At 45.3% G+C, this 57,030-nt stretch carries 57 protein-coding genes and 1 pseudogene (1 of these 58 only partly in view); 30 read left to right on the top strand and 28 right to left on the bottom strand.

The genetic code is table 11. From position 1 onward, the window contains the following. Window positions 1-215: the 5' portion of a PepSY domain-containing protein gene (locus tag A3IK_RS0116270; protein WP_020561033.1), read on the bottom strand. 130 nt of this gene lie to the left of the window's left edge; the window shows 215 of its 345 coding nt (coding positions 1-215); it begins with the start codon at window positions 213-215; its stop codon lies off the left edge, out of view. 234 nt (window positions 216-449) lie between these two features. Between A3IK_RS0116270 and A3IK_RS19825 the strand changes: the two genes are divergently transcribed. Beyond that, entirely contained in the window at window positions 450-1,250 is an 801-nt protein-coding gene (locus A3IK_RS19825; protein WP_020561032.1) for a COG4705 family protein, read from the top strand. Between the two features lie 36 nt (window positions 1,251-1,286). After that, the gene (locus tag A3IK_RS0116260) at window positions 1,287-3,293 is read left to right on the top strand and encodes a bifunctional DedA family/phosphatase PAP2 family protein (RefSeq protein ID WP_020561031.1); all 2,007 of its coding nucleotides are present in this window, start codon (window positions 1,287-1,289) and stop codon (window positions 3,291-3,293) included. 16 nt (window positions 3,294-3,309) lie between these two features. On the opposite strand, the gene A3IK_RS21420 is transcribed toward A3IK_RS0116260, so the two are convergent. Then, window positions 3,310-3,486: a hypothetical protein gene (locus A3IK_RS21420; protein WP_020561030.1), complete on the bottom strand. Its 177-nt coding sequence runs from the start codon at window positions 3,484-3,486 to the stop codon at window positions 3,310-3,312. A 204-nt stretch (window positions 3,487-3,690) separates the two neighbouring features. Between A3IK_RS21420 and A3IK_RS0116250 the strand changes: the two genes are divergently transcribed. After that, window positions 3,691-3,873, top strand: coding sequence for a hypothetical protein (locus A3IK_RS0116250; RefSeq protein ID WP_020561029.1), 183 nt, complete (start codon window positions 3,691-3,693; stop codon window positions 3,871-3,873). 43 nt (window positions 3,874-3,916) lie between these two features. On the opposite strand, the gene A3IK_RS0116245 is transcribed toward A3IK_RS0116250, so the two are convergent. Continuing rightward, window positions 3,917-4,579 carry a peptidase inhibitor family I36 protein gene (locus tag A3IK_RS0116245; RefSeq protein ID WP_020561028.1) on the bottom strand — a complete coding sequence of 221 codons (663 nt, stop codon included), beginning with the start codon at window positions 4,577-4,579 and terminating at the stop codon, window positions 3,917-3,919. A gap of 208 nt (window positions 4,580-4,787) precedes the next feature. Between A3IK_RS0116245 and A3IK_RS21610 the strand changes: the two genes are divergently transcribed. Together A3IK_RS21610 and A3IK_RS0116235 are read left to right on the top strand one after the other, a co-directional pair. After that, window positions 4,788-4,910: a hypothetical protein gene (locus A3IK_RS21610; RefSeq protein WP_020561027.1), complete on the top strand. Its 123-nt coding sequence runs from the start codon at window positions 4,788-4,790 to the stop codon at window positions 4,908-4,910. Further along, a complete protein-coding gene (locus tag A3IK_RS0116235; RefSeq protein ID WP_020561026.1) occupies window positions 4,910-5,332 on the top strand; it encodes a DUF2867 domain-containing protein in 423 nt (140 codons plus the stop codon). Before A3IK_RS21610 ends, A3IK_RS0116235 begins: the two co-directional genes overlap by 1 nt. 2 nt (window positions 5,333-5,334) lie before the next feature. Here A3IK_RS0116235 and A3IK_RS0116230 read toward each other — a convergent pair whose 3' ends face one another. Together A3IK_RS0116230 and A3IK_RS0116225 are read right to left on the bottom strand one after the other, a co-directional pair. After that, complete coding sequence (locus tag A3IK_RS0116230) at window positions 5,335-5,745, bottom strand: type II toxin-antitoxin system VapC family toxin (protein WP_020561025.1); 411 nt, start codon at window positions 5,743-5,745, stop codon at window positions 5,335-5,337. Window positions 5,746-5,748: 3 nt separating this feature from the next. Next, window positions 5,749-6,006: a type II toxin-antitoxin system Phd/YefM family antitoxin gene (locus tag A3IK_RS0116225; RefSeq protein WP_020561024.1), complete on the bottom strand. Its 258-nt coding sequence runs from the start codon at window positions 6,004-6,006 to the stop codon at window positions 5,749-5,751. Window positions 6,007-6,139: 133 nt separating this feature from the next. On the opposite strand from A3IK_RS0116225, the gene A3IK_RS0116220 reads away from it, so the two are divergent. Genes A3IK_RS0116220 through ruvA form a run of 3 tightly spaced genes read left to right on the top strand, consistent with a single transcriptional unit; the run spans window position 6,140 to window position 7,981 of the window. After that, the gene (locus tag A3IK_RS0116220) at window positions 6,140-6,892 is read left to right on the top strand and encodes a YebC/PmpR family DNA-binding transcriptional regulator (protein WP_020561023.1); all 753 of its coding nucleotides are present in this window, start codon (window positions 6,140-6,142) and stop codon (window positions 6,890-6,892) included. After that, window positions 6,882-7,388 (top strand): crossover junction endodeoxyribonuclease RuvC, encoded by a 507-nt coding sequence (gene ruvC / locus A3IK_RS0116215; protein WP_040849471.1) that lies wholly within the window; start codon window positions 6,882-6,884, stop codon window positions 7,386-7,388. Before A3IK_RS0116220 ends, ruvC begins: the two co-directional genes overlap by 11 nt. Further along, window positions 7,385-7,981, top strand: a complete 597-nt coding sequence (ruvA, locus tag A3IK_RS0116210; RefSeq protein WP_020561021.1) for a Holliday junction branch migration protein RuvA — start codon at window positions 7,385-7,387, stop codon at window positions 7,979-7,981. Before ruvC ends, ruvA begins: the two co-directional genes overlap by 4 nt. Window positions 7,982-8,825: 844 nt before the next feature. Here ruvA and mazG read toward each other — a convergent pair. After that, a complete protein-coding gene (gene mazG / locus A3IK_RS0116205) occupies window positions 8,826-9,623 on the bottom strand; it encodes a nucleoside triphosphate pyrophosphohydrolase (RefSeq protein WP_020561020.1) in 798 nt (265 codons plus the stop codon). A gap of 87 nt (window positions 9,624-9,710) precedes the next feature. Between mazG and A3IK_RS0116200 the strand changes: the two genes are divergently transcribed. The 4 genes from A3IK_RS0116200 to A3IK_RS0116185 all read left to right on the top strand — a co-directional run bounded on the left by A3IK_RS0116200 (window position 9,711) and on the right by A3IK_RS0116185 (window position 14,464). Next, window positions 9,711-11,915: a primosomal protein N' gene (locus A3IK_RS0116200; RefSeq protein ID WP_020561019.1), complete on the top strand. Its 2,205-nt coding sequence runs from the start codon at window positions 9,711-9,713 to the stop codon at window positions 11,913-11,915. Window positions 11,916-12,048: 133 nt separating this feature from the next. After that, complete coding sequence (locus A3IK_RS0116195; protein WP_162596681.1) at window positions 12,049-12,750, top strand: SPOR domain-containing protein; 702 nt, start codon at window positions 12,049-12,051, stop codon at window positions 12,748-12,750. Between the two features lie 86 nt (window positions 12,751-12,836). After that, the gene (locus tag A3IK_RS0116190) at window positions 12,837-13,547 is read left to right on the top strand and encodes a Bax inhibitor-1/YccA family protein (RefSeq protein WP_020561017.1); all 711 of its coding nucleotides are present in this window, start codon (window positions 12,837-12,839) and stop codon (window positions 13,545-13,547) included. A gap of 83 nt (window positions 13,548-13,630) precedes the next feature. After that, entirely contained in the window at window positions 13,631-14,464 is an 834-nt protein-coding gene (locus tag A3IK_RS0116185; RefSeq protein ID WP_020561016.1) for a symmetrical bis(5'-nucleosyl)-tetraphosphatase, read from the top strand. Here the strand turns inward: A3IK_RS0116185 and A3IK_RS0116180 are convergent. From A3IK_RS0116180 to A3IK_RS0116130, 11 genes are all read right to left on the bottom strand, one after another. After that, window positions 14,454-14,924, bottom strand: a complete 471-nt coding sequence (locus A3IK_RS0116180) for a chemotaxis protein CheW (RefSeq protein WP_020561015.1) — start codon at window positions 14,922-14,924, stop codon at window positions 14,454-14,456. The two genes, A3IK_RS0116185 and A3IK_RS0116180, sit on opposite strands and share 11 nt — an antisense overlap. Further along, window positions 14,921-18,355 (bottom strand): hybrid sensor histidine kinase/response regulator, encoded by a 3,435-nt coding sequence (locus tag A3IK_RS0116175; RefSeq protein ID WP_020561014.1) that lies wholly within the window; start codon window positions 18,353-18,355, stop codon window positions 14,921-14,923. The genes A3IK_RS0116180 and A3IK_RS0116175 overlap by 4 nt, the downstream gene beginning before the upstream one ends. A gap of 29 nt (window positions 18,356-18,384) precedes the next feature. Next, the gene (locus A3IK_RS0116170) at window positions 18,385-20,205 is read right to left on the bottom strand and encodes a FimL-related protein (protein WP_020561013.1); all 1,821 of its coding nucleotides are present in this window, start codon (window positions 20,203-20,205) and stop codon (window positions 18,385-18,387) included. Window positions 20,206-20,255: 50 nt separating this feature from the next. Beyond that, window positions 20,256-21,542, bottom strand: a complete 1,287-nt coding sequence (locus A3IK_RS0116165) for a methyl-accepting chemotaxis protein (RefSeq protein ID WP_020561012.1) — start codon at window positions 21,540-21,542, stop codon at window positions 20,256-20,258. A 16-nt stretch (window positions 21,543-21,558) separates the two neighbouring features. Continuing rightward, window positions 21,559-22,113: a chemotaxis protein CheW gene (locus A3IK_RS0116160; protein ID WP_020561011.1), complete on the bottom strand. Its 555-nt coding sequence runs from the start codon at window positions 22,111-22,113 to the stop codon at window positions 21,559-21,561. After that, window positions 22,113-22,484, bottom strand: coding sequence for a response regulator (locus A3IK_RS0116155; RefSeq protein WP_020561010.1), 372 nt, complete (start codon window positions 22,482-22,484; stop codon window positions 22,113-22,115). Before A3IK_RS0116155 ends, A3IK_RS0116160 begins: the two co-directional genes overlap by 1 nt. A 4-nt stretch (window positions 22,485-22,488) precedes the next feature. Further along, a complete protein-coding gene (locus A3IK_RS19820; RefSeq protein WP_020561009.1) occupies window positions 22,489-22,950 on the bottom strand; it encodes a response regulator in 462 nt (153 codons plus the stop codon). A gap of 211 nt (window positions 22,951-23,161) precedes the next feature. Next, the gene (locus A3IK_RS19815; RefSeq protein ID WP_020561008.1) at window positions 23,162-24,031 is read right to left on the bottom strand and encodes a metallophosphoesterase; all 870 of its coding nucleotides are present in this window, start codon (window positions 24,029-24,031) and stop codon (window positions 23,162-23,164) included. A gap of 23 nt (window positions 24,032-24,054) precedes the next feature. Then, the gene (locus A3IK_RS0116140) at window positions 24,055-24,669 is read right to left on the bottom strand and encodes an NADPH-dependent FMN reductase (protein ID WP_020561007.1); all 615 of its coding nucleotides are present in this window, start codon (window positions 24,667-24,669) and stop codon (window positions 24,055-24,057) included. A gap of 90 nt (window positions 24,670-24,759) precedes the next feature. Further along, window positions 24,760-25,224 carry a sulfur carrier protein DsrE2 gene (gene dsrE2, locus A3IK_RS0116135; protein WP_020561006.1) on the bottom strand — a complete coding sequence of 155 codons (465 nt, stop codon included), beginning with the start codon at window positions 25,222-25,224 and terminating at the stop codon, window positions 24,760-24,762. 25 nt (window positions 25,225-25,249) lie between these two features. Further along, entirely contained in the window at window positions 25,250-25,588 is a 339-nt protein-coding gene (locus A3IK_RS0116130; protein ID WP_020561005.1) for a rhodanese-like domain-containing protein, read from the bottom strand. Window positions 25,589-25,738: 150 nt separating this feature from the next. Here A3IK_RS0116130 and A3IK_RS20560 point away from each other — a divergent pair, with 150 nt between their 5' ends. Both A3IK_RS20560 and A3IK_RS20555 read left to right on the top strand, forming a co-directional pair. Then, complete coding sequence (locus A3IK_RS20560) at window positions 25,739-27,145, top strand: M48 family metallopeptidase (protein WP_020561004.1); 1,407 nt, start codon at window positions 25,739-25,741, stop codon at window positions 27,143-27,145. Window positions 27,146-27,285: 140 nt separating this feature from the next. Beyond that, on the top strand, window positions 27,286-28,779 hold the full coding sequence (locus A3IK_RS20555) for a class I SAM-dependent methyltransferase (RefSeq protein ID WP_020561003.1): 1,494 nt from the start codon (window positions 27,286-27,288) through the stop codon (window positions 28,777-28,779). Window positions 28,780-28,848: 69 nt separating this feature from the next. Here the strand turns inward: A3IK_RS20555 and A3IK_RS0116115 are convergent, their stop codons facing one another. The 3 genes from A3IK_RS0116115 to puuE form a co-directional block, all read right to left on the bottom strand. Further along, window positions 28,849-29,757, bottom strand: a complete 909-nt coding sequence (locus A3IK_RS0116115) for a DMT family transporter (RefSeq protein WP_020561002.1) — start codon at window positions 29,755-29,757, stop codon at window positions 28,849-28,851. Window positions 29,758-29,952: 195 nt separating this feature from the next. Further along, window positions 29,953-30,993, bottom strand: coding sequence for an allantoicase (alc, locus tag A3IK_RS0116110; protein WP_020561001.1), 1,041 nt, complete (start codon window positions 30,991-30,993; stop codon window positions 29,953-29,955). A 155-nt stretch (window positions 30,994-31,148) separates the two neighbouring features. Next, a complete protein-coding gene (puuE, locus tag A3IK_RS0116105; RefSeq protein ID WP_020561000.1) occupies window positions 31,149-32,081 on the bottom strand; it encodes an allantoinase PuuE in 933 nt (310 codons plus the stop codon). A 161-nt stretch (window positions 32,082-32,242) separates the two neighbouring features. Between puuE and A3IK_RS0116100 the strand changes: the two genes are divergently transcribed. Then, window positions 32,243-32,752 (top strand): ureidoglycolate lyase, encoded by a 510-nt coding sequence (locus A3IK_RS0116100; protein ID WP_020560999.1) that lies wholly within the window; start codon window positions 32,243-32,245, stop codon window positions 32,750-32,752. 24 nt (window positions 32,753-32,776) lie between these two features. On the opposite strand, the gene A3IK_RS0116095 is transcribed toward A3IK_RS0116100, so the two are convergent. Continuing rightward, window positions 32,777-34,114, bottom strand: a complete 1,338-nt coding sequence (locus A3IK_RS0116095; protein WP_020560998.1) for an NAD(P)/FAD-dependent oxidoreductase — start codon at window positions 34,112-34,114, stop codon at window positions 32,777-32,779. Between the two features lie 201 nt (window positions 34,115-34,315). After that, window positions 34,316-35,572 (bottom strand): ROK family transcriptional regulator, encoded by a 1,257-nt coding sequence (locus A3IK_RS0116090; protein ID WP_020560997.1) that lies wholly within the window; start codon window positions 35,570-35,572, stop codon window positions 34,316-34,318. A gap of 238 nt (window positions 35,573-35,810) precedes the next feature. Here A3IK_RS0116090 and A3IK_RS0116085 point away from each other — a divergent pair, with 238 nt between their 5' ends. The 13 genes from A3IK_RS0116085 to gcvA all read left to right on the top strand — a co-directional run bounded on the left by A3IK_RS0116085 (window position 35,811) and on the right by gcvA (window position 51,004). Further along, window positions 35,811-36,833: a sugar ABC transporter substrate-binding protein gene (locus tag A3IK_RS0116085; RefSeq protein WP_020560996.1), complete on the top strand. Its 1,023-nt coding sequence runs from the start codon at window positions 35,811-35,813 to the stop codon at window positions 36,831-36,833. Between the two features lie 97 nt (window positions 36,834-36,930). Then, entirely contained in the window at window positions 36,931-38,007 is a 1,077-nt protein-coding gene (locus A3IK_RS0116080) for an ABC transporter permease (protein WP_020560995.1), read from the top strand. Window positions 38,008-38,009: 2 nt separating this feature from the next. Next, entirely contained in the window at window positions 38,010-38,810 is an 801-nt protein-coding gene (locus A3IK_RS0116075; RefSeq protein WP_020560994.1) for an ATP-binding cassette domain-containing protein, read from the top strand. A gap of 283 nt (window positions 38,811-39,093) precedes the next feature. Beyond that, complete coding sequence (locus A3IK_RS0116070) at window positions 39,094-40,251, top strand: carbohydrate porin (RefSeq protein ID WP_083915761.1); 1,158 nt, start codon at window positions 39,094-39,096, stop codon at window positions 40,249-40,251. Window positions 40,252-40,309: 58 nt separating this feature from the next. Continuing rightward, window positions 40,310-41,245, top strand: a complete 936-nt coding sequence (locus A3IK_RS0116065; RefSeq protein ID WP_020560992.1) for a carbohydrate kinase family protein — start codon at window positions 40,310-40,312, stop codon at window positions 41,243-41,245. A 149-nt stretch (window positions 41,246-41,394) separates the two neighbouring features. Then, window positions 41,395-42,567 carry a carbohydrate porin gene (locus A3IK_RS0116060; RefSeq protein ID WP_020560991.1) on the top strand — a complete coding sequence of 391 codons (1,173 nt, stop codon included), beginning with the start codon at window positions 41,395-41,397 and terminating at the stop codon, window positions 42,565-42,567. Window positions 42,568-42,819: 252 nt separating this feature from the next. Then, on the top strand, window positions 42,820-44,286 hold the full coding sequence (zwf, locus tag A3IK_RS0116055; RefSeq protein WP_020560990.1) for a glucose-6-phosphate dehydrogenase: 1,467 nt from the start codon (window positions 42,820-42,822) through the stop codon (window positions 44,284-44,286). Next, window positions 44,283-44,951: a 6-phosphogluconolactonase gene (gene pgl, locus A3IK_RS0116050; protein WP_083915760.1), complete on the top strand. Its 669-nt coding sequence runs from the start codon at window positions 44,283-44,285 to the stop codon at window positions 44,949-44,951. Before zwf ends, pgl begins: the two co-directional genes overlap by 4 nt. A gap of 17 nt (window positions 44,952-44,968) precedes the next feature. Beyond that, the gene (edd, locus tag A3IK_RS0116045) at window positions 44,969-46,786 is read left to right on the top strand and encodes a phosphogluconate dehydratase (RefSeq protein ID WP_020560988.1); all 1,818 of its coding nucleotides are present in this window, start codon (window positions 44,969-44,971) and stop codon (window positions 46,784-46,786) included. Window positions 46,787-46,795: 9 nt separating this feature from the next. Next, window positions 46,796-48,454 (top strand): glucose-6-phosphate isomerase, encoded by a 1,659-nt coding sequence (gene pgi, locus A3IK_RS0116040; protein WP_020560987.1) that lies wholly within the window; start codon window positions 46,796-46,798, stop codon window positions 48,452-48,454. Beyond that, complete coding sequence (eda, locus tag A3IK_RS0116035) at window positions 48,454-49,077, top strand: bifunctional 4-hydroxy-2-oxoglutarate aldolase/2-dehydro-3-deoxy-phosphogluconate aldolase (protein ID WP_020560986.1); 624 nt, start codon at window positions 48,454-48,456, stop codon at window positions 49,075-49,077. Before pgi ends, eda begins: the two co-directional genes overlap by 1 nt. Before the next feature lie 12 nt (window positions 49,078-49,089). Then, on the top strand, window positions 49,090-50,046 hold the full coding sequence (gene glk / locus A3IK_RS0116030) for a glucokinase (RefSeq protein ID WP_020560985.1): 957 nt from the start codon (window positions 49,090-49,092) through the stop codon (window positions 50,044-50,046). Between the two features lie 19 nt (window positions 50,047-50,065). Next, the gene (gene gcvA / locus A3IK_RS0116025; RefSeq protein WP_020560984.1) at window positions 50,066-51,004 is read left to right on the top strand and encodes a transcriptional regulator GcvA; all 939 of its coding nucleotides are present in this window, start codon (window positions 50,066-50,068) and stop codon (window positions 51,002-51,004) included. 296 nt (window positions 51,005-51,300) lie between these two features. Here gcvA and A3IK_RS0116020 read toward each other — a convergent pair whose 3' ends face one another. The 5 genes from A3IK_RS0116020 to A3IK_RS0116000 all read right to left on the bottom strand — a co-directional run bounded on the left by A3IK_RS0116020 (window position 51,301) and on the right by A3IK_RS0116000 (window position 55,105). Continuing rightward, the gene (locus A3IK_RS0116020) at window positions 51,301-51,588 is read right to left on the bottom strand and encodes a DUF1127 domain-containing protein (RefSeq protein WP_162596679.1); all 288 of its coding nucleotides are present in this window, start codon (window positions 51,586-51,588) and stop codon (window positions 51,301-51,303) included. Window positions 51,589-51,870: 282 nt separating this feature from the next. Then, entirely contained in the window at window positions 51,871-52,794 is a 924-nt protein-coding gene (locus tag A3IK_RS20550; RefSeq protein WP_020560982.1) for a tetratricopeptide repeat protein, read from the bottom strand. A 141-nt stretch (window positions 52,795-52,935) separates the two neighbouring features. Further along, complete coding sequence (locus tag A3IK_RS20545) at window positions 52,936-53,532, bottom strand: DUF6624 domain-containing protein (protein WP_020560981.1); 597 nt, start codon at window positions 53,530-53,532, stop codon at window positions 52,936-52,938. Window positions 53,533-53,687: 155 nt separating this feature from the next. Then, a complete protein-coding gene (locus A3IK_RS0116005) occupies window positions 53,688-54,248 on the bottom strand; it encodes a riboflavin biosynthesis intermediates N-glycosidase (protein ID WP_020560980.1) in 561 nt (186 codons plus the stop codon). Continuing rightward, window positions 54,245-55,105 (bottom strand): TIGR02452 family protein, encoded by an 861-nt coding sequence (locus tag A3IK_RS0116000; RefSeq protein WP_020560979.1) that lies wholly within the window; start codon window positions 55,103-55,105, stop codon window positions 54,245-54,247. The genes A3IK_RS0116005 and A3IK_RS0116000 overlap by 4 nt, the downstream gene beginning before the upstream one ends. Before the next feature lie 303 nt (window positions 55,106-55,408). Between A3IK_RS0116000 and mutY the strand changes: the two genes are divergently transcribed. Both mutY and A3IK_RS0115990 read left to right on the top strand, forming a co-directional pair. Next, window positions 55,409-56,467, top strand: a complete 1,059-nt coding sequence (mutY, locus tag A3IK_RS0115995) for an A/G-specific adenine glycosylase (RefSeq protein ID WP_020560978.1) — start codon at window positions 55,409-55,411, stop codon at window positions 56,465-56,467. Further along, window positions 56,464-56,730: an oxidative damage protection protein gene (locus tag A3IK_RS0115990; protein ID WP_020560977.1), complete on the top strand. Its 267-nt coding sequence runs from the start codon at window positions 56,464-56,466 to the stop codon at window positions 56,728-56,730. The genes mutY and A3IK_RS0115990 overlap by 4 nt, the downstream gene beginning before the upstream one ends. 27 nt (window positions 56,731-56,757) lie before the next feature. Here the strand turns inward: A3IK_RS0115990 and A3IK_RS19790 are convergent. After that, window positions 56,758-57,030: pseudogene (locus tag A3IK_RS19790) on the bottom strand (hypothetical protein); the annotation flags it as partial.

The following is a 57,030-nucleotide window of genomic DNA, read 5'->3' as shown; positions in this document are numbered from 1 at the left end:
ATAATCTCTACCTCCCAAACGTTCTGGCCTTTTTCCGTAGAGAAATCAACCCCTACAGCGGTTCCGGGAGTCGCTTGTAATGCTTTCGCGACAGCATCATTTAGACTAATAGCAGCTGAGGCCGCCGCCGCACTATCATTATCAGCAAAGGCAGCGCCACTCATTAATGTAGAAGCAACAAAACCCGTAAGAATTAATTTGTTTACCCTTTTCATAATCAGATTCCTTTTTTTAAGCTATCAATAACAATACACGCTAATGGTGTAACTCAAAGCCTAGTGCCTAAAACTTAGTTAGAGATTAGTGCGCGAAAAAACATTATCTCGCTCTTAAATACTGCCCTGTCCTTATTTCTGCGCTAGCTCTAAGTCTCTTTTAAGTGTTGCCCTGCATCATGCTCCGATCTAAAAACAAGCGAGATTGCTAAATGCAACTAAGGGTTCTTATCAATGAGTAATACAAACTTGAGTAGCCAAGCGATTGATTTAACCGACACACTGATCAATCGTGTACCACACATTATCCTGCTGTATTGGGTCATTAAGATCGCCTCGACCACGCTAGGGGAAACAGGAGCGGACATGTTTTCCATGACCTATAACCTCGGTTATGGCACTACTATCCTGATTTTCATGGGTCTATTTCTGGTGCTGTTGGGTGCTAAGTTGGCTATCCGACGTTATGAGCCGATCACTTACTGGCTGACCTTTACAGCCTCCGCTATTGCTGGAACGGCTATATCGGACTTCATTGATCGCACCCTAGGGCTAGGTTATATGGCAGGTTCTGCCTTATTGGTGATTTTGCTATTAGTGGTCTTATTAGCATGGTATTGGCGTGAGAAGTCCATCAATGTGGAATATGTTAGCAATACGCCGGTAGAGGTTTTTTACTGGCTAGCCTTCCTCATTGCGAATACCCTAGGCACCGCAGCGGGTGATTTTGTGGCGGATGATTTAGGCTTGGGTTTTGCGGCGAGTGCTGCCCTGATTTCCGGTATACTGCTCCTTATTGCTCTACTACACTTATACACTAAAGTATCTGGCACCTTGCTGTTTTGGCTAGCCTTTGTGTTGACTCGCCCATTTGGTGCGACTTTTGGTGATTGGTTAACTAAATCGCACGACAAAGGCGGGCTAGATCTAGGTACTATTGGCTCCTCAGCATTCTTTGCTATTGTGTTGATAGTGGCTGTTTACCGCGAGACACAAATGGAAAAAACAGGTAAACCGATTGCCGAACTAGACTAATACTAATCCCTACATCTACACAGGACACCGTTCCCCATGCACGCCTATCTGCAAACTATCATGGACTACACCGCTCAACATCCCTGGTTAGCCATAGAGTTAGCTTTTCTCATCAGTGCTGGAGAGGCATTGTTAGTTGTGGGGCTATTTATACCTAGCACTATTGTACTGGTGGGGCTAGGTGGATTGGTGGGGTTGGGCAAACTCAGTTTCTGGCCTATTTTTCTGGCTACTGCCTTAGGTGCTATCGTAGGCGATGCGGTGTCTTATTGGATCGGACACCATTACCGTGAGCGCTTATATGGAGTCTGGCCGTTTTCGCGCTATCAGAGTTTGCTCCATAAGGGGCAGGATTATTTCACCCATCATGGCGGTAAGAGTGTGGTAATTGGGCGCTTCATTCCGGGGGTAAAAGCGGTCGTCCCCGGTATCGCGGGGATGATGGGCATGAATCCACTGCGCTTTAGTGTATTGAATGCGGTATCGGCGTTTGCTTGGGCTGCGACTCATTTGTTACCTAGTATGTCGGCGGGTTGGCTACTAGCATTGCTAGCCGGTGTTAGTCGACGTCTAGCCGTTACAGTCGGCCTATTATTACTACTAGGTATGCTTTTGATCTGGCTAGTGAATCGGGTGATTCGCTTGGGGATTTATTATTTACCCCGTTGGCAGCAAGCACTGGAGCATAAAATTCAACAGCACCCGACTTGGCGTAATGGTCTATTAGGGCGCTTGATTCTGGCGGAGTATGCTGGATTTCGACAAGAAGCGAGTATGTATCTGCTACTGGGGTTAGCGACTAGTGGGCTAATTTTTGTATTTGTCAGTGTAATAAGACAAAGCGGGCTAGATGGGTTGGATAGTGCTCTGAGTCAGGGCTTGCAGGGGTTACGCACTGATTGGTCAGATATACCCATGCTGGTAGCTACCCTATCCGGTGATGTGCTGGTCATTAGTGGGGTGGTCATCGTGGTGCTAGGTGTATTGCTCTGGCAACGCAGCTATCAATTGCTGGGTGGCATAGTGTTGGCTATGTTAGTAGACGCTATCTTTATCTTTGGCACTAAAAATCTATTACAGCGTCCGCGCCCCTTGGTGGATCTCTATGCAGGGGGTGATGTTTATTCCTTCCCTAGTGGGCATGCTGGATTCAGCGCTCTCTTGGCAGGTTTGCTGATCTGGTTTACTCTAAAAGGCTGGCAAGGCTATAAGCGCTATTTAACCGTACTAATACTCACCCTACTGGCAGGCTTAATTTCATTATCACGCATTTATCTGGGAGCACACTGGCCTTCGGATGTGTTGGGGAGCCTATTTTTTAGTACTTTGCTGGTATTGGTATTTGCTGAAGTATTTCGGCAAGAGAATGTGACTTCAGCACTCACTCAAAAAGTGATATTAGGAGCTGGCTTGAGCTATATCCTGCTCACAAGCTGGCATGTGTATAGTAGCTGGGATAATGCCGAGCAGAAATACCAACGCCAACCTCCTCTACCGATTACCCTGACTCAACCTTGGCTACAAGGGGGCTGGGCTAGTCTACCGGCTTACCGCCAAGATCTACATGGCGCACATGAGGAACCCTTTATACTGCAATGGAAAGGTAATTTGGTGCAGTTGCAAGCCATTTTGCCCGATTGGCAGATAGCCCCTCACCTCTCTCTTGCCAGTATGAATGAGGTAGTCATGGGGAATACACCTATAGAACAATTGCCCGTGCTCCCCAAACTACAGGCGGGGCGAGCGCAAAGATTTACGCTGCAAAAACCTGATGCTAATGGGCGCTTTGTGCTTCGGCTCTATCCACAACAGGTGATAGAACCTGATGGAAGCAAGCAGATCATCTGGCTAGGCAGTGTCACACATGAGCAACTATACCATCCACTAGGGCAGCTCAGTCTGGCTTGGAGTGATAATGATAAAAGCTGTACCGCGCCCATTCTACTGCAACTATCCCATGCCCAATTGAGTGGTAAGTTATTAGTGGGGAGTCCAGAGCATGCCGGATGTAGCGGTGAATTAGTACTGGGTTATGGTGAATAAGGCCTATATTAAGCCACTAATTAAATAGGCAACTGATGGCTGAAACCGCAACGCTTTTTAGGGTACTGCGATGAACCTCTACTACGGCGGCAATGGCCTTTTGGGTATAGCCTTGTTCGCGTATACGAAATGCTATCGCGCGTTTTTCGGTTTGGGCAGCGAGGTTTAACTGTCGGGTATCTCTACTTTTCATGGAGCTAGTTTAACAGTTTGTTTTTGCCTCCTATTTATTTAGGAGGTTAATAACAATTGTGTCCACCCGAAGGAACAAAAACCTCCGGACGGGTTAAAATACAACCAATATCTAGCCGCTTTGCGGGCTGGCCGGGCAATGGACGGGATGCGTACTATGGAATTTTGTCTGGAGAGAGTGGCATGACTGGCAAGGGGCTAGTCAATGACCGGATTGGTTTCTGGCCTGCTGACGGTGGTGGCCTGCCACCCCTGCGGTCTGCCCTGTCGGGGAATATGGCTGTGGATGTCTGCATCAGCTACCGGAGCACCTGAGGGAGCAAAGCCTGAAACTGTGGAGGCATTTGCCACTGATCTGGCACGGCTAGCAGAGCAGGCATCAGTCTGAGGGACTGACGCCTGCAGCCAATCAGCTCATGGTTGCAGTGGCATCAGTTGCAGCTACATTTGGCTGAGGAAGCCTGATCGTTCCAAAAATCGCCGACATAGGCGGTATTGCCCGGTGTAAAGGTTCGGTTGTCGCCCCCGTAGTTGCTGTGCTGATAGATCGTCAGCGTGCAGGATGAGGGGACTGCTACGGCAGAGACCTTGTCATTCCAGCTATTACCGACCCAGGGCATGTTGCCGCTCACGGGGAGTACGCCGCCGCCAAAGTTGGCATGTTCATACATCTGGCAGGCCGGGCGCGGTGGTTCCGAGCACTGGCATTGTAGGGCGGAAATCTGGTCATTCCAGATATTGCCGATAAAACTGCTATTGGCAGCGAAAACCCATCGGTCGCCTTTGTAGTCGATGTTCTGGTAGGCAATCAAACGGCAGCTGTTATTGACTTGGATCGAGGAAATCCTGTCGTTCCATGATGAACCGATGTTGGCAATATTCTGCCCTGATACCAGAGTGAGGGCTGCACCACCATAATTGATGTGTTCGTAGACCTTACAATCTGCCTGAACGGCAGACGCGCTGAACAGACTGAATCCGATGACCAGTATGGCTTTTGGCATATTCATGTTGATACCTCGAAGTGTGGTAGGGGGGAGGAGGGACCGGATATAACTGAATCCGATGACCAGTATGGCTTTCGGAATATTCATGTTGATACCTCGAAGTGTGGTAGGAGGGAGGAGGGATCGGATGCAATCGATGACGTCACTTGATTGAATCAGTATACGGCTTTGGCGGCGGATTGTATCCCTTTAATTAGGAGAGTCTGACATCATTCTTAATGGCCGGATCAGTTTCTGGTACGCCGATATTGGTGGTCTACCTTCCCGGTGGTCTGCCCTGCCGGGGGATATGGCTATGGATGTCTGCATTATCGAGGCTGGATTCACTGGCTTGTGGAGTGCCTATTACCTCAAGCGGCTGCAGCCAGACCTGCGCATTGCCATTCTGGAGCGTGAATTTGCCGAATTTAGGGCGTGATGGCTGCTCAGCCTAATCTGAGCGCACTGGAGCAACTTATACGGGCAATGCAGGCGACTCCCCAATGGGTGGAGACCTGCATGAAACTGCGTAATAGCGTCGCACAGTTGCTAGGCTTAAAGAACTCAGGTGGTTTGGGTAGTTTTGATCTGAATAAGGCTGAAGCAACTTACAAGGTAGGAGATCGTCTTGGCATCTTCACATTGCTTGAGATCACAGCAGATGAGGTACTAGTGGGCGATAATGACAAGCATTTGAATGTAGTAGTATCGATTAGCTGCGACAGAAAATCCGCTGAGCAGACTATTGTCACGGTAACAACCATCGTTCATGTCCACAATTGGCTAGGAAAGCTATACATGCTCCCCGTCGCACCGATGCACAAGCTGATTGCACCTGCGGTTACCAAGGCGATAGGATAAATTTAGCCTTTATATTCAAACGGATTCAGCAACTGAATATCGAAATTACTAAAATCTGCCACATTGCGAGTCACCACTATCAGCTTATGCACTTGGGCAATGGCGGCAATCATGGCATCTTCATACAAAGTATCAGACTTTTTATGCATCAGCCTTGCCCAAGCCCTAAAAGCTAGCCCATCCAAAGATAAAATATTATAAGTATCCGCTACCTGATCTAACCAAGCTTCTAATTCAATGGCTCGTTGTGGATCTTGATCACGGGTCAGCTCTATACCTGCCTGAATCTCAGCTAATGTCACCGATGAGAGATACAAATCCTTATCATCCACCGATTGCAACCAAGCTAGGACAGCTCCGTGCGGTTTAGCTCGCCTCAATTCAGAAACCACATTCGTATCTAATAAATACATGACTTATAGAATCTCTTGCACATTTCTTCTACGAGCTTGCCCACGCTTCGGCAGCACTAAATCACCCCGCCCGATATCAGACAACAATAAGTCTTTTAAGGACGGCTTTGCAGCCACCTGAAGCCTGCGCCAGACCTCTACAGGAACTAATACGGCCTCCTCAACTCCACGGCGTGTCACCACTTGCGGCCCTTGCTCAAGGCACGCATCCAAAAACTCACTAAAACGCGATTTAGCATCTTGAACAGCCCAGGCTTGCATAATCACACCTTTAAATAACTAGTCACATGACTAGCTTATTAGATTTTTTCACCAAAAACAAGGGCGCTTACAAACTCCGATTTTATGCTAAACTATCTGCCATTTTTGCAGAATTGACGACAGGTAAAATGTAATGGCAGGCCATAGTAAGTGGGCGAATATTAAACACAAAAAAGCGGCTGTAGATAAAAAGCGCGGTAAGATTTGGACCAAACTCATTCGAGAAGTCACCGTTGCTGCCCGTGAAGGTAAAACCTCTGATCCTAATGCGTCTCCACGTTTACGTTTAGCGGTAGATAAAGCCTATGCAGCAAATATGCCTAAAGACACCATTGAACGTGCTTGTAAGCGTGGCTCCGGTGAGTTAGGTGCTGAAAACTATAATGAAGTGCGCTATGAAGGCTATGGCCCTGGTGGGGTTGCTATTATCATTGACACTGCCACTGACAATGTAAACCGTACTGTTTCTGAAGTACGCCACGCCTTGAGTAAACATGGTGGCAATATGGGCACTAGTGGCTCCGTTAGCTATATGTTTAATAAGCTTGGTGTATTGAGCTATGCCCCCGGTGTAAATGAAGACAAACTCATGGATGCAGCCCTTGAAGCGGGTGCGGATGATGTGGTGATGGCAGATGATGGCTCTGCTGAAGTCCTAACTACACCGGACAACTATGCGGAATTAGTGGCTACTCTGACTAAAGCAGGCTTAGAGCCTGATGATGCTGAAGTGACCGAACGGGCGGATAATCTCACTGCCGTCGATCTTGAGAATGGTGAACGTTTATTAAAACTGATCGATATGCTTGAAGAGCTAGACGATGTTCAAGAAGTCTTCCATAACGGTGATATTCCTGTCGAACTCTTAGACGACGATGAAGAATAGACGCATTATGGGCATTGATCCCGGCTCACGCTTTACGGGGGTTGGGATTATTGATAGTGATGGGCAGCGCTTGCTACATGTACACAGTGATTGCATTAAATTAGGCGACCGCCCTATTCCTGAGCGCTTGGGCATGATTTTCAATGGTATCACCGACCTCATTAAACTCTATCAGCCGGATGAGTTAGCTATCGAAAGTATTTTCGTCGCCACCAATGCTGGGGGTGCTTTGAAATTAGGACAAGCACGTGGTGCCGCGATTTGTGCGGCGGTAGTTCAGCATTTGAGTGTGCATGAATATAGTCCACGCGAAGTCAAGCAAGCCACCGTAGGCAAAGGCTCTGCGGATAAAACTCAAGTGCAACATATGGTCAAATATTTGCTGAATCTGCACGGTAAATTACAAGCCGATAGTGCGGACGCTTTAGCCGTAGCGATTTGTCACAGTCATGCTAGCCATCTCAATAATCGTATCCAACAAGCAGGTCTGCAATGATTAGCTCTTTACGCGGGAAAGTACTTCTCAAGCAACCGCCCGAGCTTATGGTCGAGGTCAATCGTATAGGTTATGAACTCCAAGCCTCTATGAATGTATTCTATGCTCTACCGCTGGAATCAGACGCTGAAGTCCTTATCTATACTCATCTAGCTATACGTGAAGATGCCCATACCTTATATGGCTTTGTCTCACTCGATGAGCGTAGTACCTTTCGTCAATTACTCAAGGTCAATGGAGTAGGGCCAAAATTGGCACTCGCCATCGTATCGGGTATGACCACGACGGAGCTGTATCAAATTATTCATGCGGCAGATATTAATGCCCTGAGTCGTATTCCGGGAGTGGGAAAGAAAACGGCGGAGCGTTTGGTGGTCGAACTCAAGGATCGCTTGCCTAAACCCTCGGATACAGGATTATCCCATGCCCCTCTGCGTACAGCTAACATCGATCCTGCTGATGAAGCCCTCAATGCACTACTGGCACTCGGTTATAAAGCCCCCCAAGCCGAAAAAATGATTGCTGCTTATAAAGATCAAGGCTTGAGCGTGGAAGAAATGATTCGCCAAGCCCTACGTTCTAGTCTTAAGTGACAAAACTGACAATCCTGTTAGCTGTCACCCACTTGTCACTTCTTTTAGCCGATTTCGTCAATTGTGTCACTTCCTGACAGTGGCACAAGCTCTGTCAACGTCCTAGAAATTTTCAAGCACATTAATATAACACTTAAATATCAATAACTTATAAATATTTTCATAAGTTGGCACAGCCATTGCAATATAGAAATCAACAAGGACGGAATAAAACAAAAACAACAACAAAACAATAAGAAAGCGGCTAAGGGAATAATAACAATAACAAACTAGCAGTCCAAAGTAGGTAGCGAGTCTAAGTATCAAAATAATAAGAAACTTGCACCTGCTAAGGCAATAACGATCAACAGCAAGCCCTAAGAGGTGGAGAGTGGACCTAAACTCTAATAAAAATAAAATGTCCGCCACGCCTCGATTCCGATACCCCCTGCGTCAAAAACAGGGGGCATTTTAAGGACGAACTGATAACAAGAATTATAACGATCAACAGCAAGCCCTAAGAGGTGGAGAGTGGACCTAAACTCTAATAAAAATAAAATGTCCGCCACGCCTCGATTCCGATACCCCCTGCGTCAAAAACAGGGGGCATTTTATCCAAGGCTCTGGTTGGTGATTAAAATAAAAAATTAACAACAATAATAAGAACCCAAACCATAAGCCCCGATGAGATGTTACTAGCTAGAGTTTCATGATCGAGTGAAATCTTAACAGTACTTCTCAATTTATCACCCCCCATTCAGTTGGGGGGAGTTTTTAATAACAACAACAATAAAATGAATAACGAGTGTCTCTTGTTATTTAAAGCTTAGCTCCAATTCGTTGGAGCTTCTTTTTTTTGTGCTGTTTATGATTCAAATTGTTTAGCCTGCTCCCAAGCCTCATCCATTTGCTTTAAAGTCGCCTGCTCTAAACTAATACCCTGCTCTTGCAATAATACTTCTACTTTTAAAAAGCGCTGCTCAAACTTACGATTTGTTAAGCGCAAGGCATTATCCGCACTCACGCCTAATAGCCGCGCTAAATTCGTCGTACCAAAAATGACATCCCCCACCTCTTCCTCAATCCGGCTAAAAGGTTCTCCCTGCTCTATAGCCTCCACTACCTCATCCAATTCCTCTTGAATTTTAGGCAATACCTGTTGCCAATGTTCCCAATCAAAACCTACTCGTGCCGCGCGTTTTTGTAGTTTTTGACTACGCTGTAGCGTGGGCAAGGTAGTCGGTATATTGGCAAATAGGGAGGGTGCTGTAGGCTCTTTTGTCGCGCGTTCTTGTGCTTTAATAGCATCCCAAGCTTGTTTTTGTTCGGTTTCATTGGCAAAGGTGGTATCGCCAAAAATATGCGGATGGCGGCGTTGCATTTTCTGGGTAATCCCTTGGGCTATATCATTGAAATTAAATAAGCCCTGCTCTTCTGCGATTTGTGCCATGAATACAATCTGGAATAATAAATCCCCTAACTCGTCTTGAAGTGCCTTGGCATCATTACCATCGACCGCATCGGCAACCTCATAAACCTCTTCCAAGGTATAGGGCAATAGGGTTTGCCAAGTCTGGCGTTTATCCCACGGACAACCTGTTAAGGGATCGCGTAAACGTTGCATGAGTGCTAATAACTCATGGATAGCGCTGGCTTCGGACATGATTTTTACCTTATGAGCATCAAAGCGCTGAGTATATCGCTATATCCAGCTCATGATGTGGCGCTCTTTTTGCGGTAAACTGTGCGTATGAATACTTTGCCTCCTGTTGTCCATGTGGCGGTGCAACGCCCCTTTTATAGTACGCTTGATTACAGTTATGATCCTACCCAAGGCTCGATTCCTCTTGGCTCACGTTTAGAAATCAAACTAGCAGGGCGAACTACCGTAGGAGTGGTGATGGGCAGTAGCCCTACTCCGACCTTGGCTGATCCTAAAAAGCTAAAAGCCATCACCCGGCTAATGGACAATGAGCCGATCTTAGATGCTCATCTCGTGGAGCTATTAGACTGGGCGGCTAAGTATTACCATGAACCTATTGGTGAGGTCGTATTTACCGCCTTACCTAGCCTATTACGCCAGCAACGCCCCCTCAATCTACCTATTTGGTGGCAACTCACCGCCACCGAATCGCCTACCGAACTACAACGCGCCAAACGTCAATTAGCTCTCTATGAATGGCTGAAAGCTCAGGGCGGCTATGTGAGCGAAGACGCGGTGGCGGCTTGGGCAGGTAATGGTTGGCGAGTCACTATGCGCCATTTAGAGGCCAAAGGCTTAGTAGCTAGTACAACGTTACCCCCAGCTCCCTTAGAGCATATTGCCACTGCTCCTCATTTGACTTTAACCCCTCAGCAACTCGCCACTATTGAGGGTATTCAGCACGCCATTACTCAAGCCGAGTTAAAACCAACCCTATTACATGGCATCACAGGTAGTGGTAAGACCGAGGTCTATCTGCGTGTCATGGCACCAATTTTGGCGCAAGGTAAACAGGTGCTAGTACTCGTCCCTGAAATCAGTCTAACCCCACAACTATTAGGGCGCTTTCGTACTCACTATCCCCATGAGCGCATGGTCTGTTTACACTCAGGGCTAACCGATCAAGAGCGCTTGCAAGCATGGCTACAAGCACAACAGCAACAAGTACGGATTATCATTGGCACTCGCTCAGCGGTATTTACCCCCTGCCCTAATTTGGGCTTGATTATTATTGATGAGGAGCATGATTTATCGTTTAAACAGCAAGAGGGTTTTCGTTATCACGGACGCGACCTAGCCATTAAACGGGCGCACATGCTCAATATTCCGATTATATTAGGCTCAGCTACTCCCGCACTGGAAACCTTACACAATGCGGATAGTGGGCGCTTTCATTATTTTCATTTAGCCCAACGTCCGGGAACTGCCAAACCACCGAGTGTGCAATTACAAAATATTCGCGGGCAAACCTTACGCAGTGGCCTCTCTAGTACCACGCTCTCCATGATTAAGGACACCCTAGCGCGTCAAGAGCAAGTAATGCTCTTTATCAATCGGCGTGGTTTTGCCCCTTTACTGATGTGCTCATCGTGTGGCTGGTCGGGGCAGTGTGAACATTGCAGTGCCAATATGACCTACCATGCACGGCAAGGTAAATTAATTTGCCATCATTGCTCCGTAGAAAAACTAGTACCAGAGCACTGCCCTCAATGTGGTCATCACCATTTAGTCACCCAAGGGCAAGGTACGGAACGCCTAGAGCTGGTTCTCTCGCAAACCTTTCCTACTATCCCCATTATTCGCATTGACCGTGATAGTACCGCTCGAAAAGGGGCATTAGCCGAGCGTTTGCAACAAGTTCATGAGCACCCCACAGCCATTTTAGTAGGCACACAAATGCTAGCCAAGGGGCATGACTTTCCTAATCTAACCTTAGTGGTGGTTCTCGAAGCAGATGCTGCTTTATTAAGTTCGGAATATCATGCCCGTGAACGTTTCGGTCAGTTATTAGTACAAGTCGCGGGGCGGGCTGGACGCAGTGATAAAGCCGGGCAAGTGATTATTCAAACCAATCATCCCGAAAATCCGGCTTTAGTTACTTTATTAGCACAGGGCTATACACTATTCGCGCGGCAATTATTGGAAGAACGTAGGCGCTGGCATTATCCGCCTTTTGGTTATCAAGCATTACTACGGGCTAATGCTCCAGAATTAAATGATGCCTTGGACGTATTAGATAAAATGGCTGAGCATTTACAACTATTTGGCTTAGGAGGGGTCATTTTATTAGGCCCTACTACGGCAATGTTAGAAAAACGCGCGGGACGTTATCGCACTCAACTGCTATTACAATCCGCTAATCGTAAAGCATTACATACTTTACTCAATTATCTGACTCATACTATTAAGCAATTGAAATTTCCCGCTAATACACGTTGGTCTATTGATGTTGATCCTCTAGATTTAACCTAAACTTAGACTGCTAACTTGCGGTATACCTTTAAGTCACGCAACATTAGTGGATTAGGATATAGGGTTGGGATATCCCTTTCCACTTTGATAGACTTGACTAACAATAACCCTCGCCCTTTGGGGATTCATGGATATGACTAAAGATTTTAAAGAAGAGAGCACACGTACTGAAAACTCCCAGTATGGTATCAGTTGGATGTTGGGTGGTGTGGCGGTAGGCTTATTAGCTGGTATTGTCATGTTTAATATTATGGGCGGTAATATCACTACCAATGCAGCCCCTCCTACCGATAAGGCGGTTAACAATACTACAGCCGCGACTTCAGCTACCGCATCCACAAAACCTGCGAGTACGCCTTTAACCACGGCTCCTGCTCCAGCTACAACGCCAGCAGATAACCGCCTCGGATTTAGCTATCATGCTGTGTTACCGGTTATTAGTATGGATGAGTCTTTAGCCCCCATTATGTTAGCGGAGGAAAATCCTACTGCCACCCCTGCTGCCACAACAGCTGATAAAAAAGTGACATCCGACAAAACCACTAAAGCTAGCGCCGAAAAAGCTCCGGCTAAATCGGCTAATTCAACGGACGATGCAGCCGCTTCTGGTAATTTTATGTTTCAGTTAGGAGCCTATCGCTCCCAAGCACCTGCGCTAGATATGCAAGCTAAAGCCCGTAAATACGGCATGAATACCCGTATTGAACAGGCCAATGTCAATGGTCAGGTTTGGTATCGTATTCGTATTGGCCCTACTAAAGATCAAGGTGTCGCAAATCGTTGGCGGCAATCTATTTCAGCCATGGGTATTGACCCCATTATGATCCGTATGTAATAGGTAGTTTTTTCACAAAAAATTGACTTTACTCTATGATAAGGCTATTTAAGCCAAATAACGATGATGATCGAGGAGATTGATTGATGGCATATTTAGATATGGATAGTGGCACTATTGTTGCCAATGCGAGCGATACGGAACGCTCAACGTTTATTAAACGTACTTATCTACACTTAGGCTTAGCGATACTCGCTTTTGCTGGGATAGAAACCTTATTGATTAGTTCTGGTGTAGCTAAATCCTTTGTAGGCGTTTTAGCCGCTAATAAATGGATGTGGTTTGTTGTAATAGCGTTATTCATGGGTGTTTCTTATGTCGCTGATAATTGGGCACGTAGCCCTATGTCACGCGAGAAACAATATTTAGGTTTAGGTGTATTCATCGTTGCTGAAGCGATTGTATTCATGCCTTTGCTCTATATTGCCTATAACTATGCCCCTAATGTTATTCCTCAAGCAGGCTTAATGACTTTAGCCTTAGCAGGAGGGATTACCTTTACCGCCTTTACTACTAAGAAAAACTTTTCTTTCTTAGGCCCTATTCTAACTATTGGCGGCTTTGTCGCTTTAGGTGTGATTTTAGCTAGTATGTTATTTGGCTTTAATCTGGGCTGGGTATTTGCGGCTATCATGGTTGTATTTGCGTCAGCGGCTATTTTATATAGCACCTCACAAATTATTCATGAATACCATACTGATCAATATGTAGCGGCTTCCTTAGGTTTATTCTCTAGTGTAGCCTTACTCTTCTATTATTTAGTGCAACTATTAATGTCATTAGGTAGTAGTGACTAAGCTTAGTTAGAAATAAATATATTTTCTATCCGCAGCGCTCTTTTGAGCGCTGCTTTTTTTGATCTACCCCACTCATTTTTCTTATGGCAACGTATGCAATTGGCGATCTGCAAGGCTGTTACAGCGCATTATTAAGACTTCTCGATGCTATTCAATTTAACCCCAATCAAGATCAATTATGGTTTGCAGGCGACCTAGTCAGTCGTGGCACAGAATCACTAGAAACCCTCCGTTTTGTTAAACAGCTTTGCGAGCAAAAAACAGCGCTTACCGTATTAGGTAATCACGATATTAGTTTAATAGCGAGTTTTTATGGGGTGCGTACACCCCATAAAAGCCTGCAAGCACTGATTACTGCTCCCGATTATGCTGAATTAATACAATGGCTACGTCGTCAACCATTATTACATTACGAACCTAGTAAACAAGCCGCCTTAGTCCATGCAGGTATTGCCCCACAATGGGATTTGCTGATGGCGGCACGTTGTGCGGTTGAAGTGGAGCAGGAGCTGCAACAGCCAGATCCTAGTACTTGGCTTAGTCAGATGTATGGTGATATGCCTGATCAATGGAGTACTAGTTTTGGCAGTGATATAGAGCGACAGCGTTTTAGCATGAATGTCTTAACTCGCATGCGTTATTGCCATAGTGATGGTCGCCTTAATTTTTATGAAAAGGGTAATCCCGCACAGATAGTCGATAAGAGTTTAATACCTTGGTTTGAATACCCTAAACGTCAAGCGCTAGGTAGCAGAGTTATTTTTGGGCATTGGTCAACCTTAGGCTATTATGTAAGCCCTGAAGTAGTAGCCTTAGATACAGGCTGTGTTTGGAGTGGTCAACTCACCGCGTTTTGCCTTGAGACTGAGCAGCATACTAGTGTGAATTGTAATCAAGCGCTAAATACTAACTCTTAACCTGCAAAACATCGACTAGCATTTTCTCAATCGCGGGTAGATCGGGAATAAAACACAATAGCTTAGAAATACGCACTTGCCGTGCAAAATAAGGGCAGCGTTGTAGATTACCGCTATAATCATTGCGTAAATTGTCTTCTTTTAAATCGACAATTTGCATGCCACCCTGTACTCGGATGGCTATAAAAGGTAAACCCGCATCAGTCGAGACAGTATGTAAAATTAAATACTTACTGTCAGTACCACTAGAATCATAATGGGTTTTACAAAGTGACTCTAAAGCGATTACGGGTACACGTCGACTACGCCATACTAGCCAGCCTTCCAATTCCTGAACCGCCGCTTCTTCTAATTCGCCATTAGTTACTAACTCCGCTAATAAGCTAATGGGGAAAATTAAATTACCTTCGTATAAACGTAAGACGGCACATTTTAAACTGTCGACGGAGGGTAATTTCATGCTGTTAGCCCTTTAAGTAAAGTTCCGCCTTCTAATAACTCACGGATTTTATCGAGTAGTGCTTGGTTTTGATAAGGCTTACCTAAGAAGTCACTGGCTCCTAAAGCAGTGGCATGTTCACGATGTTTTTCAGCGGTACGCGAGCTAATCATAATAACCAATAAATGCTTCCACTCTGGTGTTTGGCGAATATGGCGTAATAACTCAAAACCATCCATACGCGGCATTTCAATATCGAGTAATAACAGGTCTGGATTAAAGTCACGTAATTTTTCTAATGCCTCCATACCATCTTTTGCCGTTTCCACCGCAAAACTTTCGGCGACTAAGAATTTTTCGGTCACTTTACGTACGGTAATAGAATCATCGACCACCATAATACGGGATTGATCATTTGCCCGTTTCATTACCGTGCCGGTAGTAGCCGTAGGATTAGTTTGGCTAACCGGTAAAGGTGCGCGCACTAGCTCATGTAAATCAGGCAATAACACCACTTGACCATCAGGCGTAATGGTAGCTGCTGAATATAAAGAGCAATTTTTAAATAAAACCCCTAAGGACTGCATCACCGCATCACGCCGCCCGACTATCACATCCACTACCCATGCTCTGGCTTGTCCATTGAGTAGGGTAAATAAAATCGGGAACATAGTGTCGGACTGAATATCGCGTAATCCCCGTAGCTTTAAGGCTTGTCCGAGATAACGCAAGGGGTACTTAATACCGTCAAAGACTAAATGCTCATGCGGTTGATTGAGTTTCTTCTTCACCTCTTCGCCACTCAGACGAATCAAACCTTGAATATTACCCATAGCAAGACCATAAGTTTGTCCTTGCACATTAATAAAGAGCACCGGATTCGAGGCCATGGTAAAGGGTACACGTAGCGAGAAGGTCGCCCCTAAACCCTGTACCGATTCAATCAGTAAACTGCCCCCTAATGATTTAATCTCAGAGAACACCACGTCCATACCGACCCCGCGCCCCGCAATTTGGCTAACGGTGGTCGCAGTGGTAAAGCCGGGTTGTAAAATCAGGCGGTCAAGCTTCTCATCACTAATTTCTTCATGGGGTTTAATAAAGCCTTTTTCAATCGCGCGTTGGCGTAAGGCCGCACGATTCAACCCTGCCCCGTCGTCAATGACACGAATCACTAGTTCAGCATCGGCCTGTACCACTTCTAGGGTAATTAAACCTTGAGGGTTTTTACCTTTAGCTTCACGCTCCTCCGGTGTTTCAATGCCATGAGCTAAGGCATTGCGTAATAAATGCTCTAAAGGAGCGGTCAAGCGTTGTAATAAATGCCGATCTAGTTCGCTCTCATCGCCATGAATCACTAAATCAACTTGTTTGCCTAATTCTTGTGCTGTTTGACGCACTACCCGCTTGAGACGGGGGACTAAAACATTGATAGCAATCAGGCGGGTCGAGAGCAGATCTTGATAGATTTTGCGTCCGCCTTGAATACTTTCCATTAAACCTTGCTCAGCTTTACGAAGCTGATTGGTCAGGTCGCCCTCAATATTAATTAAGTCATTCATACTCTCAGCGAGCGCTCTTGATAAGCGTTGTAGCTCGGAATATTGATCCATCTCTAAGGGGTCAAAGCCTGCGCGTTGGGTCTGTTGCACAATGCCTGCATGGACGCGTGCTTCGGTTTCTAGTTCTAAAGAGCGTAATAAATGCCGTAACCGCGCTACAGTACGCCCTAACTCACCGACATCTGCCCCTAAGGAGTGAACACGCTCATGGGTACGGCTTTGTTGAACATTCATCGTGCTGGAGTGTTCAATAACGCGATCTAAAAAGGCGGTCGGTAAGCGGACTTGATCTTGGATCGTAGCACTTTGGAGCGGGTCATCCTCTAGTGGTTTAGTCGTATTATCATTTAATGGTGCTAATGGCGCTTGGGTAATACTCAAACCTACTAATTGCTCAGCTTGCTCCGCTATTACCTGCTCTAAAATACTATCGTATACAACCGTTACTTTTTCTGGTGCCGGGATCGGTGCGACTACATGCGTATTAATAACAGGCGCTGGCTTTAATGGCTCTGGCTCCGCTCTGACTTCTGCTACTTCAGCAACTAAACCTAACTCATCATTATTAACTGCATGAACTACATCATGTTGAACCGGTACAGCCTCAATACTGACTGGCTCAGCCGATGGGTGAATAGCGGCGGGAGTCTCTACTCTAAATTCTTCATAGGACTCAAGGTTAGCAGGCTCCTGGGAAGTATCATCCGTAGCTGCTATTGTCTGCGCCTCATAGTGCTCTGCTAGGCTATTTAATTGATCAATCTGTGTTTGTAAGGTTTCTAAGACAGCCGGCGTTACCGTGTCTGTCGTTTCGGCTAAGCTACTTTCTGCTTGATGTGCGATATCACCGATGGCACTAAGCTGCGCCATTCGCGCACCACCTTTGATGGTATGCAATAGGCGCTCTAGCTTTAAACGCAGCTCTTTATTATTAGGATTAACCTGTAAAGCATTAAAATAGCGATCCAATTCCTGTAATTGATCAGGGACTTCCTCCCAAAACAATTTCAGAATAACTAGATTCTCACTGTCTACTACTAGCGGTGGTAAGTCTTTAGGGACAGCGGCAACCTTATGCTCTGGTATAACCGGTGCTTTTTGTTCCTGTATCTCTACAGGTGTGGCTTCTACTTCAGGCTCACTGACAATAGCTGTCTGCGCTAACGCAGGCGTATTACTGTCCTGCTCGGCTAGTATAGAGGTAAAGTCAATTAAGCCATCTTGCTCAAACTTAAGCCAATCGGGTTCTTCATTTTCAGGTTTAGGCGCAGGCTCTGGCAAGTTCGCAATTTTCTCCTGAGCCTCTGCAGCAAAGGCACGTACAAACTCCTGCGCTCCGAAGTCGAGTACGATTAAATTAGGCTCAGACGTAGAAGAGTTAGTCGTATCAGCACCCACCTCATCCTGCAGCGATACTTCAGGATGAGTAGCGGTAATAGCCTCCGTAGGCTCAGCCACTGTAGACATAGGGGGTAATGCCAACGGCTCCCCAGCCAAGAAACCTTCAACTCGTTTTACATCGGCTTTGACTATCTCATCCGCAATACAGGCTTCTAGAAAAAAAGCTTTTCTAGCGGCTAGTTGCTCAACCCCATAATTCAGTAGTGCAACTAAATCATCATTGGCCTCCACTACTCCCGATAAGACCTGATTGAGCATGGATTCATAAGCCCAAGCAAAATCACCGAGTGCCATAGCACTCACCATACGTCCGCTGCCTTTCAGTGTATGAAAGCCGCGACGAATCTCGGTTAGTAATTTAAAATCATGACGAGCTTGCTGCCAAGTCGGTACTGACGCCTGTAACGACTCAATGATTTCTCCAACCTCTTCTACAAAGATGTCGTAGATCTCAGCCCCAACCACCTCGACCACTGTAGTATCAGCCATAATTATATCCTGTTGTGCATCAGGAGGGTCTAAGCTCTTAGGCCAGACAAAGAAGTCGAGGTCCGCATCCTCTGATATAGGTTCGCAGGAATTGTGCGTCTTGCTTTTTTTTTATTTTCCCATTCGACTTCGGCTTCAGCTAAATGTGAGTAAGCGGCTAGATCCAAATCAGTGAACCTATCCAAGAGTTTTACTTTTTCATACCCTACTGGGACGAGAGGTAAATAATCCTCGTTTTGTCCAGAGGCTGACAAGATGGCTTCTAGCAAGGTAAGAATATCTGCCAAGGTCGCCATTTCCTCGGTACTCGGCATACGGCGCTTATCACGTAAGTCATTCTGTAGGTAATAAGCGACAGCATTAGACAGTGGCAATACTTCCTGTGCATCCATCATGGTCAAGGTGCCGGAAATATCACGTAAGTTTTTAATCACATCATGTAACCGGAAGAAAGCATCCTCTTCCTTACTAAACGCAATCAGCTCCGTATTCGCACGGCCTAACTCCGCTAAGGCAGCACGTAAGGCTCCTCGTGTGGTTTCAGGATCATAGGTAGCATCTTGGGCAAATACTTGCTCAGTAATATCATAGCCCGTTTCCGCATATTCTTTGAGAATACGCTCTAAACGCAAATAAAAAGCACTCATTTGCATTAAAGCATCGCGCTTGAGTACGACTTTATTTTTAGCTTTATTAGATAATGATTTAGCAAATAGCTCGGTATATTCCGCTGCACGCCCTAACCCTAACATACTAAAGGCTTGGGCAAGACTAGTACTACGGCTAATTAATTTCAGTACGGTTGGAGTCTGTTCAGTGTCTTCTTTTTCTAAACTCTCAATCAGTTTAATCGATTGTTTAATTTCTTCATTCATAGACCCCGCAACCGCTCGCCATAACTCACGACCTGGCATGGTATAGTAATGACGTAATTGCTCTAAACTCTCGCCGCGTGGTAAATACATATCTAATTGATAGGTATCTTTCACACGATCTAAAAGAGAAGCACCCGGCTCTGCTAAACCTACGTAATATAGTAAGTTTTTAATCAGTTCATCCGGTACGATTTGGTTATATAGCGCTTCTCCCGACTCTCCAAAGCGGCGAATCTCGCGTTCCATACGCCCTAGGAGCATTTTCACTGCGCCATTATGCTCTAATTTATTATTTTCTAGCGCTTGGGTTAAAGCCGAAGTCACCCACCATAAAGCTCTTAACCGCTCGGAGCGATTGAGGGTCAGCATTTTATTGGAGACTTTGCGAATCGTGGCTAGATTATCGGTAACCTCTTGTCCTCTGAACCAACTGAGCAATGCTTTTTGCATGTGAGCGCGTAACCGTTTACACGCATCTGATAAACGCTCACCAGTCAATTCGGTGTATTCACGCGTACCAATTTGCTCATTGGTAATCATGCCCTCTTCGGGTAGGAATACTAAATGCTCAGAGAGTAAATCGACTTCACGGGCAGCACGTAAATTATTGAGAGTCGGTAAAATAATAACCGGCAGATCAGCATAGCCTTCTTGTAAATGATGCAAATACTCGACTATTTGCACCATACCGTCTGCCGTGATTTGATAGGTCTCAGGCTTACGGGCAATTTTATTTTGTGCCAGTGCCGCTAATAATAGGGTGATTTCACGCGCTAACATAAACGCGCCTTCGGCCCCTAATACGTCTAGTACCCCTAAAATTTCTTCCCAATTGTGTAAGGTCTGCTCTAAAGCAGCCTCATCGTTTTCTTTGGTAAAGTGGCTGAAATCGACTTGGCTTTTATTAATTTTGGCCTCGAGTTCCCCCATGATCCAACCTAAACGACTTGCTAAACCCGACTTATTAGAAATCATAGTTATTATTCTCGCTGTTTCCGCTCATTATTATAATGATTATATCGTTACTATATCGAGCGATATCCATTTACTTTCTTTTTAGAAATATCATCATCCGATAACTTAAAATCAGCTATCGAGCGTCGCATTTCAGCCGCCGTATCATTTAAACTTGATACCAATTTATTCGTTTCTTGAGAAAACTGGGTCGTTTGCCGCGTTACTTCCTGAATAGCTGACATGGTATCAGCCACTTTCACCGACATATCCGCCTGTTTATGCGATGCATCAGAAATATTAGCAATTAAACGTGCCAAACTAATCGAAACCTGCTCTACCTCATCCAAAGCCGCCCCGGCTGATTCGGCATTACGTGAGCTGGCGACTACTTTAGCCGTCGTCTGCTCCATCGAGGAAATAACTTCTTGGGTATCGGCTTGGATGGCACGGACTAACACATCAATTTTACGTGTCGCTTCCGCTGCCCGTTGTGCCAATTGCTGCACATCATCCGCTACACGCTCAAACCCCTTGCCCGCATTATTATTACCAAAGGTCTGTATCGAGGCATTCAAAGCTAAGATATTGGTTTGCTCAGCAATATCATTCATCACCCGCACAATATCTCCCACCTCTTGCGAGCTTTCGCCGAGGCGCTTAATGCGTTTAGAGGTCGCCTGAATCTGCTCGCGTACTGTCACCATATCTTGAATGGTATTACGTACGGTATGAGCGCCCGCCTGCGAGATTTCCAACGACTTACCCGCGACCTTAGTCGATGCTGCCGCATTACGCGATACTTTCTGAATTGCTTGTGCCATGGTTGCAATGGCAGCCGTAGCGACACCAATTTCTTTCGCTTGCCCGGTACTGGCTTTGGAGAGTTTAGAAACCCGATTATCCGCTTCCTGAGCAAAATTATTCAACCGACTAGAGGTATCGTCAATCTTTATTACCAAAGCACGTAAGGCATCAACGGCAAAATTAACCGAATCGGCAATGGCTCCGGTCATATTCTCCGTGACGGTTGCCCGTATGGTTAAATCCCCTTCTGCCAAGGTACTCATCTCATCCAGTAAATGGAGAATGGCTTTTTGCTGTTCGGTTTCGCTACGAATTTGCGAGTTACGCTGGAAGGAAAAGCGGTAAAATAAAAAACTCAGCCAGGCAATCAGTGCCATAGAAACCAGCCCTAGGGCCCACGTTAGGGCATGTACCCGTGCCGCTTCTACTTGGCTTTTATCGATGAGTAAGAGTGTCATCAGTCCCACAAAACAGAGTACTAATAAAATAAGAGGCCCCCACACGGTGCCGCTATGAATAGGTTTAAGGAGCTGTTTATGAACTGACGACATAGTGCATTCTTCTTAATTATTTGGTTTGCCAATGCGTATTAATGGCTGATCCACCATCATTGAGGTGCATCGCTAATGTTTTAATATCCAGTACTTGCATAGGTTCATTATCGACTAGCAAGGATTGTTCTTCATAAATACCCAATACCGTTTTAAGAGCTGATTGAGGATCAATGCGTGCCGTATCGGGCCAGATATGGCGAATACCAATCAATTCATCTACCCTCAGCCCTAACCATTCTGACGTACCACGCACCACTAAAATACGCGCCCCAGGTGAATAGCCTGCATCGCCTAAGGAAAAAAAAACTTTTAAATCGATTAAATTCAACAATTGCCCGCGAAAATATCCCAAGCCTGCTACCCAAGGTGCGACTCCGCGCACTGGAGTGCTACTTTCCAGCGAAATAATCTCATCTACATCATTACGATGAATCAAACACACCAGTGTCCCAATACGCACCATCAAAGCCGACCAAGCCTCTAGAGTATGATTTTCTGCCTGATCTAACTTACGTTTGCGTTCACGTAATAAGGCTAGACCCACCAATAACTCATAAGGTGACGCCATTAACCCTGCTCCAGCACAAAACGTTTTACTAATGTCAAAAGCTCAGGAGCACGAATGGGCTTAATCAAATACCCGCGTGCTCCTTGACGTTTTGCCCAGAGAAAATCGGTATCAGAGTCTTTAGAACTACACACCACAATCGGAATATGCTGTGTTTCGGGCGCACGACTTAACTCACGGGTGGCCTGAAAACCATTAATTAATGGCATGACCACATCCATGAGAATTAAGTCGGGATTCTCTACCTTAGCGATTTCAATACCCTCATAACCATTGGTGGCATGACTCACGGTATGCCCGGCATGTTCTAACATGCCTTTCAGCATACGCGCCTCTACTTGCGAATCATCTATGATGAGTATATGGGCCATAACCTTAAGACTCCTGTATGGCGGGAGTTTGATCCTGCTTATGGCGGGCGCGCTCATCAATAACATACGTTTGAATAGATGATAACAGGTCTTGGCGGGTGAAAGGCTTGGTCAAATACTTATCTGAACCAGCCAAACGCCCGCGTGCTAGGTCGAAAATACTATCTTTACTCGATAACATAATGACCGGAATATGTTTATAAGCACGATTAGCCTTAATCAACGCACAGGTTTGATAGCCATCTAAACGCGGCATCATAATGTCGATAAAGATAACATCCGGTTTAAAGGCAGTAATTTTAGGCAATGCCTCAAAGCCATCGGGAGCGGTCGCTACCCAACAATCGTACTCAGAAAGCAGAGCCTCAGCCGTCCGTAGAATGGTCTTACTATCATCAACTACCAACACCTTGAGTCCGGCAAGCGCATCGGTATCTATTTTTATATGGTTATTCGAGTTACTCACACTTACAGCTCTTTATTTTATTGTGATTAATATCAGGCTTAAGCCTGGATGGGTGGCAATACTTTTATTATTAATATTTAGATTGCCATGACTGTAAATCGCCTTTTACTAGTGTAGCGACTCTCCCCTCCCAAAGGAAAATCTTCTGACCAACTGAAACTTATCTAAGTATATATTAACCTAACTTATACTACGATGAGTGCTCTACCCCTCAGGTCGATACGCGCATTTTATCGTTTAGTACAGGTATTTGCTCGCGAACTAAAGTCAAATGGGTAATTTCCGGCGCACAGTTACGCCGCAAGGGTATGCCTGTTGATCCAATCCCACGACTGGTATAAACCCACGACTCATTCACCCGATATAAACCCTGCACATATTTGCGTCCTAGATAAGGTGTAACAATAGGGCTTCCGGGCTTAACTTGCACTTGACCACCATGCGTATGTCCTGAAAGTTGTAAAGAAATACGTGTATCATGGGCATACCAATCCAACATATCCGGCTCATGGGCTAATAAAACCACCGGAGTACTATCGTGTTTTAAACCAGCTAAGGTGGTTTTAATATCAGGCTGTCCCAACCAACCATCATCAATCCCCGCAAGGTGCAATACTTGCCCCCCCTGCTCCAGATCTAGACCTTGATTACGTAACACGGGAATCCCGTGACGCTCAAAGGTCTGCACAATGAGTCCCGCATCGGTTTTAATATCATGATTGCCAAGGACGGCAAAGACACCATACTTAGCATTCAACCGTGCTAGGGCAGGCACGAGATCCAAAATATCATGTTCATCGTGCCAGACATAATCCCCAGTCAAGACGACTAGGTCGGGCTGTAAAGCATTAGTGCGTTGTACAGCCCGTTCAATATGTTCTAATTGCGTGAAAGGACGCAGATGGGTATCGGTTAATTGTATGATGGTAAAACCATCAAAAGCAGCCGGTAAATGAGGAATCGGGATTTCTGTGTATTCCTCAACTAACCAACGAATTTCATTACGACGCTCGGCATACAGCTCATCATGGAAATAACTTAATGCACCTAACCGATTTAACCAGCGTTGTTGAGCTTTCACGCGACCTTTATTCCTAAATTAAATTACATACCGAAGGGGTAGTCCTTAGGGTTAATCTCAGCGCTAGCTCGCACTTGACTGAGACCCTTTGCATAAGCCTGTAATAATGATAAATCCCACACTAGACGCTTATGGAAATAATCCTGAGCGGAGGCATCATTATCTGCAGGGTTAGCATTAAATACCGTATTGACCTTACGTATGATTAAATGTTCTGGTAAATAACAAATTCGATTATTTTTATAACTATTCATCCGCAACTCAGCGACTGGGTAGGCTCCGCCGTCAGATCCTGACACACTAATAATTAATGCAGGCTTATGCCCTACCTCCTGAACCCCTAACAATAGCATTAAGTTCTTCAAACCAGAGGGAACTTGCCCATGCCACTCAGGAGTTATCACAATGATGGCATCACTATTACGCAAGACCGTTTGAATGGGTAATAAGACTTGCTGCCAACGCTCTTCATTGGCCCACACGCCCTCATCCCATAAGGGAATAGGATTACCCGCAAGGCTAATGATCTCAGCACTGCTGGCTACTCCTGAGCTTAAAGCCACCTCTTTAACATAGTTGGCTACTTTCTCACTTTGAGAATTTAAACGATGACTACCACTAATAATGGCTAACTTCATAAGCTACTCCTAAATAAACATCCTATAAATACGGGTGCTCATCATGCAGCATCTAGCACTATATTGCGATATTCATCATAAACTCTGCTCTTAAATATACAGGCAAATATCAGACTCACCCGCAAATTCAAAAAAGGTAGCCGCGCCGGCATACTCTATGCCCTCAATGAATTCACTAGGCTCTATTTCAAAGAGATCCACCGTCATTTGGCAAGCAATCAATTTCACATCAGCCTCTTGGCACAGCTCACGTAACTCCTCCACACTGGCTATACCCTTACTCTTCATTTTCTTTTTCATCATAGTGGTCATCATGGTTTGCATTCCCGGCAAAGCCTGAAGTAATACTGGCATAGGGATGGGCATAGGCATACCCGGATTACCAAGGGAGGTTACTTGCAGATTCATTTTCTTTTTCAGCAATTGCAACCCATAAAAGGTAAAGAAGATTTGCACGTCATATCCTAATGCGGCGGCGGTAGATGCTAAAATAAAAGGGGGGTAAGCCCAATCTAATGTACCCTTAGTAGCGATAATCGCTAATTTCTTTGCCATGTCCTATACCTTTAAATAATGCCTACTATGCTGCTTTGTTGGGGTGTGCAATCGGATTACCGGCTTGATACCACGCAATAATCCCCCCGTATAAATTCAATGCCTCTACACCTGTATTTTGCTTTAGAAACAAACAGGCTTGAGCAGAGCGCTGACCACTCCGACAATAAAACACAATCGGATCAGCACTCGCCTTTAGCTCATCTAGCTTTAAAGGCACGGTATGCAAAGGCATAAACTCACCACCGGGAATGATGCCCTGAGCAAACTCAGCCTCAGAACGCACATCGATTAAACGTAATTTTTCACCTTGTGCTAGTCGTTGCTGCAAAGTAGCGGCATCAATCTCTTGAACACCAAACATAGTACTACATCTCTAGTAAATATTAATAAGTTCTAATATTCTAAAAAACCTAACTCACTGTCAAGCAATCCCACATAAAGCGGGGCAGTTACAGCATTGAATTGCCTCTTTATCCTACACTTATATCCAAATAACCACGGATTAAGCACTATGAAAGGCGTTTTCATTACACTAATCAGCGTATTATGGGGTATGAGTTCAGCCCTTGCAGATACCCCTCTTACTCTACCTAATATCGAAAAACTACCCGAATTAGGTAGCCCTGCCAATACTGCTTTAAACCCTAAACAAGAAATTAACTTCGGGCGTCAATTATTCCGAGAACTACGCCAAAGTCAGCGCTTTATTGAAGATCCAGAGATAGTCGAGTGGATTAATCAATTAGGGCAACGCCTAGTGCAACATGCCAGCGGACGCTTTAGCCCTTTTTATTTTGGGGTAGCACAAGACAATAGTGTCAATGCTTATGCACTGCCCGGTGGGGTAGTAGTTATTAATTCAGGTCTTATTACTCGTGTGCGCTCTGAAAGTGAATTAGCGGCGGTCATGGCTCACGAAGTTGCCCATATCACCCAACGCCATACTGCACGCCAATTACAAGCCTCTAAAGCCACTCCTTGGATCACAGGTTTAGGTTTATTAGCAGGCGCTGCCGCCTCTAAAAGTAACTCTGACGCTGCTGAAGCTCTCATTGTGGGGACACTTGCCACCAATATGCACCAACAGCTCAGCTATAGCCGTGCCCATGAAACCGAAGCAGATCGCATAGGCTTACGTATTTTGGCAGGAGCAGGTTTTGACCCTAATACTCTAGCCGATTTTTTAGAGCAATTAGAGCGGGGACAATCCAGTATTTATGGCGATATTACTAAATACCTCAGCACCCATCCTTTAGGTATTGAGCGTTTAAGTGATGTGCGTAGCAGTATTAATCAATTCGGACGCCGCACTACCGCAGATAGTATGGGCTTTAAACTCATGCAAACTAAAATCCGCTTTCTAGCGCGTCAAGATAATAATGGCATTGATCCGTTGCTACAAAACTATAACCGTACCCTCACCACTTTGCGCTATAACCAAGCCGCACAAGCATTAGCTGCGAGCCAGAAACTACCCACCAATCCAACAACAGCCGTGGTACAAGCCCAAGCTTTAAATGCTAATCAACGTTACAGCGATACCCTAAAACGTTTTCTAAGCTCCGTCAGACTAGGCACTACCTCTGCCCTACTCATACCTGTTGCAGAAGCATTAGTTGCTCAGGGGCAAGCAAGCAAAGCCTGGCAATTTGTGAATAGTGCTAAGCTCACGGAAACCACCAGCCTAGAGTTTTTAGAGTATAAACAACAGCTAGCGCAGAAATTAGGCTATTCAGCCGATGCTATGATTGCCGTTGCGGAACGCTCTTTACGCTTAGGTGCCTATAAACAAGCTAAACTCACACTCGAACAAGCCCAAAAAACCCGCCCCACTCCCGCCAATCGTCAAGTGATTACCCAACGCTTAGCCGAAATAAAACAGGCTGAAGCTATTAAAAAGGAGTTAGAGAAGTTTTAGTATTGCTTGTTATCTAAGCAGCGATAAATTACACTTTATCGGATAAAGTAGATTTTTTATAAAATGCAGTGCCTACCCATTACTAATAACAACGGCACCAGGCACTGTTCTAAGCCAAGCTGATTTAAGGGGTAACAGCAATGCAAACGTGGATGGAAGGCTACGAATCCGATATTGAATACACTGCGGGTTATTACCGTGAGCAAGAGCCTAATTTTTTAAGCCTTTGTGCTGTTACTCATGGTATTCAAACAATCAATCTAGAAAAACCCTTTACTTATCTAGAACTTGGCTGTGGTTATGGTATGACTAGCCTCATTATGGCAGCTAACTATCCACACGCTCAGTTTATTGCGGTTGATTTTAATCCTACGCATATTGCACAGGCACAAAATCTTGCTACTGAGGCCGGCCTAACCAATATTACCTTTTTAGAAAGAAGCTTTGCTCAATTAAATGCTGAGCCACTGTTTCTCCCAGAATGTGATTTCATTGCTCTGCACGGTATATTTACATGGGTATCCGATGAGAATCGTCAGCATATTGTGGATATTTGTGAACATCATCTTAAAGCAGGTGGGATTGTTTATAATAGCTATAATGCCAAACCCGGCTGGTCCATGGCAGAGCCGATTCAAAAACTACTCTATGCCACCAGTAAGCAATTCAGTGGCTCTAGCCTTGAACGCTTTGATAAGGCGGTAAAATTAATTCAACAGCTCCAAGCGGCAAAACCACGCTTCTTTGCCACTAATGAAAACGTTATTCAAAAGCGCTTAGATGGGTTAATTGCTAAAGATCGCCATTATTTAGTACATGAATATTTACATGAAGGCTGGCGTGCTTTTTACTTTACTGAAATTGCCCAATGGCTCAGACAAGCTAAATTAGAATTTATCGGTGGTGCAGCCGCTACGGATGCCTTAGCCCGTACCCAACTCGCCCCGACGACGAATCAATTACTGGCACATATTCAAGATAATGATACCCGCGAACTCTATTTAGATATTATGCAAAATACTATTTTTAGGCGTGATATTTTTACTCGTGGAGCGGTCGGACATTTAGATAATAGCGCTAGATTACGCTGGTTTAATGATAGCCAATGGATGTTAGCTAAACCTGCTCGCTTTGATGATGCTGCCTTTAATTTTAAACCCGCACTTCCTAAAGATTTATATCGTAGTCTGGTTGATCATTTATCAGCTGGCGTTTGTACCTTTAGTACTTTAACTAATGGTAATAATCGCCGCGATACTATGAATGCTTTATTACAGCTTTATCAAGCGAATATGGTTACCCCCTATTATGCTAATGTTAATAAGGTTGCCGCTCGATTTAATCAAACATTGATTAAGCATAATCAATCTCTGATAGCCCTGCCTCATGCGCGTTCTAGCTTACGTCTCAAACCATTTGAAGCTCAGTTCTATGCCATGGCCTTGCAGCTCAAGACTCAAGAAGCTAGTCGCCTCGCTCAAGCAGTCTTCCAAGATCTCGAAAGTAAACAAATGACTATCAATCATAAAGGTGAGACCTTAAAAGGTACACCAATGAAAAATCATTTAATCAATCTTGCTAATAAATGGCATAGTGAGATCTTACCCCTGCTCAAACAAGGTGGGGCTATTTAATTTAATTACCATTCTATTGTTAAAGTTGAGTATTGATAAAAATATTCAACTTTAGCTGATGCCATCTAATTATGCTGCCTTACTTTTCCAATTAGATAAAACCAACCCTAGCGCAACTAACGCCCCACCTAGCCAGTGAAAGCTATACAAGCGCTCGCCTAATAGCAGCGTAGCAATGGTTAAACCAAATACTGGGATTAAATGAGTAAACTGTCCGGTACGACCAGCACCTAGTTTAGCAGTGGCATAATTCCAAAACCAATAGGCTAGTAAAGAAGGAAATATTGCCACATAAGCAATGCTACCCATGCTCACCCACGTAATTGGCATAGGATGATTTAAAGCATAGGTCTCATATAAATATAAGGGTAAAATCATCATGCTGCCTAGTACTATAGTATAACCCAATATAGGCAACCCTTTTAGTGCGGCAGGTAGCTTTCTTAATAAAACGGTATAGAGCGCCCAGCTTAGTACGGCTACTAATAAAATTAAATCGCCATAGGTAAAAGATAAAGTCTTTAATACTTGAATATCACCACGTACTAAAATAATCACTACACCTAGTAATGAAGTAATAATTCCCAACCATTGTAAACCTGTAGCTCGCTCTCCCAGTAAAAACGTGGCTAAAATAATAATAAAAATAGGACAAACCGATTGCATTAAAACGCCATTAATAGCTGTCGTGGTTTGCAGACCTAGGTAGACCAAGCTATTAAAACCCGTCACACCTAATAAAGCTAAAGCGCTTACTAATAGCCAATTTTTCTTAAATATGTTCCAAGTCGCTATTAAATGCTTCCAGACAAAAGGTAATAATAATAAAGCTGCAATAGTCCAACGCCAATACGATAAGCTCATTGGGGGTACTTGAGTGCTCACAGCACGTGCTAGATTAAAATTACCAGCCCAAAATAAGGTGGTGAGAATCAGTAATAGATAGGGTGAGACTCGATCAAGGACACTGTGAGTCATATTGCTTTCTGCGCTCGCCTAAAAATTCACATCGTCTAGCAAAATCTTAAGCGGTGCAAGTACAGAATAAAAAACGCCCACCGAAGTGGGCGCGAGTGTTGAGAGAGTCATAAATAGGCAAAGATTAAGACGTCACTAGGGCAAGAAAGTTTCATAGCAACTAGCACAATTATTATACCTTCCATCGGAATGACCTCAGGCCACCACCCTCCCCCATAGTCTGAGGCGAGAAACACCCCCATCGGGAATAATATTCAACCGAATATGAGTGATTGCACCGATATTCAACACTTGCTCTTTAAAGCGATGAATCGTATCCATACTCAACTTCTGTTCTGGAATGAGGTAATCCCAGAACATACTTTGGGTAATCACCGACTGATCTGTCCCACCTTCCATACGTGCAGCTTGAATCGAAAACCGGTCGGGGAAATTACCTTTGAAATGTGCTGTATCGATCTCAATCGACTCGACGATACCCGCAGCACCTAATTGTAAAATGCACCAATCATTACCCGGCTCACGACGGCGGCGTGTTTCCCAACCATCCCCCATATTAATTCCGCGTCCGGGCATAATGAGATTGGTGGGTTCGCCATAATGGGCATCATTCCACGCCACCGCTCGCCCACCATTTTCTAGGGCAATCAGGTCATAAATGGTATTAGGTTGTGAGTAATCAAATACTCCCATCGGGCGACCATAGACTCGTAGGCGAGCAATACCGCCATCGGGATACATATTAATACGCAATACGCGCCATGTTTGGGTATTAGCAATCTTCACCAGATTATGGCTATTGCCTTTTAACGAAGTCGAGGGTAATAAGGTTGTCCACTCGGCTTGCTTTAATACTTCCGGGTCATCACTGTCACAAGCCGTACCTTCAATCGATACTGCAGGGGCATAGTTACCCGTGAAGTGACTGGTATCAATATCAAAGCCTTCAATGACTCCGGCTCGTGCTAACTTAATGAGTGACCAATCATAGCCGGTAGTACGTTTACGGCGTGTCTCCCAGCCGTCCATATATTTCCCATGATCATCATAGAGTCCGGGGGTAAATACAGCAGGTTCAGGGTTTAACATCCGCTCCAAAGGAGCAAAAAACTCATCGGTGGCAAATAATGCTTTAGCTCCAATGGCCGCATTCGCAAGGTTTGTTGAGCGTTTCGCCCAATCGGGTAAATCTGCCGCAGAAGCCATAATCGGTGCGCCGAGTCCGGGTAAAGCCATAATGATCCTCCAAACAAAGACAAATACTTAAGGAACTAACGATTACATACGTATCAAGGTCATAGCCTCTTTTCTTGTAATCGTTGTGAGTCATTTCAAGGCAACATTCATACCACCTAGCTATTTCTCACATAGATAATTACTGAGCTAGCTGCTTACGCCCTCGCAGTAAAAGGATGTTGCTTATGCCAATGGTTAGCAATATCAATACGTTTACACACCCAGACACGATCATATTGCTCGATATAATCTAAAAAGCGCTGTAAGGCGCGGATGCGTCCGGGACGCCCTAACAAACGGCAGTGCATACCAATCGACAGCATTTTCGGACTATCTTCCCCCTCGGCATACAACACATCAAAGGAGTCTTTTAAATACTGATAAAACTGCTCACTAGTATTAAAACCTTGCGGGGTAGCAAAGCGCATATCATTAGTATCTAAGGTGTAGGGTACAATCAACTGAGGAACGACTTCACCATTGGTTTTAGTCACCTGTGTCCAAAAGGGTAAATCATCACCATAATAATCCGAGCTATACGCAAAGCCACCATAATCCGCCACTAAGCGCAACGTATTAGGTGAATCGCGTCCGGTATACCAACCTAAAGCACGCCGCCCTGTCATACGCTCGATGATTTCCATTCCCTTACGCATATGTTCACGCTCAGTCGCTTCATCCATGGTTTGATAATGAATCCAACGCCAGCCATGACAGGCAATTTCATGTCCCAACTCGACAAACGCCTGAGTCACTTCGGGGGAGCGTTCTAACGCCATCGAAACACCAAAAATGGTCAGGGGTAACTGGCGTTTTTCAAATTCTTTTAACAGACGCCATACTCCGACCCGTGAACCGTATTCATAGATCGATTCCATACTTAAATGGCGATCAGGGAAAGCGGCTGCCCCTATAATTTCTGATAAAAATTGTTCTGATCCAGCATCGCCGTGTAAGACACAGTTTTCGGCACCCTCTTCGTAGTTCAGGACAAACTGTACGGCAATTTTAGCTTGATTAGGCCATTGTGCGTGTGGTGGCTGAGCACCATAGCCTTTTAGGTCACGAGGATAGACAGCAGACTGCATAAAAAGAAAAGCTCCCAATTTTTTGCTCAGTGTAGTCATCTCGCTCTAAGACTACTAGCACGATTAGCAAAACAGGTTTGCGGGTTTAAAAATAAAAGTTGACGGGATTTTAGTTAGCGGCACATCATTATTTTTTAGCTATCCTATGGTGTAGATTTACTATGCGCATACTACGTCCTGAACCTCTTACTGCTGAAAATTTTGCTGCTTTTGGGCAGGTGATTGAACTCGAAAAAGCTCATCACTACCCGATTAATGAAGGGCTAACCATGCGCTATCATGATTTAGTTCAGGCCGATACTAGTGATCAAAATGGGCGTACCATAGTCAATGTATTTCGCTCTAATCCCATCCCCTTACCACATAAAATTATTAAGATGGAGCGCCACCCCTTAGGTAGCCAAGCTTTTTTACCGCTGAACTCACGCCCCTTTTTGGTACTGGTAGCCCCAATCTCAGATCAGGTGCAGGTGGACGATTTACAACTCTTTATTACCAATGGGCAGCAAGGAATTAATTTAGCTAAAAATACCTGGCATCACTTTCAATTAGTATTAGGTACTCAAAGTGACTTTATTGTGATTGATCGCGGGGGAGCGGGGAATAATTTGCAGGAAGTGAATGTCATCGGTGAAGCGATTATTCCTATAGAAGTAGGGGCAAATAACTAGGCCTGCCCCTATATCGGTAGCTTATTAATGCAGCTTAATCGTAGGACGCGAGGTGCGGCGAATAAAATTACTCACCGTATCCAAAGCTACCTTTAGGAAACCATGTAGCGCTAGCTGATGCTTTTTATATAATGAGTTATACATTAAACGTGCAACATAACCATCAATAAAGAAAGTCCCTTGCGATATATTGCCCATTAAGCCACCCGACGCCCAATGCTCCCCGACTGAAACCAAAGAGCCAAAATCTTTATATTTCCACGGCTCTAAGGCTTGACCATTTAAGCGGCGACGGATTTGTTTGGATAAATGGGTTGCTTGTTGATTGGCGGCTTGAGCACGCGGTGGAATCCACGCATTAGGTCCTTGCTCAGGCCAAGGACAGGCCGCACAATCACCCATGGCAAAAATATTTTCATCTTGTGTCGTTTGTAAGGTTTGTTTAACCACAAGCTGATTAATCTTATTAACCTCTAAGCCTAAACGTTGCAAAAAGACTGGCGCACGTACACCCGCTGCCCACACAATTAATTCAGCCGGAATAAAAGCGCCATCCGCCAGCTTCACTCCATCCGGTGCGACTTCAATAACTTTGGCGGAGGTGCGTAGTTTAATATCTAGCTTATTTAAAATATCGGTCACCGATTTTGCCAAACGCTCAGGCAATGCAGGCAGAATACGTTCACCCGCTTCAATAATGGTCAGCACCACATCTTTGTCCGGATTCACATTATCCAAACCATAGGCAATAATGCCGCGCATGGTATGGCGCAGCTCTGCTGCTAGCTCTACTCCGGTGGCTCCGGCACCGATAATAGCAATTTGTAATTGACCAGGTTTAAGCGGGGCGTTTTGAGCATGGGCGCGAATACAGGCATTCACTAAGCTACGATGGAAGCGCTCCGCTTGCTCAGGAGAATCAAGGCGAATAGCGTTTTCTGTCACACCCGGAATCCCAAAATCATTGGTACGGCTTCCCACGGCAATCACTAAAGTGTCATAGCCAAAGCTACGTTCAGCCGTGACTTGTTTACCTTCTTCATCCACATAAGGGGCTAAATGGACTAAGCGATTTTCCCGATCTAAGCCGGTCATTTCACCAATCCGAAATTGAAAATGATGCCAATGGGCTTGGGCTAAATAATCCAATTGGTGCAGATTAATATCCATACTACCGGCTGCAATCTCATGCAGCTTAGGCTTCCAGATATGGGTACGGCTTTTATCAATTAAGGTGATAGCGGCTTTGCGTTGACGGCCTAAGGTATCGCCTAATAAGGTTGCTAATTCTAAGCCGCCTGCGCCTCCACCTACAATTACAATACGATGCAGATTAGGATCAGGTTTGGTGGTGTTTTGCATAATGCCTCCTAGGGTGAAAATAATACGTCATATCCACATAAGTACTTGAGTCAAAGTAATCGAGTCTTTCTTCGGCAGCCGCTGTGAATACATCCGTGTACGCTACAAGGCGGCATCCCTGCCGCCAAGACTGCTCCAGAAATACCCGATTACTTTGGTATACCTACTTACTAGCTGGATAGTTATGTTGTTTTTTTAAGTTTAAGCGAGTGAAATGGTTTCACGTTCGGTGCGTAACAGCACTTCTCGATCGGGGGCAAAATTGACATAAAAAGGTACTAATGCCCCGCCTAATGCTCGCGCCTCGGCACCGATAACACCCGCAATAATATGGGGTTGTGCAAGCCCTTCACTATCGATTTGTTTAAGCGCCTGTTCCACTTTAGTCTTTACCTGCTCAATCAATGGGGCAGGTAATAAACCATCGATTACCACACCCTCAAAATCTATGACACTCACCGCTGAGGCGATGGTATACGCCAAGCACATAGCCGCTTGATCTAACCATTGTTGAAAGATGTGATAGAGTTCAGGGGGTATTTTTGCTGCGGGTAATTCCGCTAATTGCTGAAATACATTCTCAGGGTTTTGCCCCTGCGCTTGCAAGGCCTCATCTAATAAATACAGTGAGGCACAGTTAATCAATTGCGCAGGCGCAGTGGATGGGGTTTTGAATAGTCCTGTCGGTAGGGGCATGGAACCAATAGCCCCTGAATTATTATGGGAACCTAAAAATAAAGAGCGATTCAGTACCACCCCACCGCCCACGAAAGTACCTAAGAAAATATATAAATAATTATTAAAGGGCGCACCTCCTCGACACTCTAAGGAAGTAATACAAGCGGCAGTCGCATCATTAACAGACCATACTGGCAAGGTTTGTTTAGTCTGAATACGTTCTTTAATATCGATGTCATGCCATTGCTGAGTGATCTCAGGCGGAATATGTGCCTCACTTTGCCAACCGCCTAAATTATAGGGGGCTGCAACCCCAATACCAAGCAAGCGAGTACGTTGTTCAGGCTTTAGAAAACGCATGAGAGCCTGAATATCTTGATTAATTTGTGGAAAAATTACACTAGGATCGGGATAGAGATAAGGGAGAGATAAACGTTTTAGAATCGCCCCCGTGAAATCAATCAGGATGGTATCAAGACTGCGTCGCCCGATTTTAATCCCAATAGAATACGCCCCCTCTGGGTTGAGAGTAATAGGAATCACGGGTTGACCGAGTTTACCTTTTTCACGCTGACGCTCTTGCTCGCTGAGTAATCCCTCATTCATTAGACGGCGAATAATGACGCTCACGGTTTGAGCACTTAAAGCGGTACGGCGGGCGATTTCTGCTTTAGGCAAGCTACCCGTGCGGCGGATGAGTTGTAAGACTAAGCGTTCATTGTATTGCCCTACTCCAATTAAATTGCAGCCTTGATCGCGGTTTTTAATTTGTTTGCTCATAGTCCTCCTAACACCCTAAGCACTGCTCACACTTTGTACTGCACCTTAGAGCTTTAATCCCATCCAAATAGGGTTCCAGCATAGGCTTACCATTTAACTAAATCAAATTGATTTAGTTATTGACAAGCTTGTATCGGCTGATTAACCTTGTTTACTATACAGTTGGGCTAATTCCTTGAACTAGCTCCTGTGCTTACCGCTACAACTTGACTCAAAACATCTCTGGAGGAGATTTAAGATGTTTAAGAAAACTACGCTGGCTTTAGCCTTGGCTACTTGTTTTATGCTACCCCTCGCCTCTCAAGCAGCAGACCCTGTTATTGTCGGTCTAATCACTAAAACCAATACCAACCCCTTCTTCGTTAAAATGAAAGAAGGTGCTGAAGCCAAAGCGAAAGAACTCGGTATGGAGTTACGCAGCTTCGCAGGTAAAAAAGACGGTGATAATGACACTCAAGTACAAGCTGTTGAAAACCTCATTTCTGCAGGCGCTAAGGGTATTCTGATTACACCGAGCGACTCTAAAGCTATTGTGCCTGCCATTGAAAAAGCACGTGAAGCTGGTTTGCTAATCATTGCCCTAGATACCGAATTAGAACCTGCTGATGCGGCTGATATTACTTTTGCCACCGATAACTTTAAAGCAGGTGAACTCATTGGTCAGTGGGCGGCTAAAACCTTAGGCGATAAGGCTGCTGATGCCAAAATTGCCCTACTCGACTTAAGCACCAGCCAAATCAGTGTCGATGTGGCACGGAATCAAGGCTTTTTAAAAGGCTTTGGGATTGATCTCAAAGATCCTAAGCGCATGGGCGATGAGGACGATAAGCGCATTGTAGGTAGTGATGTCACCGATGGCTCTGAAGAAGGTGGACGGCGTGCGATTGAAAACTTGCTGCAAAAAGATCCGAGTATCAATGTGGTTTACACCATTAATGAACCCGCCGCAGCGGGTGCTTATGAAGGCTTAAAAGCTCTCGGCAAAGAAAAAGATGTACTCATCGTCTCTATTGATGGTGGTTGTCCGGGTGTGGCTAATGTTAAAGCGGGCGTGATTGGGGCTACCTCAATGCAATTTCCGCTCTTAATGGCATCAAAAGGGGTTGAAGCCATAGCGGCCTTTGCGAAAGATGGCACTAAACCAACCACTACAGAGGGCTTAAGTTTCTTTGATACGGGTGTGGAGTTAATTACGGATAAGCCTGTGGATGGCCTGAACTCTATCAATGCTGAAGAAGGCGCTAAAAAGTGCTGGGGCTGATTCACTAAATCATTAACCAAGATACAAGGCTAGCTCTCAGCCTTGTATCGAGTGACTCTTCTCATTCTAATTAGCTCCCGCATTAAGGAGGAAAGCCATGTCCACCTCTCAGTCTAGTGGATCCCCTACTGCTGAATTTGAAAAAGTCGCTGCCGCTGCTAGTGGCACGGTGGCTTCATTTGAACCTGAACGTTTGACGTTTTTAGAACGTGCCCAACGTTTTATGCATAACTACCCGACGGCGGCACCGGCTGCTGTTTTACTGCTAGCCATTACGATTTTCTATTTAATAGTAGGCAGTCGCTTTTTATCAGCCTTTAACCTCTCCCTGATTCTGCAACAAGTTGTTATTGTGGGCATGTTAGGTGCCGCCCAAACCCTAGTCATTCTAACTGCTGGGATTGATCTCTCGGTGGGGGCGATTATGGTGTTGTCCTCGGTCGTGATGGGGCGCTTTGCTATTGAATATGGGGTTCCCTCCATCTTTGCCTTAATGATTGGCCTGATTACGGGGGCAATTTGTGGGGGTATTAATGGCTTATTGATTACTCGTTTTCGCCTCCCGCCATTTATTGTCACCTTAGGTACGTGGAGCATTTTCTTTGCCCTGACCTTATGGTACTCCGAAAGTGAAACCATTCGCTCCCAAGATATCAGCGCTAATGCCTCCCTCTTACAATGGACAGGGGTAACGTTTGATCTATGGGGTGCGCGAATTACAGTCGGCTCGATTATGCTGATTTTGCTCTTTACTGGTTTATGGTATGCCCTCAATCAAACCGCTTGGGGAAAACATGTCTATGCCACAGGTGATGATCCACAAGCCGCGCAATTAGCCGGTATTCAAACTAAACATGTCTTGCTCTCCGTATATATTGTGGCGGGTATTATCGCGGCATTAGCGGCGTGGGCTTTAATCGGTCGTATTGGCTCGGTGAGTCCACAGGCGGGAGTGAATGCTAATCTTGATAGCATTACAGCAGTGGTGATTGGTGGCACTAGTCTATTTGGTGGGCGCGGTGCTATTTTTGGTACGCTCATTGGCGCACTGGTGGTAGGCGTATTTCGTAATGGTCTCGCACTCGCGGGTGTAGATGTACTCTGGCAAGAGTTTTCTATTGGGGTGCTGATTATTGTGGCCGTGGCATTAGATCAATGGATTCGGAAGGTGTAGTCATGACTGAAGCAACTCGTACCCCGATTTTAAAAGCCTCTGGTTTGGTCAAACGCTATGGTCGTGTCACCGCACTGGATCACTCCGACTTTGACTTATACCCTGCTGAGGTACTCGCTGTCATTGGTGATAATGGTGCTGGGAAATCATCCTTGATCAAAGCGCTTTCAGGTGCTATTACACCCGATGCGGGTGAGATTTATCTAGATGGTAAACCACAAAAGTTTACTAATCCGATGGAGGCTCGACTCGCAGGAATTGAGACGGTGTATCAAAATCTCGCGGTGTCTCCTTCCCTAGATATTGTCGATAATATGTTTTTAGGGCGTGAACGGCTGAAACCGGGTTTTCTAGGTAAGTACTTGCGTATGTTAGATCGTAAGTCGATGCAAGAAGACGCACGTGCCAAATTATCCGAACTCGGACTGTTGACGATTCAAACCTTGAATCAACCCGTCGAAACCCTATCCGGCGGGCAACGTCAGGGGGTAGCTGTGGCACGCGCTGCCGCCTTTGGTAGTCGGGTGATTATTATGGATGAGCCGACCGCTGCTTTAGGGGTAAAAGAATCCCGGCGGGTTTTAGAATTGATTAAGGATGTGCGCTCTAGAGGGATGCCTATTGTGCTCATTAGCCACAATATGCCGCATGTATGGGAAGTGGCAGATAGGATACATGTGCATCGTTTAGGCAAACGTATTGCCATTATTAGCCCTAAAACCCACACGATGGCCGAGGGTGTAGCGATCATGACCGGAGCACTAGATCCTAATGATCACCCCGCTGGAGCCTATGTGGCATAGGTTTAGTTAGTTTTGTCATGTGTCCAAAAAGAGACATTTAGTCGGAATTTTATCATAAGTAGTGCTTTTGTTGCTTAAATGCAATAGACTGTTGCTAATGTGCTATAAAGTGGTATAAATACGTTTAGGAAGCCATTTTGGGTAGTAGTTTAAAAAATAGACTACTCCCTATGAAGTCGCAAGGTGTCCGTGACTTTTCTGCTACCCCTTGTGAACTCTCATTTCCATTTATTCGTGTGCTTCGACGGAATAGGCACACTTATGTTAGTAGTAAAAGGTACATATGATGAAAACTAGTTTAAGAATGAGCGTTGTTGCTGGTTTAACTGCATTTTTAGTAAGTTTCGGTGCAACGGCTGCCGACGCCGACCCACTTCCATTTGTTATTGGTGGGTCTGCTCAGTACGATATTAATTCTGGTAAAGCCACCTTCAAAGATGGTGATACTGGTGCTGGTGATACTTCTGTGAAAAATACTGCTGAGGGCGGTTATATTCAATTAAAAGCTAAATACCATATTGACAATGCTAATGGTTCTTTCGTTGAGGCTGTTGCAGCTCCGCGCTTTAGATTTAACACCGGCACTCAAACTGGCCAAAACCAAGGCGACCAATACATCAAGTTTGGTAAAAAAGCTTGGGATATTCAATTAGGCCGCTTTAGAGGTATTGATCTATTCCCCACTGGTTCACAAATGGGTCGCGATACCTTCGATGACGCACCTACCCGTGCTAGCAACATTACCAGTCCAGCCTCAGCCACCTACCGTGCTGGTGGTTTAGGCTATATGGCTGACTTTGCTCGTGGTCGTGATGGCAATACAGGTGGTGCCAGAACAGATGGTACGCCAGTACAAGGTGCTGCACATTTCAATATTGGTAAAACCAAAGTCGAACTAATGGGTGGGTATGGCGAAAGCAGCTATACTGATAACGTAGGTACTGTCAATAAAACCACCCTATTACGTCCTGTCGTAAAATTTGATACCGGTCGTTTCCGTATTGCTGCTGGTTACGATCTATTACAAAAAGACTATACCGTAGCAAGTGCTACTGCCGGAACTACTAAAACAAAAACACAAGGCTTTGGTATTACAGCAGGAACCACTGTTGGTACAGTTAAGGCCAATTTTAATATTGCTCAAGGTAAAGTAAAAACTACTAGTGTAACAGCATTAGGTGCCTCTAGTACTGATAGTGGCAACAAAATGACTTCTTATGGCCTGAATGGTTCAAGAGGTCGTTTTGGTGCAGGTTATATGCATGACAAAACCAACAATATTGGTAAACAAGATACCTTCTATGCTGCTTACACTGTACCTTTAATGGGTACTAAAGATGCATCTGTAACGTTTTCTGCAGATACATCTAAAGCTAAATACGATAGTGGCGACCAAATTAAAGCCAATTTGTTAAAAGCTCGTTTTGACTATGACTTCTAATTTTCATTAGAATCATTAGTTCAATACAAACCACAGCTAGTTAAGAGGTAGATTTAAGATGATCGTTATTTGCGGTGAAGCTTTATTTGATGTTTTTAAGGAGCATCACTCAGAAACGCTCACTACTTTTCCTCTCTTAGCTGTGGCTGGCGGATCGCCCTTTAATGTGGCGATTGGCCTTGCCCGTCTAAAAACCTCAGTTGCCTTACTCACTGGTTTATCGAATGATTTCTTGGGTCAACGCCTGCAAACGGTATTAGAACAAGAAAAAGTCGATACTCGACACCTTATCCATAAATCTGCTCCTACTACGCTTGGCTTTATTGAGCATGGTGCTGATGGCGTGCCACAGTATGCCTTTTATGGTAATGGTGCTGCTGATCGGATACTGACGCCACACGATACTGAAATTGATCTTGCCCCTGTCGAGGCGCTGCATTTTGGCTCTTATACTACTGTGACCACCCCTACTGCTGATGCTTATTTAGCACTAGCACAACGGGCTAAAGGGCAGTGTTTTATTAGCTATGACCCTAATATTCGCCCGACGGTAGAACCCGATATGTCAGTTTGGCGGAGCCGTTTTGCGCAGTTTGCAGCTTGTGCTAACCTCATCAAAATCAGTGATGAGGACTTCGATTTATTATATCCCCATGCTGATCCACAACAAAAAGCGCAAGAATGGTTAGCACAGGGAACCTCTTTAGTCATTATTACTCGTGGCTCTAAAGGTGTTTGGGCATTTAATCACTCTGCTACAGTTGAGGTTACAGCCCCAAAAATCACCGTCGTCGATACCGTAGGAGCCGGCGATACGCTTCAAGCTGCCACTTTATATGGCCTGAAGCAAAAACAAGCGTTTGCTATTCAACGCTTAGCAACACTAACTGAACAAGATTTAATTGAAATCTGTCAGTTTGCGGTTAAAGCAGCTGCCATTACCTGCTCCAGACGGGGTGCTAATTTACCCTTTTTAGAGGAAGTTACGGCATAGCAGAAAAGAATAATGGTTGATTAATGTTTTACTGCTGAACCAAAGCGCTTTTATTTGTTAGCCATTTCTGATAACTTTTAAACTTAACTATTTGTTTTTGGTTATCATTTATCCATTATATCGCTTTATTAAACACGAGGGTTTAACCCATGAAAACGAACTGGAAAGTGAGCTTAGTCGCTGTTATCGCAACCATTATGAGCATGGGCGCAGTGGCTGCTGAAAAAACTTTTAACATTGATGGTGATGCTGAATATGATATCACTCACCAAAAAACTACCGCAAAAGGTGCTTCTAGCTCAACTAAGTCTTTTACTGAAGGCGGACGCATTAAATTAAATGCTAAAGCTCGTATCAATCAGGATAATGGCTCCTTCGTTGAAGCAGTAGTCCAGCCATTATTTGGCTTTTCTAATGGTAGAAACAATGCCACAGATGATACCTATATTAAATTTGGTAAAAAAGCGTGGGATATTCAATTAGGCCGTTTTGAAGGTATTGACCTATTCCCACTAGGTAGAGACACCGTTGCTAATAAAGCAGATGGTAAATTCGGCTACAGTGCTAATATTATGCGTGGTCGTGATACAGGTGTTGATACCACATATACAAAGACTGATGGCTCTAAGACTGTTGTCCCTGTTGTCTATGCTGATGGCCATCCAGTACAAGGTGCCGCACACTTTAATATTGGCAAAACCCAAGTTGAACTGGGTGGTTCTTATGGTGAAAAGAACGGTGTAAAGGCTACTGGTATTCGTCCTGTAGTGAAGTTTGACGCCGGTCGCTTCCGTGTCGCGGCAGGTTATGACTATGGTAAATGTAAGCAAGACAGTAATGCTAGCGGCACTTGTGCTGCTACTGGCGAGCAATTGCTCGAAACTAAGGGTTTTGGTATTACTGCTGGTACAACAATGTTCAAAGATACACCTCGTAGTTTTGATGCTAACTTTAACATTGCCCAAGGCAGACACTCTGGTACTACTGCAGCAGGTGTTGCCTACGAAGATGAAAAAAGAACTTCTTATGGTGTCAATATGACTCGCGGTCGTTTTGGTGCAGGTTATGTACATGACAAGCAAAACCGTGATGGTGGTAATGACAATAGTGCTGATAGAAGATCTATAGCTGGTGGTGGTAGTGAGGTTGGTGGTAATTTTGGTGGTAAAGAAGATATGCTCTATGCCGCTTATAAAGTACCTTTAATGGGCACTAAAAATGCACACGTTACTTTTGCAGCGAGTACCGCTAAAGCAAAATACAATGATGGCACAACAGCAAAAGATACCTCTGCTCGTGTTCGCTTTAACTACGATTTCTAATCAAACAACGTTCATTCATCACAACTAGTTTTTCGTGATGAGGCGGGGTGGCTTTGTTCTGCCCCGTCCCTTTTCGCTCTTTCAATTCAAACCTAAGACTATCAGAATAAGATTTCTGCCTTATTAATGATCTTTGCGTATCTGCTTTATTTTTGACACTATCAGCTTGCTACCCCCTTAAATTCTATTTCTAAATCTTTCTGTTAAAGTCTATTATGCGCTTACCACCACTAAATAGGACAATAACCCTCCATGACTAGTAAAGTTATACCCGTTCTCCCGTTTGATATGGTGATCTTCGGATCAACTGGTGATTTATCTCAACGTAAACTGCTCCCCGCGCTGTTTCGTCGTGATGCCAGCGGACAAATGCCAGAACAAGCTCGCATTATTGGCTTATCACGTCTGGACTATAATCAAGAACAATTTCGTGAATTCGCCCTCAATGCGCTTAATAAATTCATCCCTGCTGCGGAACTGAAACCTGAAATTGTTGAGCGCTTTCTCAACCGCCTCCACCACCTACACAATGATGTGACTAAACCCGATGGTTGGGATGGATTACGTGATTTGCTCAATGAATACCCAGATCGCATTCGGATGTATTACCTATCAGTAGGCCCATCTCTATTTGGTACTATAGCTCAAGGGCTGGCGCATGTTGGCTTAAATGGCCCTAATGATCGTCTGGTTGTTGAAAAACCATTAGGTCATGACTTAGCAAGTGCTCAAAAACTTAATCACGAAATTACAACCGCCTTTAACGAACAACGCATTTACCGTATCGACCACTATCTCGGCAAAGAAACCGTACAAAACCTCATGGCTTTACGCTTTGCTAATGCCCTGTTTGAGCCACTGTGGAATGCTAGTGCAGTAGATCATGTGCAAATTACTGCCGCTGAAACCATTGGCGTAGGTACTCGCGGTGGCTATTACGATACCTCTGGCGCTATGCGCGATATGGTACAAAATCACCTCATCCAATTATTATGCTTAATGGCGATGGAAGCACCCTATGCCTTTAATGCGGATGCAGTACGGGATGAGAAGCTGAAAGTATTGCGCTCTTTACGCCCCATAAAAGGCCAAGAAGTGCAACGTAATACTGTGCGTGCTCAATATCTAGCACGTGGCGAAGATCCTAGCTATGTCGAAGAGGCTGGCAATCCTGATAGCCATACTGAAACTTATGTAGCGATTAAAGCAGAGATTGATAACTGGCGTTGGGCGGGTGTACCTTTTTACTTACGCACCGGCAAACGTTTACGCAGCCGTTTAACAGAAATCGTCGTTACCTTTAAAGAGCCAGCCCATAGCGTCTTCCCTAATACCCCCTTGCAATGCAATAAGCTCATTATTCGTCTGCAACCGGATGAAGGTCTACAATTAAATATTATGACCAAAGACCCAGGGCCTGGTGGTTTCCGTTTACGCACCACAACATTAGACATGACTTATGCAGAAGGGTTAGGCCCTGACTGGCGGATGCCCGATGCTTATGAGCGTCTCTTAATGGATGTAGTGCGCGGTGATCAGACACTATTTATGCGCGGCGATGAAGTGGAAGCTGCATGGCGTTGGATCGATCCAATTTTAAATGCTTGGGAAGATTCCAATATAGCACCGAGCACTTACGAATCTGGTAGTGAAGGCCCGATTGCAGCTCTAGAACTAATGGCACGTGACGGACGGCGCTGGCGCGAGATGGTGGTATGATGAATTTTATCGAATACTCAGACCGCCCTACGCTGTTTCGCTCTCTAGCACAAACCATTGCTCAAGAGCTAACTACGAGTCTTAGCGCCTCAGGCTATGCCAATTTAGCTGTACCTGGTGGCACGACACCTGCGCCTTTCTTTGAGCAACTTAACTCGGTTCCTTTGGCTTGGAATAATATTCATGTTACCTTAACAGACGAGCGTTTAGTGGATGAAAATCACGAGCGCTCTAATGCTCGACTGCTTAAAAATAGCTTATTACAGAATCGGGCAAGTGCTGCTACCTTTATTCCGCTTTATACCGATGGTCATTTGGTGAGTGACGCAGTACTGGCTGCGATCAAACCCCTGACCGTGGTGGTGTTAGGTATGGGAACCGATGGGCATACAGCCTCATTATTTCCGCATGCAGATGAGTTAATAGCTGCACTAGACCCCGATAACTCTGCCTTAAGTAGTATTATCCATGCCCCTAATGTGCCGGAACCGCGCATTAGCTTGACGTGGAGTCTATTAAGCTCGGCACAACACTTGCATATTCTGATCACGGGCGCTGAAAAAAAGGTAGTACTACAACAAGCCTTAGCGGATCTCTCTGAGATAACCGCAATGCCAGTGCGTGTAGTATTACAACAGGCCGTGACGGTGCATTATGCACCCTAAAGCTAGCAGGAGGTCTTATGACTCAACTACATTCTACGTTACAGGCCGTAACTACGCGCATTATTGAGCGTAGTGGTCCCACACGGGCTCATTATCTTGAAGTCATGCAACGCAACCGCCAAAATGGTGGGCGGCGTTCTATGGCCTGTGGCAATCTCGCCCACGCGGTCGCAGCCAGTTCAGACTTTGACAAACGCCTACAAGTCAAAGTAGAAACCCGCAATATTGGTATTGTGACGGCCTACAACGATATGCTGTCAGCCCATCAGCCCTTTGAAACCTATCCACAACTGATCAAACAAACCGTGCGCTCTATGGGGGCAAGTGCTCAAGTCGCCGGTGGTGTACCCGCCATGTGCGATGGAGTCACGCAAGGCCAGCCCGGCATGGAGCTATCACTATTTTCGCGTGATGTGATTGCGATGTCGGCAGCGGTAGCGCTCTCGCATAATGTCTTTGATGCAGCCATTTTCTTAGGGGTTTGCGACAAAATTGTACCCGGCTTAGTCATAGCAGCCGCTACTTTTGGTCACTTACCCGCCGTATTCCTACCCGCAGGCCCTATGGTGTCGGGTATTTCTAATGATGAAAAAGCCAAAGTACGCCAACAATATGCCGCTGGGAAATGTGGGCGCGATGAGCTATTGACCTCAGAAATGCGCTCTTATCACGCAGCCGGTACTTGCACCTTCTACGGCACTGCCAATACCAATCAAATGCTGATGGAGTTTATGGGGCTGCAACTCCCCGGCTCTAGCTTTGTTAATCCGAATACTCCTCTACGCGATGCCCTCACTAAAGCAGGGGCAGCTCAAGCCGTTAAACTATCGAACTCCGGTGTTACTACTGCTGATATTTTAGATGCCAAAGCGTTTGTGAATGGCATGGTAGGCTTAAATGCAACGGGTGGATCGACTAATCTATTATTGCATTTAGTCGCTATGGCACGTGCTGCAGGGATTATTATTACCCTCGAAGATTTTTCTGATTTATCGAAGATCACCCCTTTATTAGCCCGTGTGTATCCAAATGGTGCTGCTGATGTGAATCATTTCCACGCAGCGGGTGGATTACAATTCATGGTGCGCGAACTCTTACAGGGCGGCTTATTACACGATGATGTGCAGACTATTGTAGGACAAGGTTTACATCATTACACCCAAGAAGCCTTCTTAGACGATAATTTAGAGCTAGTATGGCGTGAAGGTACAGCAACCAGCCTTGATGCCAATGTTGTACGTCCTATTACCGAGCCTTTCCAAGCCACTGGTGGTTTACAACGTCTACAGGGCAATATAGGCGAGGCCGTGATTAAAGTATCAGCGGTGAAACCAGAACGCCATATTATCCAAGCACCGGCGCGGGTATTCTCTGAGCAAGAAGAGGTTAAAGCCGCTTTTGATGCAGGCGAGTTAGACTGTGATGTCGTGTGTGTGGTGCGCTTTCAAGGAGCCAAAGCCGACGGCATGCCGGAGTTACACGGTCTCACCCCGATCCTTGGCCTGATTCAAGAGCGTGGTTATCAAGTCGCCCTAGTCACGGATGGGCGTATGTCGGGGGCTAGTGGAAAAGTCCCAGCCGCTATTCATGTCAGCCCTGAGGCCTTAGATCGTGGCATGATCGCTTGTATCCAAGATGGCGATATGATTCGTCTGGATGCAAATGCGGGAACCTTAGAGGTACTAGGCGTCGATCTAAGCACACGTACACCCGCGACTCTCCCTAATCACCTGCATGAAAGTGGTTTAGGACGTGAGTTATTTGGTGTATTTAGAGCCGCCGTTAGCCCTGCCTCTCAAGGGGCTAGCGTCCTGTTTAATGATAATTTAGTGTAGATTACCACCATGACAGAGTTAGCTTCTCAATGGGCTGAAGTCCAACAACAAGCAAAACGCTTAAAACCAGTACACTTGCGCGAACTATTTGCACAAGATCCTAACCGTTTTGCGAAGTACTCCGCTCATTTTCACGATTTATTGCTTGATTTTTCTAAGGAAAAGATTGATCAAGCGGCATTAAACGCTTTATTAGCTCTGGCTAAAGCTGCCAAAGTTGAACATTGGCGCGACCAAATGCTCAGTGGGGCAAAAATTAATAGCACTGAACATCGAGCAGTCCTGCATACCGCCTTACGGGGTGGCGCTAATGCCAATTTGATCATTGATGGTCAAGATGTGAATGCCGAGGTTGCTGAAGTCAAAGAGCGCTTCCTAGCCTTTGCTGAGCAAGTGCGTAAAGGTGAATACCTTGCTTCAAATGGGCAAGCCTTTACTGATGTGGTGAATATTGGGATTGGTGGCTCAGACTTAGGGGCTGTAATGGTCACTCAAGCCCTCGCCCCCTATCACGATGGCCCTCGCACGCATTTTGTGTCTAATGTGGATGGCGCACATATTGCCGACACCTTAGCCAAACTAAATCCTCAAACCACGCTGTTGATTATTGCCTCCAAAACCTTCACCACTGCCGAGACTATGCTAAATTTTGCTACCGCTTTGGCGTGGCTAAAAGTGGGTATTGGCGAGGAAAACAGTGGTAAACACTTAGTAGCCGTTTCGACCAATCTAGAGCGCACGCGCCAATTTGGGATTGATGATAGTCGTGTATTTGGCTTTTGGGATTGGGTGGGTGGACGTTATTCACTATGGTCATCGGTAGGTTTGTCGATTGCTATAGCCGTCGGGGCGAAAAACTTTCAGGCCCTGCTGGATGGTGCCAAAGCGATGGATGAGCATTTCCGTACGGCTCCTCTCGCCCAAAACTTACCCGTACTCTTAGCTTCAATTGGTGTCTGGCGGCGTAATGGTTTGAACTATCCCACCGTGGGGTTAATGCCCTATGACCAACGTCTCGCCCGTTTTCCTGCCTATGTGCAACAGCTAGACATGGAGTCCAATGGGAAATCAGTAACACGAGATGGCACAGCGGTGAGTACCACAACCGGCCCTATTGTCTGGGGTGAACCCGGAACTAACTCTCAACATTCATTCTTCCAACTGATTCACCAAGGCACTGACGTTATTCCAGTAGACTTTTTGCTCGCTGCGAATGATCATCACGCCAAGCCTATACCCGGACTTTATCAGCATCAGACCGTTTTAATGACTAATGCTCTTGCTCAAGCTAATGCTTTAGCCTTTGGACGTACCGCAGATGAAGTACGCGCTGAAATGCAAGACAGTGGCGCTAAACCAGAGGCTATTGAGGAGCTAGTGGCGCACCGTACCTTTAAGGGTGATCGCCCCTCTACCATGTTAGTGTATAAAACCTTAGACCCTTATACCTTAGGTATGCTAGTGGCGCTGTTTGAGCATAAGGTATTTGTGCAGGGTATTATTTGGAATATCAATTCTTACGATCAATGGGGTGTTGAGCTAGGTAAAAAACTAGCGACAGCCTTACAACCCATTGTAGCCGGTGCTCCTATTCCAGACTCACTTGATAGTTCAACACGGGGTCTGATTGAGCATATTCACCAATTACGCCAAGAGGAGACACTATAATGGCTTTAAGTACACTCGATATTTGTAAACTAGCTCCCGTCATTCCCGTCATTGTAGTCGAGCAATTAAGCGATGCTCAGCCCTTGGCTCAAGCTTTAGTCAAAGGTGGCCTGCCAGCCCTAGAAATTACCTTACGCACCCCTTGTGCACTCGATGCGATTCGCGCCATGAGTGAAGTAGAAGGTGGTGTGGTCGGTGCAGGTACTTTACTAACCCCTAAAGATGTGAAAGCAGCGAAAGCAGCGGGGGCGAAATTCGGTGTCTCTCCGGGGATTACAGAAGCCTTAGTCAAAGCGGCTCAAGACGAGGGTCTGCCATTACTACCCGGAGCTGCGACCGCTAGTGAGGTCATGTTCTTATTAGAGCAAGGCTATAGCACCTTAAAATTTTTCCCCGCTGAAGCGGCAGGAGGGATACCCATGTTAAAATCATGGTTTGGCCCGCTACCTGCCGCCAGCTTTTGTCCAACTGGAGGTATTACTCTGCAAACCGCACCTCAATACCTCGCGTTGCCCAATGTTCTATGCGTGGGAGGCTCGTGGTTAGCCCCTAAAGATTTAATGGCTCGCCACGATTGGGCTGGTATTGAAACATTAGCCGCACAAGCAGCGGCCTTGAAATAAGGAAAAGCAACGATGATCAACGGAGTAATTGCCGACATTGGGGGCACCAATGTACGTTTTGCCATAGTCAATGAATATGGCGAAACGTTAAAAATTGAAAATTTACTATGTAGTGACTTTGCAGGCCCTCTTGAAGCCGTGCAAACTTATTACGAAAAAGCCGGCATTAGTGGCACCCGTCCCCGTCGCGCAGCGTTTTGTGTGGCAGCACCTGTCAATCAAGATCGCATTGATGTAACGAATAATCATTGGGACTTTTCACAACTGGATGTGAAGCGTAAATTAGGCTTGGATAGCCTTAAAATTGTTAATGACTTTACCGCTGTAGCCCTAAGCGCTCCCCGCTTACATGCGAATGACTATGTAAAAATAGGCACTGGCAAAGCAAAAGAAGGCCCGATTGCGGTATTAGGCCCTGGTACGGGTCTAGGTGTTTCTGGGCTATTATATGGTGAGAATAAGCAGTTTATTCCGATCTCTGGTGAAGGTGGACATGTTGCCTTAGCGCCTGTCAATGACCGTGAATCAGAAGTATTGGCTCAACTACGCCGTGATGTAGGCTTTGTTTCGGCAGAGCGGGTTTTATCTGGGTTTGGAATGGTGAACCTATACAATGCCGTATTGACCTTAGCCGGACAACCGCGTGTTGACGTCAATGCAGCAGAAATTACTCGCCTCGCCCTACAAGAACAAGACCCCATTGCATTAGAAACCATTGATTTATTCTGTGGCTTCTTAGGTACGGTTGCTAGTGATATGGCACTGACCCTATTTGCAACAGGCGGGGTATTTATCGCCGGTGGTATTGTACCTAAGCTCGGTGAGGCCTTTGCTAAATCGTCTTTCCGTGCTCATTTTGATGACAAAGGGATTTATACCGATTTAATGCAGACGATTCCGACCATGGTTATTACCCATCCCCATCCTGCGTTTGTGGGTTTAAGCTCTATGGTCTTGAGCCGTACTTAATTATTATAAGGAAGCAGGTATGGCTGAACATTTGCCCCTCAATGCCTTACGTGCATTCGAGGCAGCTGCACGTCATTTGAGTATTAGTAAAGCTGCTGAGGAGCTGTTCGTCACACCTGCGGCTGTGAGCCAACAGATTAAATTGCTCGAAGATTATATTGGTAAACCCGTCTTTCATCGTCTTACTCGTGCTTTAGCATTAACGGAGGCAGGTGAGGCGGGCTTAGCTCACATTCAAGAAGGACTCTCGAATCTTTCCGAAGCCATGCGCTTAATGCGGCAAGACTCGGATCGTAATGCTCTTACGGTGTGGACAGCCCCTACTTTTGCTAGTAAGTGGCTTATGCCGCGTTTGCCCGATTTTTTAGAAAAGCATCCGCGCATCGATATGCGAGTATCGGCGGATGCTAATCTCATTGATCAAGCTAGCCTAAAAGGGACGATTAGTGCCGATGATCTGCGCTTGAATAATGTTGATATTGCCATTCGATTTGGGCGCGGAAGCTATCCCGGATGTCGTGTTGACAAGCTATTTAAAGAGCAAGAACGCGCCGTACCACTGTGTAGCCCTAAACTACTCGAAGGCGAACATCCGCTGAAAACTCCCGAAGATTTAAAACATCATGTGCTATTACATGATGATACTCGCTACGAAGGTCGACCAAGCTGGTCGGATTGGTTGAGTGAGTTCAAAATTGAGGGCATAGATCCTAAGCGCGGATTACACTTTAGCCAAGCCACCTTAGCTCTCGATGCAGCAGCAGAAGGTCAAGGTGTATTACTCACCATGGAACCACTAGCCGCCGCTGACTTACAATCAGGAAAGCTCATTATTCCTTTTAATCTTAGTACCTTAATGAGTCGGGCTTATTATGTGATTAGCTTAGAAAGCCGAGCACGACAAAAAAATGTTGTGGCTTTTAGGAAATGGATTTTAGAAAAGGCTAATCAGCAATAGATTTTCTTAAATAGCTATCGAGCCACCAACGCTTAGTTGGTGGCTCGTAGGCTTTTAGTTATGGAGCCACTGTGGTGCTTGCGGCTCTATTTGAATAGTGGGATTACTTAATTAGCTCACCCGCTACTTAAAATAAAATACACGACAAAATCAAAGTAGGTTAAACTACGTGACGTGAAGAGAGAAGTATCTAACCACCTTAGAGGAGGTGCAGTCTTCCCACCTTGATCTCATCGTGTAACAGGAGGAGACGGTTTTAGTTAAAGTATTTACATACTATAACTAGGTATTCATTCTTAAGCCGCTTGCGCGAACTCTTTTGTATCATTAGCAGCAGTTACTGCCGTATCGGATACTTGATCACGATAGTTTTGGCTAATCACTGTGTTGCTACCGAAGCTAGTTGAGTCTTTGTCTTCTTTTAACAACCAAGGGTAAGCTTTTACACCTTGCTCCAATAACTCGCGTGACACACCAATATCATCCAACATTGCATCGCTAAAACTCATTAGGTTACGACGCACAGCAGCTCTTTTCATATACACCACAGTTGACTGAGCTAGTGACTTAACTGTATTCATCATATTCATTTTTCTTAACATCTCATTCTACACAGCCAAGCGAATTAATCTTTTTTAGCAACTTGCTGTCTTGGGGCTTGGCTTTCTTTGTTCTTCTGTATGTGTGTAGATTATGCTTTTTACTGCAATGCATCAAACGACTTATTTTAAATTGACGGCTTAGAAAAACTTATTCAAAGCGCTTGCAATAAGATCGAATGAAGTATTGCTGAGATGTACAGTAGTGTACGACAAACGGGGCTTAATTACTACCTCAAAGCGCTTGCAGAAAGTAGGTTTTGTCTCTCATTTAAAGCGTAATTGCTTGTAATGAATATAACCCTGCTTACCACAGGCTTCAGTGACTAACCACTCACCAGATCCACTCACTTGAATCGTTTTTTTGGACTCAAGGGTACATAAGATTTTATTACCCCCTGGTTGAGTTCTTACATTAGATGGTGGATCAAATACCTGTGCTTTACGGGTTTTACTGTCAGAGCTGGCTAAAGTTTTATCTTGCTTGCTTGACTCAGACGACAGGGTTTCATTGCTCTTTTTAGCGGTACTAGTTTTAGTGGACTCGGTTTTCTTTTCTACGGTAGTCGTATTAGCCACCCTCAATAACCCTGCATTATTCAGTTGAGCTAAAGCCGACTGAGCATCCCTATCACCTTGTTGGGCAGCACGGGCATACCATTTCAAGGCTTCATTTTGATCTTTGGCAACCCCTTCACCCTTAAAGTACATTAGCCCTAAATTAAACTGTCCTGCTGCATCGCCCTGTGCGGCGGCTTTTTTAAACCACTTCACGGCCTCTGTATTATCTTCAGCAATCCCCTCACCTTGATCATACATAACACCCACATTGACCTGTGCGGCACTATGCCCTTGATCACCCGCAAAACGATACCAAATCAAAGCAAGGCGCTTATCTTTACTCACCCCCTCACCTTGGTCATACATCAAAGCTAAGTTATATTGGGATTTTACATGCCCACGCTGTGCCGCTTTGGTATACCAACGAATGGCCTCTTGATCGTTTTCAGCTACTCCCTCACCCGCATCATAACGCTCACCTAAAATACCCATTGCCATAATATCGCCACGTCCAGCCAACTCTCTTAGTTGCTCGATATTAGCCTTCGCATACGTATTTGCGCCTGCGGTTGATGATAAGAATAATGTTGTAAGCCCCAGAATGGTGGCTAAACAAGAAAGACGAGTCATATCAATCCCTTGCAATAAAAATTTAAAACCCTAATCAAAGCCGCCCCGGAAGATTCACCGCTAGGATTCAATACCTAGCGGCTTCGACTTTATCAACCCAACATTATTGTGAAGTCCTACTGGCAATGCAATGCCAAGCACTTAGGAGCGCCACCCTAACTTTTTTGCCCAGTGAACTTGAGCCTGTTTATATGCTTTAAAATCAGTAGGAGCCTTGCCACCTAATCTGGCGACCTCCTCCATCTGACGCTGACGGGTAAACTCATAAGCGGGCAAACCAACGGCCTTACGTCGCTCATCTAAGGTTTCCATCTGCTCAATATCAGCACTTAGTTCCCCCTTAGCATCCCAATCTAAGAAAGTGCCATAGAACTGCTCTTGCCCTTGATTAAACCGTACTCGATCTAATAAAAAAGCCAATTGACGCTGAGTAGCCTCACCACGTGCCGCCGCCACATTTAAGGCAGCTAAGAATTTACGCTGTAGCGCAGGCCATTCACTCGCATATTGCGCAATAGACCAAGCCGCATAGGTGCCCTCCTCACCGACGAGATCCACCGAAGGCCAACTATACTCATCCACAATATCATTAAGGCGACGCGCATTATTCCCATGTAGGGAGCGCATTTTGGGGGTGTAATTGTGATCTAATGGCTCTAGCGCCTCCCCTTCATAAGAGGCTTGGTCGACTTGTTTTTTCATTTCAATGAGCTGAGAGCGCAGTTCTGAATTCATCATAGCTAGGTATCCTTATTTTATTATTACTAATGATGGCTAGGGTACGACAGACAAGGAAATTTAGTGGCATGAATGGCGAGGCGTTAGATAAAAGGTCAGTTTGTATAGATGAAAGGCAGTTTAGCGTGCTGAAGATATTAGGATAAATCTGCTCATTACTCGCCAAGTGATTCACGAGCCAGCCGTTCACGTGCAACCATTAGAGCAAAACCTAATAGATTACTGCCAAGCCACTTACTCGGATTCGCCGCATCTGGATGGCTGACTTCCATACCGATACCCCAAATCGAGTCATGTGGACTAGCCTCCACCAGCACTCGCTCTCCGGTTCCAAGCAAAAATGCCTTCAAAGCTGGATTCTGTCCAAATTTAGCCACATTACCCTCGACTACATAGGCAAAGCAGTGCTGATTCCAAGTATCTGCATTGAAGTTCCGCACCTTGCGTCCGAGTTTCTTAGCTTCCCCCGGATGCTTGCACGTCAGAATGGCAGCGAGCATGTCTTCATTGCCAAATAGACGCGCCTTTTGAGCCATCATGTAGTGCTCTGCGGTCAGATATACGACATTATCCAGCACAAAACTAGCCGGAAACCATTGGCTTAGACAGCTTGCATCTACCCCCTTTCCTTTAGGAGTGTGCCCCCAAAAATGTAGATATTTTACACTATTGCCCAGAGCTAGATACTCCATTAGGGCGGCTCTACTATTGATCATGTTTTAATCCTATTAGCAAACTGTTGTTGAAACGCATGGTTATTAGCAGGATCACGGGCGTTGTCTGGAATGGAGAAACTGATATGTTTAAAGGCATGGGCAAATGCCCCCTCATCTAGCAATTCAGTCGCTAACAGACGCGCCACTAACTCAGGGTCATTTGCAAACACCCCGCAACCCCAAGCACCCAGCACTAAAGCATCGCAACCCTGCCACGCTGCCAGCTTCAGCATCAGGTTAGTACGACGGGCAAATACTGACTCTAACTGACTCAGTGCCTCCGGTTCATTACGTATCAGCGCACCATGATTAGGAGCGGGGCTAGTAATGAAATCCACCAAATACGGCTCTGCCAGTAAACTACCATTATCCTGCTTGAAAACCGGACAGGCTGGGGAGTAAATCATATGATCAGAATACAGCAAGCTTTTGTTTTTGTGGCGATGGTAATCATAATAAGCGGGACACGCCTGTAGGCTGGCATACAATCCACTACTACGCGCCAAAGATTCCTCCTGAGCCTGACTGCCACGCAGAAAGCCGCCGCCCGGATTTTTTGCCGAGGCAAAGTTCAGTACCCCAATACGGCTAAATTGACTTGTCTGACTCAGGCGCAGTGCTCCCTCCAGCGTCGTTTCATTAACCACCTCAAGCGTCGTTTGTGCATACTGTCCCAGTTTAGGCTCTAGGTTAGTCAACTCTTCGGGAGTAAATAGGTGTGTATGTTCAACACAATGAGCGAGGTCAGCCTGTATAGATACAGTTCCACTTTGCGGATGCTCATAATAACCGCTTTCCATAATAGCTAACGTATGCTCGGCTATCATGACTCGATTTGTAATACGATGATTATTCATAACTTCTCCTTTTTATTTATTAGGAGGTTATACAGGGCAATCGCTTGAAGTAAATCTATGATATTTCAGAAGTTAAGCATAATGGGAGATAGTAATCAGAGCAATTTTCCATGAAAAATTTACTTTTGACTTTTTAACTATCTCAATTTAATCAATAACTTGATTCAAGCGATTGCCCTGGGAGGTTATACGACAATAATGGACTCTATACTAGAATTACGGGTAGATTGTTATAGCACTCGCTCGTAGATCTCCCTAGACTAGCCCCTCTCTTACTCCCCAACTCGTCAAGGATATAGGACGTTGAGCACAACTTTCCCCTCTCTATCAGACCGTGTTTTGGCTTGGTTTCAAATCTATGGACGCAAAGACTTACCGTGGCAACAAAACCCCACACCCTATCGAGTTTGGGTATCTGAAATTATGCTCCAACAAACACAAGTCACAACGGTAATACCGTACTATCAACGTTTTATGGAATCCTTTCCTGATGTAATCACCTTAGCCAATGCCCATGATGATCAGGTACTGAAACATTGGCAGGGTTTGGGTTACTACACCCGTGCGCGTAATTTGCACAAAGCCGCCCAAATCATTCGTGATCAATATCAGGGGCAATTTCCCACCACACTAGAGGCAGTACAAGCATTGCCGGGGATTGGACGCTCAACTGCGGGGGCTATTTTGAGTCTCAGTCTGGGGCAAAAACATCCTATTTTAGATGGTAATGTTAAACGGGTATTAGCGCGTTACCATGCGTTAGACGGCTGGACAGGTACACCTGCCAATCAAAAAAAACTCTGGGAATATGCCGAACTGCATGTACCTGAGCAACATAATGCGGAATATACCCAAGCGATGATGGATATGGGTGCCACACTCTGCACCCGTAGCAAGCCGCTCTGTCTCACCTGCCCACTCCATCAAGACTGTGCAGCACTCAAAACCGGACGCCCACAAGATTACCCTGCCCCTAAACCCGCAAAAGAGCTACCTCATAAAACACTGTGGATTGCCGTGGTTTGTAATGCTCAAGGCGAAGTGCTCTTACATAAACGCCCCCCTACCGGCATTTGGGGAGGATTATGGAGTTGGCCGGAATTTGATACTCAGGCCGCTTTAAAAGAGTGGGCGCATACCGTAGGTGCTCAGGATTCTTTAGCTAAAATGCCTGATTTCAAACATAGTTTTTCACACTATCACCTTACCATGCACGCGGTAGTGCTGGAGTTACAAACAGAACCTGCGAGGATAATGGAAGCAACGCACTCAGTCTGGTATAACAAGGCACAAGATTTTCAGGGTGGTTTAAGCAGTGCTGCCCAATTCGTACTCAAGCAATTAGATAAGGAGCTACCATGACACGCATGGTTCAGTGTGTACTACTCAAACAAGAAGCCGAAGGTTTAGAGCGTCCTACCTATCCGGGGGCATTAGGTCAGCGTATTTTTGAAAATGTATCGAAAGAAGGGTGGCAAAAATGGCTACGCCAACAAACGATGCTCTTAAACGAATATCGTTTAAGCCCGATTAATCCACGCGATCGTAAGTTTTTAGAAGAAGAGATGGAAAAATTCTTCTTTGGTGAAGGTGCGTCACAGGTAGAGGGGTATAAGCCTGCTTAGATACTAAATAACCCAAGTTGCGTCCAATCATGAGAGTAATAATTTTAGGCTCAACGCTAACAAAAAGCCCATCAGCTTAATCTGAAATCCGTCAGCAGTGACGGTATGAATGTGTTTAGGCATAAGCTGCTCAAGCAAGCTTCCGGTGGTCTCCACCACCTTACGTTTGAGCTGTCGCCAATAGGTGACATAGGCCGGAATCGGCCGCTTCGAGTTACTTTTTCTCAAAGGAGATAAGGTGATCTTGGCCTCCGCTAACCAGTCCTCAAAAGCGTAGTCGTTGTAGGCTTTATCTCCCAG

Source organism: Thiofilum flexile DSM 14609 (assembly GCF_000380185.1).
Lineage (GTDB): Bacteria > Pseudomonadota > Gammaproteobacteria > Thiotrichales > Thiotrichaceae > Thiofilum > Thiofilum flexile.
This window is presented reverse-complemented; position numbering and strand designations above follow the sequence as displayed.

What these genes read in the sequence shown, in the direction of transcription:
- A3IK_RS19825 (WP_020561032.1), top strand. Translation starts at nt 450, where the DNA reads ATGAGTAATACAAACTTGAGTAGCCAAGCGATTGATTTAACCGACACA.
- A3IK_RS0116260 (WP_020561031.1), top strand. Translation starts at nt 1,287, where the DNA reads ATGCACGCCTATCTGCAAACTATCATGGACTACACCGCTCAACATCCC.
- A3IK_RS21420 (WP_020561030.1), bottom strand. Translation starts at nt 3,486, where the DNA reads ATGAAAAGTAGAGATACCCGACAGTTAAACCTCGCTGCCCAAACCGAA.
- A3IK_RS0116250 (WP_020561029.1), top strand. Translation starts at nt 3,691, where the DNA reads ATGACCGGATTGGTTTCTGGCCTGCTGACGGTGGTGGCCTGCCACCCC.
- A3IK_RS0116245 (WP_020561028.1), bottom strand. Translation starts at nt 4,579, where the DNA reads ATGAATATTCCGAAAGCCATACTGGTCATCGGATTCAGTTATATCCGG.
- A3IK_RS21610 (WP_020561027.1), top strand. Translation starts at nt 4,788, where the DNA reads ATGGATGTCTGCATTATCGAGGCTGGATTCACTGGCTTGTGGAGTGCC.
- A3IK_RS0116235 (WP_020561026.1), top strand. Translation starts at nt 4,910, where the DNA reads ATGGCTGCTCAGCCTAATCTGAGCGCACTGGAGCAACTTATACGGGCA.
- A3IK_RS0116230 (WP_020561025.1), bottom strand. Translation starts at nt 5,745, where the DNA reads ATGTATTTATTAGATACGAATGTGGTTTCTGAATTGAGGCGAGCTAAA.
- A3IK_RS0116225 (WP_020561024.1), bottom strand. Translation starts at nt 6,006, where the DNA reads ATGCAAGCCTGGGCTGTTCAAGATGCTAAATCGCGTTTTAGTGAGTTT.
- A3IK_RS0116220 (WP_020561023.1), top strand. Translation starts at nt 6,140, where the DNA reads ATGGCAGGCCATAGTAAGTGGGCGAATATTAAACACAAAAAAGCGGCT.
- ruvC (WP_040849471.1), top strand. Translation starts at nt 6,882, where the DNA reads ATGAAGAATAGACGCATTATGGGCATTGATCCCGGCTCACGCTTTACG.
- ruvA (WP_020561021.1), top strand. Translation starts at nt 7,385, where the DNA reads ATGATTAGCTCTTTACGCGGGAAAGTACTTCTCAAGCAACCGCCCGAG.
- mazG (WP_020561020.1), bottom strand. Translation starts at nt 9,623, where the DNA reads ATGTCCGAAGCCAGCGCTATCCATGAGTTATTAGCACTCATGCAACGT.
- A3IK_RS0116200 (WP_020561019.1), top strand. Translation starts at nt 9,711, where the DNA reads ATGAATACTTTGCCTCCTGTTGTCCATGTGGCGGTGCAACGCCCCTTT.
- A3IK_RS0116195 (WP_162596681.1), top strand. Translation starts at nt 12,049, where the DNA reads ATGACTAAAGATTTTAAAGAAGAGAGCACACGTACTGAAAACTCCCAG.
- A3IK_RS0116190 (WP_020561017.1), top strand. Translation starts at nt 12,837, where the DNA reads ATGGCATATTTAGATATGGATAGTGGCACTATTGTTGCCAATGCGAGC.
- A3IK_RS0116185 (WP_020561016.1), top strand. Translation starts at nt 13,631, where the DNA reads ATGGCAACGTATGCAATTGGCGATCTGCAAGGCTGTTACAGCGCATTA.
- A3IK_RS0116180 (WP_020561015.1), bottom strand. Translation starts at nt 14,924, where the DNA reads ATGAAATTACCCTCCGTCGACAGTTTAAAATGTGCCGTCTTACGTTTA.
- A3IK_RS0116175 (WP_020561014.1), bottom strand. Translation starts at nt 18,355, where the DNA reads ATGGCTGATACTACAGTGGTCGAGGTGGTTGGGGCTGAGATCTACGAC.
- A3IK_RS0116170 (WP_020561013.1), bottom strand. Translation starts at nt 20,205, where the DNA reads ATGATTTCTAATAAGTCGGGTTTAGCAAGTCGTTTAGGTTGGATCATG.
- A3IK_RS0116165 (WP_020561012.1), bottom strand. Translation starts at nt 21,542, where the DNA reads ATGTCGTCAGTTCATAAACAGCTCCTTAAACCTATTCATAGCGGCACC.
- A3IK_RS0116160 (WP_020561011.1), bottom strand. Translation starts at nt 22,113, where the DNA reads ATGGCGTCACCTTATGAGTTATTGGTGGGTCTAGCCTTATTACGTGAA.
- A3IK_RS0116155 (WP_020561010.1), bottom strand. Translation starts at nt 22,484, where the DNA reads ATGGCCCATATACTCATCATAGATGATTCGCAAGTAGAGGCGCGTATG.
- A3IK_RS0116140 (WP_020561007.1), bottom strand. Translation starts at nt 24,669, where the DNA reads ATGAAGTTAGCCATTATTAGTGGTAGTCATCGTTTAAATTCTCAAAGT.
- dsrE2 (WP_020561006.1), bottom strand. Translation starts at nt 25,224, where the DNA reads ATGGCAAAGAAATTAGCGATTATCGCTACTAAGGGTACATTAGATTGG.
- A3IK_RS0116130 (WP_020561005.1), bottom strand. Translation starts at nt 25,588, where the DNA reads ATGTTTGGTGTTCAAGAGATTGATGCCGCTACTTTGCAGCAACGACTA.
- A3IK_RS20560 (WP_020561004.1), top strand. Translation starts at nt 25,739, where the DNA reads ATGAAAGGCGTTTTCATTACACTAATCAGCGTATTATGGGGTATGAGT.
- A3IK_RS20555 (WP_020561003.1), top strand. Translation starts at nt 27,286, where the DNA reads ATGCAAACGTGGATGGAAGGCTACGAATCCGATATTGAATACACTGCG.
- A3IK_RS0116115 (WP_020561002.1), bottom strand. Translation starts at nt 29,757, where the DNA reads ATGACTCACAGTGTCCTTGATCGAGTCTCACCCTATCTATTACTGATT.
- alc (WP_020561001.1), bottom strand. Translation starts at nt 30,993, where the DNA reads ATGGCTTTACCCGGACTCGGCGCACCGATTATGGCTTCTGCGGCAGAT.
- puuE (WP_020561000.1), bottom strand. Translation starts at nt 32,081, where the DNA reads ATGCAGTCTGCTGTCTATCCTCGTGACCTAAAAGGCTATGGTGCTCAG.
- A3IK_RS0116100 (WP_020560999.1), top strand. Translation starts at nt 32,243, where the DNA reads ATGCGCATACTACGTCCTGAACCTCTTACTGCTGAAAATTTTGCTGCT.
- A3IK_RS0116095 (WP_020560998.1), bottom strand. Translation starts at nt 34,114, where the DNA reads ATGCAAAACACCACCAAACCTGATCCTAATCTGCATCGTATTGTAATT.
- A3IK_RS0116090 (WP_020560997.1), bottom strand. Translation starts at nt 35,572, where the DNA reads ATGAGCAAACAAATTAAAAACCGCGATCAAGGCTGCAATTTAATTGGA.
- A3IK_RS0116085 (WP_020560996.1), top strand. Translation starts at nt 35,811, where the DNA reads ATGTTTAAGAAAACTACGCTGGCTTTAGCCTTGGCTACTTGTTTTATG.
- A3IK_RS0116080 (WP_020560995.1), top strand. Translation starts at nt 36,931, where the DNA reads ATGTCCACCTCTCAGTCTAGTGGATCCCCTACTGCTGAATTTGAAAAA.
- A3IK_RS0116075 (WP_020560994.1), top strand. Translation starts at nt 38,010, where the DNA reads ATGACTGAAGCAACTCGTACCCCGATTTTAAAAGCCTCTGGTTTGGTC.
- A3IK_RS0116070 (WP_083915761.1), top strand. Translation starts at nt 39,094, where the DNA reads ATGATGAAAACTAGTTTAAGAATGAGCGTTGTTGCTGGTTTAACTGCA.
- A3IK_RS0116065 (WP_020560992.1), top strand. Translation starts at nt 40,310, where the DNA reads ATGATCGTTATTTGCGGTGAAGCTTTATTTGATGTTTTTAAGGAGCAT.
- A3IK_RS0116060 (WP_020560991.1), top strand. Translation starts at nt 41,395, where the DNA reads ATGAAAACGAACTGGAAAGTGAGCTTAGTCGCTGTTATCGCAACCATT.
- zwf (WP_020560990.1), top strand. Translation starts at nt 42,820, where the DNA reads ATGACTAGTAAAGTTATACCCGTTCTCCCGTTTGATATGGTGATCTTC.
- pgl (WP_083915760.1), top strand. Translation starts at nt 44,283, where the DNA reads ATGATGAATTTTATCGAATACTCAGACCGCCCTACGCTGTTTCGCTCT.
- edd (WP_020560988.1), top strand. Translation starts at nt 44,969, where the DNA reads ATGACTCAACTACATTCTACGTTACAGGCCGTAACTACGCGCATTATT.
- pgi (WP_020560987.1), top strand. Translation starts at nt 46,796, where the DNA reads ATGACAGAGTTAGCTTCTCAATGGGCTGAAGTCCAACAACAAGCAAAA.
- eda (WP_020560986.1), top strand. Translation starts at nt 48,454, where the DNA reads ATGGCTTTAAGTACACTCGATATTTGTAAACTAGCTCCCGTCATTCCC.
- glk (WP_020560985.1), top strand. Translation starts at nt 49,090, where the DNA reads ATGATCAACGGAGTAATTGCCGACATTGGGGGCACCAATGTACGTTTT.
- gcvA (WP_020560984.1), top strand. Translation starts at nt 50,066, where the DNA reads ATGGCTGAACATTTGCCCCTCAATGCCTTACGTGCATTCGAGGCAGCT.
- A3IK_RS0116020 (WP_162596679.1), bottom strand. Translation starts at nt 51,588, where the DNA reads ATGATGAATACAGTTAAGTCACTAGCTCAGTCAACTGTGGTGTATATG.
- A3IK_RS20550 (WP_020560982.1), bottom strand. Translation starts at nt 52,794, where the DNA reads ATGACTCGTCTTTCTTGTTTAGCCACCATTCTGGGGCTTACAACATTA.
- A3IK_RS20545 (WP_020560981.1), bottom strand. Translation starts at nt 53,532, where the DNA reads ATGATGAATTCAGAACTGCGCTCTCAGCTCATTGAAATGAAAAAACAA.
- A3IK_RS0116005 (WP_020560980.1), bottom strand. Translation starts at nt 54,248, where the DNA reads ATGATCAATAGTAGAGCCGCCCTAATGGAGTATCTAGCTCTGGGCAAT.
- A3IK_RS0116000 (WP_020560979.1), bottom strand. Translation starts at nt 55,105, where the DNA reads ATGAATAATCATCGTATTACAAATCGAGTCATGATAGCCGAGCATACG.
- A3IK_RS0115990 (WP_020560977.1), top strand. Translation starts at nt 56,464, where the DNA reads ATGACACGCATGGTTCAGTGTGTACTACTCAAACAAGAAGCCGAAGGT.